Below are 54,587 nucleotides of genomic sequence, written 5' to 3'. Positions count from 1 at the left end.
TGCTTTGGCCTCATGCCCATGTTTTGTCACATGGACGAAACCTCGGGTTCGGTTCAGCCAATAACCGAGCACTTGAGCACGTCAAAACACCTTTTTCTTTGTTGCTCAATCCCGATTGTGAAATGACAGCACAAGCGCTGGGCGATTTGCTGGCCGCTGCAGAAGATTGGCCTGATGCTGCCCTTGTCGCGCCGCAGCTCGTGGCTGCTGAAGGTAAAGCAGAAGTCAATTACCGATGGCCCTCTTCGTATTGGACCAGTCGCGGAGCCGCTGCAGAGGGGCCCTTGTGTGTTGGCTTTGTCTGTGGTGCAGTGATGCTTTTGCGCATGAGCCGCATGGCAACCGCAGGCTTTTTTGATGAGCGTTTCTTTTTGTACTACGAAGACGATGATTTGTGTCTGCGGCTTTTTCAGGCGAAGCTGCCCATAGTTTTGTGCCCTCAGGTGAAGGTACTTCACCGCTCAAGAGGCTCTGTGAGAGGCAATTCTCCTTGGCGGAGTGAGTATCTGCGCGGGTATCACCATGCACAATCGAAGCTTATTTTTTTGAATAAACATGAGTCCTTGAGGGCGGCTAAACGCCTGCAAAGACAACTGATCTGGATGACCACCTTGGCTCTGCCATTGCGGGTCATCCTGTTTTCTCCCAAGTTGGTGGCCCGTATGTGGGGGCGCTGGCGTGGGCTTTTGGAATGGAATGCATCATGAAGCCTTTAGATCGACCCACCCTGTGCATTGGCATTTTGACGATGAATGAGGAGCGTCGGATTGCCCAATGCATTCAAAGCGCCAAGTTTGCAGACCAGATTGTGGTCGTGGACAGTGGCAGTACAGACCGCACACTTGCGATTGCCTTGGAAATGGGTGCTGAAACTCATCGCTATGATGATTGGCAAGGCTTTGCTGTTCAACGGACACGCTTGCTTCAACACATCAAAGCAGACTATGTTTTCTTTTTGGATGCAGATGAAGTCATTGGTGACGTGCTGGCTGAAGAAATTAGTGCCGCAGTGGCCAGCCAACGCGATGCCATTTGGGAAGTTTTATGGAACCAGGTGGCTTACGGCCGCCCGCTTACGCTGATGAAATCAACGGCAGGGGTCCAGCGATTATTTAAAACAGCCTCAATTGAAAGATTTGACGGTGTTGTTCATGAGGGAGCCGTGATGCGCAACGGTTCACGCTCCGTAATCAAATTTCGCGAGCGCTTATTGCACTATTCCCGTGAAACCGTGCATGGTAGTTTGCTCAAACTGGCCCAATACGTACAGCATGGGGCAGCGAAAAGAGCGCAAGTCGGTAAAACGGGCGGCGTGCTCCGCGGCTTTGCGTCGGCGATTGCCATTTTTCTCAAGCTCTACGTTTTCCGCAGAGGGTTTCTTTGTGGTGCAGAAGGATTCTTGTTCTGCTTCTTCATCGCACTCGAGTGTTTTTTCCGCTACGCCGCTCTGAAATATGACTTTAAGCAACCGAGTGTTGCTTTATTCAAACGCTAACTTTTTTGGAAAAGATGATGAAAGTATTACTTGTGCATCAAACTAAGATTCCAGTCTTCTCTTACGGAGGGACTGAGCGTGTGGTTTGGGATTTGGCCAAAGGCTTGATTGAATTGGGGCACGAAGTGACTTTTTTGGTTCCGGAAGGATCAAGTTGTGACTTTGCTAGTGTTATTTTTATAGACTCTTCTAGATCCGTGATGGATCAAATTCCACAACGTGACTTTGACATCGTTCACTTTCAGTCCAACACGGAAAAGGAACCAGATTTTCCATATTTGGTTACAGAGCATGGCAATAGCAAACGGGAATACCCTTTCCCATTAAATACGGTCTTTATTTCGAAAAACCATGCAGAACGCTATGGCTCTCAGGAATTTGTTTACAACGGATTAGATTGGACAGCCTATGGTGCCGTCGATTGGACAATGCCGCGCCGCCGTCATCATTTTTTGGGTAAAGGCTCTTGGCCTGTCAAGAACCTGAAAGGCGCTATTCAGGTGGCTCGCAAAGCGGATGTGGAATTGGCCGTCTTGGGCGGAACACGGTTGAATTTGTCGCGCACTTTCCGATTTACCCCGTGGCGATCCATTCATTTTCACGGTATGGTGGGTGGCGCCTTGAAGTTTCGGTTGCTTAACGAATCCAAGGGGATGATTTTTCCTGTCCGCTGGAATGAGCCTTTTGGCTTGGCCGTGATTGAGAGTCTGTATTTCGGTAACCCGGTGTTTTCAACGCCTTATGGGGCATTGCCGGAGCTTGTATTGCCTCAGCACGGTTACTTGTCTAACTCCATTACCGAGCTCGCGGAGGCTGTTCAGGGTATCAAGTTTGATTCTCGCGAATGCCATGAGTGGGCTGTTTCAAAATTCAACCATGTGGCGATGGCACGAGGGTATCTGGAAAAGTATCAACGTATTCTGGATGGTGAACGCATGAATGCATCACAGCCGGTTCTGAAAGAGAATGGGCATCAATTGTTGCCTTGGAAGTCTTGATGTGTTTTCCTTGATTCAGAAAACGATTCCGCAACATCAGTCAATCTTGCAATTGCAGCCCCCCAAAAAAATACCAGCCCCATTTGGGCTGGTATTTTTATTTCAGACGTTCAGATTGGTCATGTTAAATCGCTGCCAAATGGCACTTCAGCAGAGATTCATTGCCCAAAAAGTCCATTCAATGCTTGCACATCTTCAACCTTCAGCACTCCCGCAGCTTGACGCAACTTCATCTGCCCCAGCAACACGTCGTAACGCGCTTTGGCCAGATCGCGTTTGGTCTGGAACAGCTTGCTTTGGCTGTTGAGTACTTCAATATTGGTACCAAAGCCCACCTGGTAGCCCAGTTTGCTGGCGTCCAAAGCGCTTTGGCTGGAGGCTTCTGCCGCCTGCCAAGCCTTGACCTGGCTGAGGCCTGATTGCAGGCCCAAAAAGGCGGTGCGGGTAGCTTGCACCACGCTGCGCTGGCTCGCTTCGAGGTCGTTCTTGGCCTTGTCTTCCAGGGCCACAGTTTCTTTGATGCGGTTTTGACTGGCCTGACCGGTGTAAAGCGGGTAGTTGAAGGCCAAGCCAATTGTGGCCGCGTTGGTGTTTGGCTGGGTTGATGCGCCATTGCGGTAACGCGTCATGCCGTAACTGCCCGTGAGGTCGAGCGTGGGGCGCAGGGCGGCCTGGGCTTTTGTGATTTCAAGTTGGGCCACTTCCAGGGCAATGCGGGCTTGGGTCAGGTTGCCATTGTCCTGCACCGATTGCGCCACCCAGGACTCGATGCTGCCGCTTTGCAGGCCGTCCATATTGACGGCGCCCAGCAGAGGCTTGGGCGAGACTTCGCGTTGGCCCACGGTGTCGTCCAGTACCAGCTTCTTGATGCGCAAATCATTTTCGGCTGCTATTTCCTGGGCGGTTACACGGTCAAATGTTGCCTGCGCTTCACGCGTGTCAGTGATGGTGGTGGTACCCACTTCGAATTTGCGTTTGGCTGCGGCAAGTTGTTCAGATACTGATGATTTTTCAGCTTTAACAAAATTCAGGCTTTCCTGCGCGGTCAACACGTCAAAGTAAGCCTGGCTCAGTCGCACGATGAGCTCTTGCTCAGCCACTTTCAACTGGGCCTGGGCCTGGGCCACTTGCTTCATGCCTTGTTCGTAACTGGCCTGGTTGGCTGGGCGATACAGCGGGTGGCTGGCGCTGAGTGTGAGCGCACGGGTGCCGAAAGCGCGACTGCCCAGGGCATTGCTCTGGTTGTCCAGATCGGTCTCGGACAGGTTGCCGCCCAAACCTGCCGTGGGCCGCAGCAAGGCCTTGGCCTGCTCGGCACGGGCCAGTGTGGCCTCGTACTGCGAGCGGGCCGACTTGAAGGTGGCATCGTGGCTTTTGGCCGCTTCGTAGAGCGTGGCCAGGCTTTGGGCCTGGGCGGTGCCTGCAAAGGCGGCCATCAAGGCCAAAGTCAAGGGCAAGGTGCGCAGTTTCATGGCGGGTCTTTGATTAAAAAATGTCGGGCCGACTGGGGGCTAAAAGCTGACTCAATAAACCGGAATGCTGGGGTCCAATTGCGCCGACCATGCGTGGATGCCGCCCGAGACGTTGGCCACCTGGAAGCCATGCTGTTGCAAAAATGCCGCGACTTGCATGCTGCGGCTACCGTGGTGGCAGAGGCAGGCAATTGGGCGAGACTTGTCCAGCTCATCTAAGCGGGCCGGAATGGTTTGCATGGGCATGTGCACAAAGTCCAGCGCATCGGTCTTGGCACTGGCAGTTTGTACCTCCCAGCCTTCACGCACATCCAGCAGGATGGGGCGTTGTGTCTGGCCTTTGGCCCAATCGGCTAGCTGTGCGGGGGTGATTTGTTCCATGGCGTGCCCGTTCAGAACTCGAACCGTGAGTGCTCGGGGAAACCACTCAGGCGAGGGGCGTTGCAATCCCAAGGCTCAGTCGTGGTCCAGTTGTTGTCGCTGGTTCGGGTGATCAGCGTGGCACGCATCATGGGCTCTTCACCCACGATGGCGACAAGGCGGCCACCCACGGCGAGTTGCTGCAGCAATGCGGCAGGCACTTCGGCCACCGATCCGCTGAGCGCGATCACATCAAAAGGTCCGTCTGCTGGTGCACCCTGGCTGCCATCGGCCGTGCGCACAACCGCATTGGTCACGCCAGCTTTTTGCAGGTTGGCTTGGGCTTGGGCGGCCAAATTGGCATCGATTTCCAGGCTCAGCACGCTGGACGATTGGTGCGCCAGCAAGGCGGCCATGAAACCGGATCCCGTGCCGATATCCAGCACTTTGTCGGTTTTCTTCACGGCCAGGTCTTGCAGCATTCGGGCCTGAACGCGAGGGGCCAACATGACCTGGTTGGTTGCAGCGCCCAGAGGGATTTCCATGTCAACAAAAGCCAGGGCTTTGTGCGCCATCGGCACAAAGTCCTCGCGGCGCACGACGGAGAGCAGATCCAGTACTTGGGGGTCCAGCACTTCCCAAGGGCGGATTTGCTGTTCGATCATGTTGAATCGGGCTTGATTCAGATCCATTCGGGTACTCCTGAGGGGGTTATCGCTAAATGAGTTGATTTTAAGGGGCGGACGTGTCTTGTCCCTGACGCTCGGGTGCAAGGCCAGCTTTTCGGCGCAGCCATTGGGCCAAGTCGTCCATGTAGCAGTAAACGACGGGCACGACCACAAGGGTCAGCAAGGACGAGGTGATGACACCGCCAATGACCGCTTGGCCCATGGGCGCGCGTTGCTCGGCGCCTTCGCTCAGTGCAAAGGCCAGCGGCACCATGCCGAAAATCATCGCCAAAGTGGTCATCAAAATCGGGCGCAGCCGCACCTTGGCTGCCAGCAACAAGGCCTCGCTGCGCTCCAGCCCGTCCTCACGGGCGCGGATGGCAAAGTCCACCAGCAAGATGGCGTTTTTGGTCACTAGGCCCATGAGCATGATCACGCCGATGATGGAGAACATCGACAGGGTCGAGCGAAACGCCATCAGGGCCAGGACCACGCCGATCAGGGTCAGCGGCAGAGAGGTCATCAGCGCCAGGGGCTGCAAGAAGCTTTTGAACTGGCTGGCCAAGATCATGTAAATAAAGATCACCGCCATGGCCAGGGCCGACAAGGCATAGCCAAAGGACTCGCCCATGCTCTTGGTGGAGCCACCAAAGCTGTAGCGGTAGCCGGGCGGCAGGTTCAGGCTGTCCATGGCCTTGCGGATGTCGGCGGACACTTCACCCGCAGCGCGCCCGAACACGTTGGCGTTGATGGCCACTTCGCGCATCATGTCGCGCCGGTTGATCTGGTTAGAACCGGTGGTTTCGCTCACGCGGGCTACCTGGCCCAAGCGGACGGTGCGCGAAGTGCCATCGGGCACAGTCACCATGAAGGGCAGCCGTTCCAGGTCTTGGGGACTGTTGCGGGCCTCGGGTGCAAGGCGCACGTTCACGTCGTAAGTCTGGTCGTCTGGCGCACGCCAGTTACCCACGGTTTGTCCCGCCACCAAAATGCGCAGCGGCGATGCCAGCTGCGCTGTGCCCAGGCCCAGGTCAGATGCTGCGTCCCGCAGCACTTCCATGCCGATGACAGGTTTGTTGGGTTTCACACTGGAGTCCAGATCCACCAAGCCGGGAATGTCGCGAACCTTGGCTAAGGCCAGCAGCGCCAGTCGTTCCAGCTCTTTTTGGTCGGGGCCTTGCAGCGAAAATTCGACTTGCTTGTTGCCGCCAATGGCGTCCAGCAAACCGGTGTGCGTGACCGCGATGCCGGGCACTTGTTTGAGACGTTCGCGCAGCACGGCAGACATTTGGTCGGCGTTGCGGCTGCGGTTTTTGCGGTCCACTAAACGGATGTACAGGTTGACGTTGTTCTTGCCTTGCGCGTTGGCGGTGTTGATGGTGCTGACGGTGTAACGCACTTCCGGGAAGTCGCGCAGGATGGCCTCGACCTGGCGGGTTTTGGCCTCGGTCGCCTCGAGCGAAGTACCCACCGGGGTTTCGAACTTGACCGAGGTTTCAGAAAAATCAGCTTTGGGCACGAACTCGGTGCCCAGCAGCCTGACCATGAACACGCTGGCCACAAAAATGCCCAGCGCCAGAAACACGGTGGACTTCTTGTGCACCAGCGCCCAGCGCAAGATGCCCTGGTAGCCATCGGCCAGGCGCTCGGTGCTCCGGTCAAACCAGCCGGTCACGCGGCCAATGCTTTTGTCGTACCAGCTGACAGGCGCGTGGCTTTTGCCGTGCGCGTCGATGGCTGGGTCGTGCCAGATGCTCGAGAGCATGGGGTCGAGCGTGAAGCTGACGAACATCGAGATCATCACCGCTGCCACGATGGTGATGCCGAACTCGTGGAAGAACTTGCCGATGATGCCTTCCATGAAGCCGATGGGTAAAAACACCGCCACGATGGACAAGGTGGTGGCCAGCACGGCCAGGCCAATTTCTTGTGTGCCTTCCAAAGAGGCCTTGTAGGCGTTCTTGCCCATTTGCACATGGCGCACGATGTTCTCGCGCACCACAATCGCGTCGTCGATCAGCAGGCCCACACACAGGCTCAACGCCATCAGCGTGATCATGTTGATGGTGAAGCCAAACATCTGCATGAACATGAAGGTGCCGATCAACGAGATCGGCAGCGTCAGGCCTGTGATGACCGTCGAGCGCCAAGAGTTGAGGAACAAAAACACGATCAACACCGTGAGGATGGCCCCTTCGATCAGGGTTTGGCGCACATTGTTCACCGACACGCGGATGGGCCGCGAGTTGTCGGTGATGGGTTCAAGCCGCAGGCCAGGCGGCAGCTGGCTTTTCAAATCGGCCACAGCTTTGACCAGGCCATCGACCACTTGGATGGTGTTTTCATCCTGCGACTTTTGCACCGACATCAAAAGCGTACGTTGGCCGTTGTAGAGCGCCAGGTTTTCCAGCTCTTGCGCGCCGTCTTTCACGGTGGCCACTTGCGACAAGCGAATAGGGATGCCGTTTTTGCGGGCCACGATGATGCGACCAAAGTCTTCAGGCCTTTGCATGCGCGAGCTGATCTGCACCATGCGCTCTTGCTCCAGCGAGCGGATCGCGCCCACGGGCAAATCCTGGTTTTCATTGCGCACGGCGCTGACCACCTGCTCGGCGGTCACGCCAAAGGCCTCCATGTTGGCCGGTTGCAGATACAGATTGATCTCGCGTTTGCTGCCGCCCACCAAGGTGACCGAGCCCACACCACGCACATTTTCCAGACGCTTTTTCAGCACCTGTTCTGACCAATTGGTCAACTCGACTGCGTTGAGTTTGTCACCCTCTGGAATAACAGCCAGCGACCACACGGCACGGCTGGAGGGGTCAAAGCGCAGAACCCGGGGTTCTTTGACTTCGGTGCGCAGCAGAGGGCGAAGCGAGGCGACTTTTTCGCGCACATCTTCGGCCGCTTTGCGGCCATCGATCTGCAGCTGGAACTCCATGATCACCACGGACTGGTTTTCGTAGCTGCGCGAGGTCAGCGCGCTGATGCCAGCGATCGAGTTGACGCCTTCTTCGATCTTTTTGGAGACTTCGCTCTCCACAATCTCTGGCGATGCGCCGGGGTATTCGGTGCTGATGACCACCACCGGAAAGTCGATGTTGGGGAACTGATCGACTTTGAGGCGCTGGAACGAAAAAATGCCCAGCACCACCAAGGCCAACATGACCATGGTGGCGAAAACGGGGTTTTGCAGGCTGACGCGGGTGAACCACATGAATGGGCCTCTTTCAGCGCACGCCAGCGGTGAATTTCACCAGCGTGCCTTCGCGCACAGCGCCGGCGCTGGCCATCAGCACCTGGGTCCCTTCGCTCAGCCCATCCACTTCGACCCAGGTCAGGGTGATGTTTTGGTTTGTTTTTTCAGTGCGGGTGCCGGTTTTTACCAACACATGCCGCACTCGATCGCCATCGACCACTTGCACATAAGGCTGGGGCTTGTCGGTGCGCACACTCGACAGCGGCACTGCCAACGCTTGCGCCGTGCGTGTGCCCAGCAGTCCTTCTGCAAACAGGCCTTGGCGCAAGCCCTCATGGCCTGCAAGGCCCAGGTACACCAGCACGCTGCGGCTGGCCGCTTGGGCTGAGGGGTTGATGCGCAGGACCTGCGCTGCCACGGGCTCTTCCTGTCCTTCGACTTTGAGTTGGGCTTTCATCCCTTTGCGCACCAGACCCGCGTCGGTTGCGGGCAAAGCCGCTTCCAACTCCAGCTGGCTGAGGTTGACCACCTCCACAATCCGGGCGTCCAGCGCCATCCTTTCGCCGGGCTGGGCCAAGCGTTGGGCAACCTGACCGCTGATGGGCGTGCGAATGGTCGCATCGTCCAGGGCTTTGCGGGTCACATCGAGTGCTGCCACAGCTGCCATGTGGGTCGCCTTGGCTCCATTCAGGCTGGCCATGGCGTTTTGCAAAGCGGTCTGCGAGATGAAGCCTTGATCCACCAGCGCCTTGTTGTTGTCGTATTGCTTTTGTGCAATGTCGACTTGCGCCCAAGCGGCGTCGGCTTGTTGCTTGGCCTGGCGCTCCCGGGCTTGGTATTCGGTGGGGTCGATGCGGGCGATCACTTGGCCTGCCTTGACCATATCCCCTTCGCGGACCACCAGGCCCAGCAATTCGCCAGCCACACGCGCCTTGACCATGGCACTTTGGCTAGCTTTGAGCGTGCCAGAAACGGGCAAGCCCAGCACCATGTCCATGTTTTGGACCCGAACCACATCGCTGGCACTCAATTCAATGACTGGTGTTGCCGGGGCGCTCGTTTTGGCGGCTTCGCTGGCAGGCTGGCGCTGGCTCAGCCAAAGCGAACCGCCGGCGAGCAAGACGGCAGCAGCTACGGCGGATAAAAACCAGAGGGTCGACTTTTTCATGTTGAATCGGGCAAAAAATCAGTTGAATATCAAGCTTGGGACAGGCCACGCGCCATGAGGCGGGCGTGCTGCGAAATGAAGGCTTCGGGGTCAATTTGCTCGTGGTTGGGGCAGCATGGCCCCATGGAATGCTTCCACATCACCAAAAACAAAAGCGGGGCCATGACCGAATGCAGGGTCAAATCGATGTTCATTGGACGAAATTCGCCACGGTCAATGCCACGCTGCAATGCGTTGCGAACCAGGGCATGGGCGGGCTCGATCACTTCGTTGCGGAAAAAAATCGCCAGGTCAGGGAAGTTGCTGGCCTCGCTCATGACCAGCTTGGAAATGCCCGATGCCTTGGTGGCCCCGTAACGACGCCACCATTGCAGCATCATCCATTCCAACAACTCACCCGTGCTCCCTTGGAATTGCGCCACTTCGACAGCGCCTTGGGTCACGGGGGCCACCACGTTTTCTCGTACCACCGCTTTGAACAGGTCTTCCTTGCTGGGAAAGTATAAAAACAGCGTGCCCTTGGACACGCCGGCCCGCAAGGCCACTTCCTCGACGCGCGTCGCAGCAAATCCTTTTTCCACAAACAAATCCAAAGCCGCTTCGAGCAGTTCACCCGGGCGGTCTTGTTTGCGGCGTTCGCGTTTGTGGGGAGCGATGGCTTCGGTGGAGTTCACAAATATTTAATGACTGACTGGTTAGTAATATACGGCCTGTGACAGTCTTCGTCAAGGCGCCAGCGCACCTTGGACCTCGAATAAAAAAGGGCTGCCATTGGGCAGCCCTTCTTGCTCATCAAAGCCAAGCTTCAGTTCGAGAAAGCAGGAATCCCGGTGATGGCGCGGCCGAGAATCAGGGCGTGCACATCGTGTGTGCCTTCGTAGGTGTTGACCACTTCCAGGTTCACCAAGTGGCGGGCCACGCCGTACTCGGCGCTGATGCCGTTGCCGCCCATCATGTCGCGCGCCATGCGGGCGATGTCGAGCGCCTTGCCGCAGCTGTTGCGCTTGAGGATGGAGGTCAGGTCCACCGAGGCGGTGCCTTCGTCCTTCATGCGGCCCAAGCGCAGGCAGCCCTGCAGGCCCAGGCTGATTTCGGTCAGCATGTCGGCGAGTTTCTTCTGGATCAATTGGTTGGCGGCCAAGGGGCGGCCAAACTGCTGGCGGTCCATCACGTACTGACGGGCGCGGGCGTAGCAGTCTTCGGCAGCGCCCAGAGCGCCCCAGGCGATGCCGTAGCGGGCGCTGTTCAGGCAAGTGAACGGGCCTTTCAAGCCGCGCACTTCTGGGAAGGCGTTTTCTTCGGGGCAGAACACTTCGTCCATCACGATCTCGCCGGTGATCGAAGCGCGCAAGCCCACCTTGCCGTGCACGGCGGGGGCGCTCAGGCCTTTCCAGCCTTTTTCCAAAATGAAGCCACGGATCTGGCCGCCATCGTCCTTGGCCCAGACCACAAACACGTCGGCGATGGGGCTGTTGGTGATCCACATCTTGGCGCCGGACAGGCTGTAGCCGCCGTCCACCTTTTTGGCGCGGGTGATCATGCTGCCGGGGTCAGAGCCGTGGTTGGGTTCGGTCAAGCCAAAGCAGCCGATCCACTCGCCACGGGCCAGTTTGGGCAGGTATTTTTGTTTTTGCGCTTCAGAGCCAAAGTCGTTGATGGGCAACATCACCAAAGAAGACTGCACGCTCATCATGGAGCGGTAGCCGGAGTCCACGCGCTCGACTTCGCGTGCCACCAGCCCGTAGCACACGTAGTTCAGGCCCGCGCCGCCGTACTGCTCGGGGATGGTGGCACCCAAAAGGCCCAGCTCACCCATCTCGCGGAAGATGGCCACGTCGGTGGTTTCGTTCAAAAACGCGTCTTTCACGCGGGGCAGCAGGCGTTCTTGGCAGTAAGCGCGGGCGGCTTCTTGCACTTGGCGCTCGTCGTCGGTCAGTTGCGCGCTGAGGTTGAAGGGGTCTTCCCAGCTGAAGGTGTTTTTGGTGGTGGCCATGAGGGGTGTCTCCGTGAAAAAATCTTGATGCCGATTGTCAGGGTGAGATGAATAGTTGTCTAATATTGATTGCCTATCCATCAATACATTATTTTAATTTATGGAATTTCGTCACCTGCGCTATTTCCTTATGCTTGCCGAAGAGCTGCACTTTGGCCGTGCGGCCCAGCGCCTGTCCATCTCGCAGCCACCGCTCAGCCTGAACATTCAGCAGCTTGAGGCTTCGGTCGGGGCCCAGCTGTTCGCCCGCAACAGCCGGGGCGTGCAGCTCACGGCGGCGGGGTCGGCGTTTGTGCCGGCGGCCCGGGCCTTGCTGGCGCAGGCGAGCGCCGCTGCACGTGAGGCGCGCGATGTGGCAGAGGGCCAGTCGGGCCAGCTGCACATCGGTTTTGCCGGGACCATGTTGTATTGCGGCCTGCCGCAAATCTTGAGCCGCTTTCAAAGCAGCCACCCGCGTTTGCGTCTGGTGCTGCGCGAGCTGAGCTCGTCCGAGCAGCTTTCTGATTTGTTGCGCGACCGCCTGGATGTGGGCTTTGTGCACACGCCCCGGGTGCCGCTGGGCTTCGAGCAAATTTTGGTGGCCAGCCAACCCTTGGTGGCGTGTTTGCCTGCCAGCCACCCTTTGGCGGGGGCGACCAGCGTGGGGCTGGGTGAACTGGTCGGGCAAGACTTGGTTGTGGTGTCCCGAACGGTGTCGCCCGATTACCACGAGCGCATCGTGATGCTGTGTGAACAGGCCGGTTGGATGCCGCAGGTGGTGCACGAGTTGCGCCATTGGCTGAGCGTGGTGTCTTTGGTCTCGCAAGGCTTGGGTGTGGCGCTGGTGCCGCAGGCCCTGCAGCAGTCGGCGCTGGCGGGCGCGGTGTTCGTGCCGCTGCGCGAGGTCGATGCACGTTATGACACCCGATGCTTGTGGCGCAGCGACCGAGACCAGACGGCGCTGGGGGACTTTGTGCAGGCAGTGCAGGGCGGGCTGCTACCCCACGGATAATCCAATCCCTCTTCAACAAGGAACCCACATGACACAAACTCTGGTTTTGGGCGGCGGCTGCTTTTGGTGCACCGAGGCGGTGTACGTCAAGGTGCGCGGTGTGACCGATGTGGAGTCGGGCTACTGCAACGGCCAGACCGTGAACCCCACTTACGACGAAGTCTGCACTGGCCGCACGGGCCACAACGAGGTGGTCAAGCTCGAATACGACCTGACGCAGGTGAGCACCCGCGAGTTGTTGGAAATCTTGTTTGTGATCCACGACCCCACGACCTTGAACCGTCAGGGCAACGACGTGGGCACGCAATACCGCAGTGGCATTTACTTCACCACGCCCGAACAGGCCGAAGAGGCCTGCGCCCTGATTGCCGAGCTGACGGCTGGCAACGCCTTTGGTCAACCCATCGTGACCGAGGTGCTGGCTCTCGCCAATTACAGTGCAGCTGAGGACTACCACCAGGATTTCTTTGAGCGTAATCCCTACCAAGGCTATTGCATGGCGGTGGCCGCGCCCAAGGTGAGCAAATTCAAAAAGACGTTTGCGCGCCTGGTGCGTGAGTGACAATGTTGCTTGCCGCTATCGGGCAATGCCCAATCTGAAGCTGGTCAGCACAAAGCCAGTCACCTCTAAAAAATCCATGTACAAAATTGCCTTTTTGCTCGCCGCCATGAGCTTGTCCGCAATGGCCTTGGCCCAACACAGCAACAAAGAAGTCCAAGAAGACATTGCACGACACCGCGCTATGGCCGAGGCCCATGAGGCGGCTGCCAAATGCCTGGAGTCCGGTAAAAAGCCAGACCAGTGCACCAAAGAGTTGCAAATTGCCTGCAAGGGACTCGCGTTGGGTAAATACTGCGGTATGAAGCACGCGCATTGATCTGCAGCTGAATGGCGTTGCCAGACCGAGTATTCCAAGCATGAACCTTGATCATCCCGTCTTGTCATCTCTTTTGCCCGTGGCGCTGCTCATCTTGATGGGTTTTGTCGCGGGCAAGACCAAACTGGTGCAAGGTGAATCGGTGCGCGATTTGTCGAACCTCGTGTTCATGGTGCTGACACAAGCGATGCTTTTTCGCACCATGAGCAAGGTTCATCTGGAGCAACTCGATTTTGAACCCGTGGTGCAGTATTTGGCTGTGACCGTGCTTTTGTTTTTCATCCTGATTTTTGTCTATGGACGAAACGCTAGGGCGACTGTTTTGGCCTTGGCCGGTATTTTCAGCAACACCTTGATGATTGGTGTGCCCTTGGTCGGTCTGGCTTACGGTCAGGCAGGCCAGGTTTTGCTGCTGACTTTGGTCTCTGTGCACGCCTTGGTCTTGTTGACCTTGGCCACTTTGATACTGGAATTGCAGATGGCTCGAGAGCAACAGATGGCTTCTGGTGATTCCAGACACTTATGGCGAACCGCCTTTCAGGCGATCCGCAGCGCCGTGCTGCATCCTGTGCCATTGCCGATTTTGGTGGGCTTGTTGTATGCCCAAACTGGGTGGGGGCTTCATCCCGTGGTCGATAAGCCCTTGCAATTGCTCGGTAACGCTTTTGTGCCCATTGCTTTGTTGTTGGTGGGCATCACCTTGTCGCAGACCAACATCGGACTCAACCTTGTCAAAGCGGTTCGTTTATCGCTGGTCAAAACAGTCTTGCACCCGCTGCTGATGCTGGTTGTGTCATGGTCTTTCGGCTTGCGCGGTTTGCCCTTGTCGGTGATGGTGGTCGTGGCTGCTTTGCCCATGGGGGCCAATGGTTTTTTGTTTTCGCAGCGCTATCAAAAAGAAGAAGACACGGTCACCGCCGCTGTGGCGGTGTCAACGCTGATGGCCGCCGTTGGCATCAGCTTGGCCTTGGCCTGGCTGCCGAGCGTTTCGCCCTGAAAATTCCGATGCGGTCCATGGCTTGGTATCACCGCACATGACCCACAGTGAGTCTGCATTCGTTTGCAGAAGTCTGGCTTAAGAGCCTTCTGACAGAAGCAATTGAAGCCACTTGCTTGCCAGTTGTGGTGTCGCAGCGGCAATGCGACGGGACTCATGCCAGATCAATTCATCCAAGGTGAAGACATCTCCTCCAGCCTCTCTGATCAAGAGCACACCCGCTGCGGCATCCCAGCTGCCCATGTCATGTGACCAAAACACATCGACTCTGCCAGCCGCCAGATAAGCCAGTTCAAGCGCCATGCTGCCCGAGCGTCGGACTCCGGCCACGGTGGAAATGGCCCTGTCAAACTGGATCAAGTACTCGGGCAAAGATGCAGCACGGGGTTTGGGAAACACCGTGGCCGCAACGGCCCGTTGCAAATGGTCTGTACCTGCCACTTTCAAAGGCTTGCCGTTCAGGGTGGCACCATGATGAAGGGCTGCGCTGAAGACCTCTTGACGGCAGGGATCCACAATGCACGCGGCAATCGGCTCACCATCTGACAAAAGTGCAATGGACACGCTGTACTGGGGATAGCCGCGCAAGAAATTCATGCTGCCATCGATGGGATCGATCACCCAGAGCAATCCATCGCTGACCTGTGCCTTGGCACTTTCTTCACCCAGGAACCCATGTTCTGGATACGCTTGGGCAATGCGTGCCTTCAGGTGTTCTTCGATGCTGCGGTCCAAGGCGCTGCACCAGTCACCAGCCGACTTGAACTCGACGTCATGTGGCTGGCCAGTCGCTTGCTGGATCATGTGGGCGGCTTCCAGTGCCAAGGTTTGGGCGAAAACCCTGGCGTGTGTGGCGAGGTCGGTCATGCCATCTCTCGCATGCGCGAGACGTAATCAAAGTTTCGGGTGTCCACAAAGGAAGTTCGAAATTCGGCGGGTTTGCGATCAAAAGTGTGTGCGACACGGTCAATGCGCAACACGGGTGTGGCCAAGTCCAAGTTCAGCAATTGGGCGCTGTCGGGCAAGACCAACTCTGCGCGAACCCGTTCATCTGCCTCAACAATGGTCACCCCGAACGCCGCCTGATAGTGCCCGTAAATCGTCGTGGTCCGAGCTGTGAAAGTGGCTTGATTCAATCCCGGGAACATCGCTGCAGCGATGGCAATTCGATCGTGGATCACCGGCTGACCTTGCAAGTGAAGGACATTTTCAATGCGGAACACCCATTGATTGCCATGCAGTCCCAGTGCTTGGGCTTCTACTTGCGTGGCTCTGGACTTGGAGAACTTGTGCAGTCGGACTTCGGGAAATTCACTCGGCCTGTCTCGGGGCACGATTTTGAAAAACTGGAACATGAAGCGCTCGCGATCGAGCTTGCCGACAAAGGTGCCTCTTCCTTGCTGACGCAAAAGCACGTGTTCAGCCACCAATTCGTCTACAGCGCGACGAACCGTCCCTACCGAAACCTGAAAGCGCAGGGCCAAATCTTTTTCATTGGGCAGCGCGGCCCCCGGCGCCGCAAAACCGGATTGGATGTCGTTGATCAGTTGCCGTTTGACTTGGCGATAAAGCATTCGAAAGATCTTCCAAAAGAACAAACATCCAAACCGGAGCCTGACGGATCAGACCTATCGCAGGGCTGCTTGGATGGATGGCCTGCAGCTTCTATAAATTGTCCACGTAACTTTCAAGGGTTCAATTTTGCCCAAGATTCATGAAAAGAAGGGCACTGAGCACGAAACACGCAATCACCAGGGTCTCTGCCACCAGCATCAAGACAGGTTGCCAGCCCAACTTGGCGAGTTCACCGAGACTGGTTTTGACGCCAGCGGCAGCAATGGCGATGACCAAGCACCAACGAGAAACACTGTTGGCCATCGCCGTGACCTCCGTGGGTACCCAGCCTGTACTGGCCAGTATGACCAGCGCCATGAAGCCCATCAAAAAGCCCGGGACCAAAGGGGGCTTCGTTTGCGAAATATCACCAGCTTCTTGGACAGAGCCCCATTTTCGGTAGCCAAAAGCGATCAGCATCACCACAGGCAGCAGCAACACAACGCGGAACAACTTGACCACGGTGGCGGCATCCCCTGACTCTTGCCCCATCATCATGCCTGCAGCGACCACTTGGGCCACATCGTGGATGGTGCCGCCGAGAAAGATGCCGGACTGAACAGGTGAGACCGATAACCAATCGAGAAACAAAGGGTACGCCACCATGGCCAGCGTGGAGAGCACGGTCACGCCGACCACGGCCATCAGGGTAAAGCGCTCATTTTCTCGTGTAGGGGGCAACACGGACGAGATGGCCAAGGCCGCAGAGGCGCCGCAAATGCCTACAGCACCGCCTGACAGCAAGCCCTCCGAGGCGGGACGGCGAAAGACCCGCGCCAACAAAAGACCCGATGCGATGGTGATACCAACTGCGAGCACCAAGACCAAACCCACACTGGCACCCAAGTGCGTCACTTGGTCCAGGGTAATGCGGATGCCAAGCAAAGCAACGCCAAATCTCAACACGGTGCGAGCGCAAAAATTGATGCCTACAAAATTGCCCGCTTGTTGAGACAAAAAGTGAAGAGACAACCCGATCAGCAGGGCATACAGCAGTTGTGGCCCGCCATAGTGCTCAGACAAAAAGGTCGCAGACAAGGCAATGACCGTACAGATCAAAACGCCTGGCGTGTGTGTTCTGAGTTTGCCGACCATGGCGACAACGGTTTGAGCTGAATGCCCCATCAGCATAACGATCGGATCGTGTCCAGCAGTGACTGAGGCACCTTCAGGCCTGATTGCTTGGCCGCATCGAGCAATTGAAGGCGTCGTTGGCCCGGAAGGCGCACGCCCTCATCCGCCAACATGGCCGTCACGAGGGCCTCTATCCGCTCGCTGTAAACAGCATCACCACCCAGTGCCTTGGGGTCGATCACAATGAAGGCTTGGCCCAGCTGAGGCTGATTGCCTTCTGGCTTGAAAAACGTATCGGCTTCGGCACCAAAGTGAGCCCCTGTTAAGGTGGTGACGAGCAGCTCCACCACCATCGCCAGCATGGCACCTTTGGTGCCACCAATTGCGAGCATGGAGCCCTCTAACCCTTTCTTGGGGTCAGTTGTGGGGTTTCCATCCGAGTCAAGGGCCCAGCCCAGTGGGATCGATTCGCCTTTGTCGGCAGCCACCATCAGTTTGCCTCGAGCAACCTCTGACAAGGACAAGTCGACACTGACAGGCGGATGGCCGGTTCGGGGAAAAATCGCCGCAATGGGGTTGGTACCAAAAATGGCCCGTTTGCCTCCGGCTGGCGGCATGGCTGCGGGTGAATTGCCACAGGCAATACCGACCATGCCAGCGGCGGCCACAGGATCCAAGTGGTAAGCCGCCATGCCGAAGTGGTGGCTGTTGGTCACAGTGGCGATCGCGATGCCATGCTGCCGAGCCCTGGAAATGGCTTCCTCAATGGCCATGCGGCAGGCTGGAAAAGCAAAGCCATTTCCCGCATCGATCAGCACGGCGCTGGAACGCTGGTTTTTAACCACGGGTACAGCATCACCTATCACACGCCCAGCCTTGAGGTGGCTGACATACATGCTGACACGAGACAGGCCATGCGAGGGCAGGCCGCTGGCTTCGGCTGTGACCAGTGCCAAAGCCGTGGAATGGGCTTGGTTTGGTGATGCACCGGCATGGGTCAGTGCTGCTTGCACCAGGGTGGTGATTTCTTCGTAAGGGTGCAACATGGGATATCAGGCTTTCAGGGCGTGCGCCACAGAGGACGCAATCATGGAGGAGACGCGCACATTGGATTCGGCGGTGACACCGGCAATGTGCGGCGTGAGAATGACATTCGGACAGCCTTGCCAGGCTGTGCCGGAAAGAAGGGGCTCCGGTTCAAACACGTCGAACGCTGCACCGCCAAGGTGCCCTTGGTGCAAGGCATCGGCCACTGCCGCTTCGTCCACTATGCCGCCACGCGAGGTGTTGATGACAATGGCACCGGGCTTCATCTGAGCAATGCGCTCTGCCGACAGCATGTTGCTGGTAGAGGGCGTGAGCGGTACATGAAGGCTGATCACATCCGCTTGAGCAATGAGCTGGTCTAAGGAGGCTGATTGAACACCCGATTGAGTCCAAACCGGATGGTCCATCGGGAGCATCGGGTCGTGCGCCACAACGCGCATGCCGAGGCCTTGGGCCAATTTGGCGGTCAATTGACCAATGCCGCCAAAACCAAGCAGCCCCAAGCAGGTGCCGGAGATTTCCCGTCCATTTGAGAGGGACGCTCGTGGCCATAAGCCGCTGGCCACCTGCTCGCTGGACAGATAGACGCCCCGAAGCAAAACCATGGCCGTTCCGATGACGTATTCGGCAACTGCCAGTGCATTGGCGCCGGTAGCGGGTATCACTTTGATGCCTCGCGCATCACACGCCGCCACATCGATGTTGTCAAGCCCCACGCCCAATCGGCCAACCACCATGACTTGTGCGCAAGCCGCCAATAATTCGTCTTTGACTTGGGTTCGGTTGCGCACGATCAGGCCATCGGCATTGGACACTTCAGCGATCAGGCGGCTTTTGTCATCGACCAGTTTCGGATCGTAAACAACATTGAAGCTTGCACGCAAAGACGCCACAGCCGATTCGTCCATGAACTCCGTGATGACGATTTTTTTCATGCTGGTGTGACTTGGACGGCTTGAATATGGCGCATATTGAAGACTTCACACCCAAGTGAAAACCAACCTCTGGATCACTTGTTCCATTCGTTGGTGTGAAGAGGGCAGGGCCGGGGAAAGTTCCCCAGCCCTCATGGCCATCAAGCGCTTTCGAACAAACGGGTCATCACAAATTCGCGATGGCCCAGTGCTTCTGCTGAGGTGAATCGGCCGTTGATGGTTTGCATCATCATGTCCAGCAACAAATCACCTGCAGCATCCATGGTTTGCTCTTGTTGCAGCAAGCCCGAGCAGTCCACATCAATGTGTTCGCTCATCAGGCGCACGGTGCGAGGGTTGGCGCAAATCTTGATCACCGGGACGATGGCATTGCCGATCACGTTGCCTTGGCCTGTGGGGAAGAAGTGCACCGCAAAACCCGAGGCCGCGCACAGAGTCACCATTTCTGCAGCGGCAGAAGAGGAGTCCATGAACCACAAGCCGGAGCCTGTGGGCGTTTCGGCCTTGCCCAACACGCCGTCCACCATGCACTCCTTGCCGATTTTTTGGATGTTGCCCAGGGCTTTTTCCTCAATCGTGGTCAAGCCGCCAGCAATGTTGCCCTTGGTGGGTTGGGAGTCCGACAGGTCGGTTGTGGCATGACGCTTGATCATGTCCTGGTAGTCGTTGAACATTTTCATGAAGTCTGTGCGCACTTGCTCTGTGCGGCAACGAGCGGCCACCAGATGCTCGCCACCCGTCAATTCAGAGGTTTCGCCAAACACCAGCGTCGTGCCCAAGCCGTAGAGTTTGTCAAAGGCATTGCCCACAGTGGGGTTCGCACCGCAGCCAGAGGTGGTGTCAGACTCACCGCACTTGGTCGAGATCCACAAGTCGGAGATGGGGCACTCCACGCGGTGCAGGCTGGTGGCGTGTTGCACCATCTTTTTGGCCGCCTTGGAGGCGCGCATGATGGTGTCATGGTCGCCATGTCCTTCGATGCCGAAACCCACCACGGGCTTGCCTGTGGCTGCAATGCCGTCGACCACGGTTTTGGTCCAGCCGTCTTCGATACCAATCACCACCACCGCAGCGACGTTGGGGTTGGAGCCTGCACCAATCAAGGTGCGAAAGTGCAGTTCGAGGTCAGCGCCAAATTGCAAACGGCCATAGGGGTGCGGAATGGCCATGGTGCCCTTGACGGCGTGGGCCACAGCCTCTGCTGCGGCGTTGGACAGGTCGTCCAAGGGCAGGATGATGACGTGGTTGCGAACGCCGACACGGCCGTTTTCACGGCGGTAGCCCCAGAAAGTGGTGTTTTTGTCAATGATGGTCATGAGATAAACCTTGAGGAAGATAAAAGGGCAATCGGTGCTGAATTACCAGCGCTTGGTTTTGATGTTGTGGACATGGGCGTGGTCGCCAATGGCAATGGCTGCAACCACCTTGCCAATGTCTGTGCCGTACTTGATAACCGTGTCACCGATGGCCATCGCCTTCACGGCCACTTTGTGTCCAATGGGGATGGCCGCATTGGCCTTGATCGTGATCGTGCGGTTGTCGTCCAGGATCAGGGCGTTCATGTTTTGACCGGCTTCGATGCCTTCAACAACGACAACAGCGACGCTGTCTTTTTCTTCGTGCAGTACGCAATGGATCACAAAATTCTCCTTGAGTGGATTGAGCGGGTTGGAACAGTTGGTGCCTGAATTGTGGAACGCAGGCTCGATGTGTGTTCTTGAAAATTAATGTAAATCATCTATATGAATTTATGGGTTGGTGTTTACCCCATGAAGTCTTGAAATTGCTGGATGTTCAGACCAACTTGCAGGTCTCGGCCTGCTTATATGGGCGCTTGCCTGCTGGGGGCGGGGTGACCTTGGCGCTGTCAGGCCTGAAAATCCTGGTCCAAAGAGACTCGCAATGCCGCTGCTTTGAACCCTGTCAGGGCCCCTGTCAGGGCAACAAAACCAGTTTGCTGGATGCAATCTGGCCACTGTCGAGGTCCGCAAAAGCTTGCGCACCATCGGCCATTGGCACACTTGCGACCCATGACAAGTCGCCAAATGCACCCTCATGCAACAACTTCACGGTGGCGCGCAAATCTGCTGTGGTGTAGGTGTACGTGCCCATCAAAGTGATTTCGGCCAAGGTGAGCTTGCGCATGTCGATCTCGCTGGCCCAGTCTTGCAGACCGATGTGCATGATCACGCCGCCTGGCTTGACAGCATTGAGGGCCGCGACCCGGGTGAGCTTGCTGCCTACTGCATCGATGACATAGTCAAAACCATTTTCTTCGGGGGCAGTTGTGCGTGGATCGTAGGTGGTGACCCCCGCGTGCTTTTCCGCCGATTGACGTCGCAATGGATTGACTTCGGCCAAAACGGTGCCGCGTGCACCATAGGTTTTGAGCAACAAGGCGGCCAACATGCCAATCGCACCACCGCCAATGATCAGCGTGCGATTTTCTGGCAAAGGACGGGCCATGGCCTTGAGGCTCATGTTGATGGCATGCAGCGCTGTGGCGGCAGGTTCGGTCAGGGCCGCCTGAATGGCTGGCATGTCCTGGGGCATCTCAATCAGCGAAGCTGCCGGAATGGCCATGAATTCGGCAAACGCACCCGGACGAGTCATGCCCACCATGGTGCGGCGACTGCACAGATTGTTGCGGCCTTGCACGCAGTAGTCACAAACACCACAGGTGATGAGCGGATTGCCCGTCACGCGCTGTCCGAGCGCGAAGCCGGGTGCATCGCTTTTGACAATGGTGCCGCAAAATTCGTGTCCCAAAACCAGACCCGGTTTACGGCGTGGGTCGTGCCCGTGGTAAGCGTGCATGTCAGAGCCGCAAATGCCTACGGCATCAATGCGCAAAACGACCTCGCCCGGGGCCAATTCAGGTTCAGGGCGGTCCTGAATTTGGACTTCGAGTGGGTTGGTGTAAACGAGTGCTTTCATGGGATGTGTTCCGAGTTAGGGCGTGGTGTGAATGGTTTGGCGCAGGCAGTCGACCCTTTGTTCGATGTGTCTGCGGGTGTTGACAAAGAGCGGTGCCATGACAAGGTGCTCATGGCTGCGCGCGCGGCGTCCAAGCTCAAGGGTGGTTGACATTACGCGGCCGAATTTTGGGTGCGACAGGTCTTCAAAAAATCTGCCATGAAGGCGCGCAATGCCTCCACTTGTTGCAAGCTGACGCCGTTGTACAAACTGGCCCTCAAATACTTCCCAACCCCAAATGGGGTGAGCGTTCTTAAGCCGACGATGCCCCGCTCCCAGCCTTGGACCAAGAAGTCCCGTGTGGTTTCTTCGTCGCCACCGGCAACATCAAAGGGAATGTTCATGCGGCTGCGGATGGCGCGATCCGCGATAGGGGTGGCGTAAAAGCCCTCTGACTTGTCGATCAAGTCGTACAACATGGACGACTTTGCAATCGCTCGGCGTTCCATTTCATGCACGCCACCCTGCGCGATCATCCATTGCATATAAATACTGACCACCTCGACGTTGAAGGTGGCGGTGGTGTTCCATAAATTGCCTTCACGGGCATTGGTGGTGTAGCACAAGACACCTGGGCAAAGTGGATTGGGCTTGCCCAGCAAGTCCCGTCGAATGACACACAGCGTGAGGCCAGGGTGACCGATGTTTTTGGATGCGCAGGCATACAGAACGCCCACATTGCATCCCACCCAGTCAATGGGCTTGGTGGAAAAGTCTGATGAGGCGTCAACCACCAAAGGTGCTTGGATCCCGAGCTTGGGCAACTGATGCAGCTCAATCCCGTTCACCGTTTCATTCGAGCAAAGGTAGACGTACTTGGATTCGGGATCCAAATTCTCAAAGGATGGGTTGTGGGTAAACGTGCCATCCTTGCTCTCGGAGGAAATAACGATGGGACGGCAGTATTTGGAGGCGTCGGTCAAGGCGCGTTTGGACCAGGTGCCGTTGACCAGGTAGGTCGCTTTTTCATCGCCATTGGAACAAAGATTGAGCGGAACCGCCGCAAATTGTCCGTGCCCACCCCCATGCATGAAAAGAATTTCATACTGTTCAGGAATGTCCATCGCCAGGCGGCAGCGTTGCACCGCAGTGGCAAGGATGTCTAAAAACTCAGGCGACCGATGCGAGAGGTACATCGAGCACATCCGTTCCGCGTCGAACAAGGCTTTGATGCTTGTCTGTACTTCAGCCGCAAGTGATGTGGGCCCCGGGCTGAAATTCAACGGTGTCACACCACGGGGGGGAAGCAATGAACCGAGCATGGCCGGATGCGTGTCGGCTGGCTTCAATGGGGTTGGGTCAAAGCGGGTCATTTGATGTTTTCCAAAGAAGGCATTGACACGCTTGTGTGGTGACAGGATGCGTCCATGTGTTTGAGGGGGCTATTTGGCGGTATAGCCACCGTCAATCATGATGGTTTGGCCCGTGATGTAGCTGGACGCATCGCTGGCCAGGAAAACAGCCAAGCCATGCATGTCTGAAAGCTCGCCATTTCGACCCAAACAGGTTTGTGCGGCATGCCGCGCGACCAACTCCGGGTTACCAAAGACAGGTGCGGTCAACGCCGTAGGGAAAAATCCAGGACCGATGGCGTTGCAGGTGATGCCATGCGGTCCCCATTCGAGTGCCATGGCTCGGGTCAGCTGAACGATGCCGCCTTTGCCAGCGCCATAGGGCGCGCTGTTGGCAAAGGCCCGGTGGCTTTGCAAGCTGGCGATGTTGATGATTCGCCCCCAGCCGCGTTCCTTCATGGACGGAGCCAGTGCCTGGGTGAGAAAGAAAGGGGCGCTCAAGTGGATGTTGATTTGAGCCATCCAGCTGTTGACAGAAATATCCGCAAATGGTTCACGCAAATTGACGCCAGCCGCATTGATCAGAATGTCAACAGGGCCCAAGTTCAAGGCTTGCTGGGCACCTTCTTGGGCCGCTTCTGGAGAAGCCAAATCGCAGACCAGTGTTTGGACTGCGATGCCCATCGCTGTCAGCTTGTCAGCCGACTGTTGGAGCAAGTCCTGCCTGCGGGCCATCAAGATGAGCTTGGCTCCGGCCATGCCCAGAGCTTGCGCCATGGCTTCGCCCAATCCGGAGCTGCCGCCTGTGACCAAAGCCGTTTTACCTGAAAGGTCAAATGAAACAGCCGGACTGTTCATGATGCAGAGCCTGTCTGTAAATGGGGGACCTGTTCGAAGAGTTGTTGCAGGTTCATACCTTCACCTGTTCTCCCAGCTCAAAATCTTGCCCTGGAAAATACTTGGCCAAGCGGTCATCGGCCGTGCGGGCGTGGGCTTCCATGCCTTCGAGCCTAGAAATACGGGCTGTGGCCAGTCCAATATCGCGCGCAGCCTCGCGTGTCATTTTTTGCCATGTGAAGGTTTTCAAGAATTTGTGAACCGACAAACCGCCTGAATACCGAGCCGCACCTTTTGTCGGCAGCACATGGTTGGGTCCACTGGCTTTGTCGCCGTAGGCCACAGTGGTTTCTTCGCCCAAAAACAAGGAACCATAGCAAGTCAGTGTCTTGAGCCACCAATCCAAGTCTTTGGCGTGCACTTCCAGGTGTTCACTGGCATATCGATCGGAAATTTCCACCACCTCGTCTCGTGTGTCACACAGCATGACTTCACCATAGTCACGCCATGCCGATCCGGCGGCATCGCGTGCGGTGGGGGGGAGCAAATCAATCAACTTGGGCACCTGGCGCATGACTTCTTCTGCCAAGCTGCGGCTGGTTGTGAAAAGCCATGCGGGTGACTCATGGCCATGTTCCGCTTGTCCTACCAAGTCGCTCGCAACGATGGCCGGGTCGGCTGTTTCATCGGCAATGATGCCAATCTCGGAGGGGCCCGCAAAAACGTCGATGCCCACTTTGCCAAACAAGGTGCGTTTGGCTTCTGCGACAAACTTGTTGCCCGGGCCCACGATCACATCGGCGGGCTTGCCGGTGAACAGACCATAGGCCATCGTTGCAATCGCTTGCACGCCGCCCAAAGTCATGATGATGTCAGCGCCTGCCTTGTTGAAGGCATAGAGCAAGTAAGGGTGCATCGGTCCACCCCGGAAGGGGCCCGAACAGGCGATGATGGTCTTGACGCCCGCTGCCTTGGCCGTTGCGACGCCCATGTAGGCGCTGGCTATGTGAGCGTATCGTCCTGCCGGTGCATAGCACCCGGCAACGTTGACCGGCAGCACGCGTTGGCCTGCGGTGACACCTGGGTGCAGTTCGACTTGAAACTCAGACAGGGAGCGCCGCTGTGCTTGTGCAAAATCAAAAACCTGTTTGATGGCGAAATCGATGTCGGCCTTGACCTGTTGTGGCACCTCACGCGCATTGGCTTCGATTTGTGCCTGGGTGATGATCACTTCACCTTTCCATTGGTCCAAATCGTTGGCGTACTTGCGTACTGCAGCTTCACCATTTTGCTGGATCTCGGCCAGCATGGTGTTGACGACTTTCTGGGCCGTGGCCGTTTCGGTTTCGGGTGTCTTGTCCGCTTTTTTCAAATACGTGATGGCCACGTTGTTCTCCTGGTTCGGATGTTTTGCTCAAATCAAGGCAAAGGGTTGACCCAGCGCTTCATCAGAAGCACAAGGCAATTCAAGTTCGAGATGAACTGGGACGCCATGTGGGATGCATGGCGTCCCAGTGGGTTCAATTACCGGGTTGAATTGGCCATGTCACGCAGTTTGGCGTCTGCCTGAACCAATTTCAGGTATTCGTCGGTCACGAAGTCAGCCACGGCGGGGACTTGTTGAACTGCACCGGTTTCACGCATGAAGCCAGACAGTTCGGTGAACCAGCCATCCATCTTCGAATTGGCTGCGCCGCCTGTGCGTTCCATGTTCTTCAGTTGCTGCGCCAGGTTGAAGGTGGGGCGGGTATCAAACTCTTTGTTCATGGCCGCATCGCTGATGCTGACGCCACCCTTGGCATAAAAGTCTTTCATCATGCGGATGGCTTCGGGCCGGTTCACGCTCATCCAGCTCCAGGCGCGCAGGTAGACCGCGAGGAATTTGGCAACGTTCTGTGGGTTTTGCTTGGCATAGTCACCCCGTGCGATCAAAGCACCGGGCACGATGGCACCACTGTCCTTGCCACTGCAAAGCATTTTGGCGCCAGCTTTTTCTTCCACCGTATAGGTGTTGGGCGCCCACATGCCCGCCAAGTCGGAGTTGTTGGAGGACAGTGCTGAAATGATTTCGGCTTGCCCCATGTTTTTCATGACCACATCGGATTTTTTGAGGCCGTACTTTTTCAAGCAAGCCTGCACAGCAAAGTCAGCCGTTGAGTTTTGAGTCAAGGTGATGGTCTTGCCACGCAGAGCGCCGGCAGGGTCTTTGGCGAAATCAGCGGCGGCTTTGCTGCTGCCCACCAGACCATTGGCAGCCGATTCGTCGTTCGTGACGCCGATGGTTTTGATGCCGAAACGAACATGTCCCAACACGGCGGGCACCGAGCCAGTGCCGCCTACATCCCAAGACCCTGCGGCTGAAGCAGCGATTTGAGGGACGCCAGCTGGGAAGGTCGAAAACTCAGGCGCCAAACCCACATCTTTCCACCAGCCTTTTTCAGTGGCAATGTGAAAAGGCAAGGCCCAGTAAAGAGAGGGTTGGTAGCTGATCTTGATGGGGGTCAGCGCTTGAGCGTGTGCTGTGCTGGACAAGCCCAGCACAAGGCTGATACCCATGGCGACTGCTGCGAGTTTTTTCATGTCGATGTCTCCTTCAGTTGGTGGTTGCTTCAATGATCCGTGCCCGCGTGCTCTTCACGCAAAGACTTCCAGATTCGGGTACGCAAATGGACAAAACTTTCGAGGTCCATCACGTCTTCAATCTTGCTGTGGCGGTCCCATTGTTCGGCTTCGCGAACGGACTTCACATCCAGAATTTCCTTGATTTTTCCTGGGCGGCTGGTCATGACCACCACGCGATCGGCCAGGTACACCGCTTCTTCCACCGCGTGGGTGATGAAGAGCACGGTGCGCGGATTTTTCCGAGCCAACTTGACCAGCTCCTCTTGCATGACCACGCGGGTCTGAGCATCGAGAGCACCAAACGGCTCGTCCATCAGCAGCACTTGCGGGTTGAGTGCATAAGCCCGCGCAATGGCAACACGTTGCTGCATCCCGCCAGACAGTTGATGCGGGTAGGCGCTTTCGTAACCTTTCAGGTTCATCAACGCGATGTAATGCGTGATCAGACTGTCTCTTTCTTCTTTGGCAAGACCTTTGCTGCGCAGACCAAAGTCGATATTTTCATGAACCGTTTTCCAAGGAAACAGGGCGAACTGCTGAAAAACAACCGCACGGTCTGGGCCAGGCCCAGTCACCTGTACATCGTTGACCTTCACGCTGCCTGTGCTTGGAAATTCGAGGCCAGCGGCCATGCGCATGCAAGTTGTTTTGCCGCAACCCGAGGGGCCGACGATGGCCACGAATTCTTCGTCTTGAACCGTGAGGTTGATCTTGTCAAGGATCAGAAAGTCTTTGCCGTCGCGCTCAAAAACGCGGCTGACATCGGTGAACTGGATAGTGGCCATTTAAGTTATTTCTGTAAAAGAGACTTCTCAAGCATTCCTGTGTTTGAGCAGGAACTTTTCCAAGCGACGAATCAGGATGTCGATCACCACGCCAATGGCGCCGATGGCAATCATTCCCACCATCACGGTGTCCGTGGCCAAAGCACTTTGTGCGCGGACAATCAAATTGCCCATTCCGCTGCTTGCCACGATCAATTCAGCGCCCACGAGAGAGAGCCAGCCCAGTCCTGCGCCAATTCGCAGGCCTGCAATGATGGACGGCACGGCAGCCGGGAAAAGGACCTCTGTGATGGTTTTGAAACTGCCGACCCCCAGCATGCTCGCTGCTTCGAGGAATCGAACTTCGACATTGCGTGCGCCGCGATAAGCGTTGATCAAGCAGGGCGGGAAGGCGCCGGCAAAGATGATCAATGTGGGGCCACCGATGCCTGTGCCAAACCAGAGCGCGGCAAATGGCACCCAAGCAACGGGTGCTATGAATCGCACGCCATCAAAAATGGGGGTGATCACATCGTCCAGCCATCGAAACCATCCCATGGACAAGCCCAAAGGAATACCCACCAGTGCTGCCAATCCAAAGCCCATGCCAAATCGTTTCAAACTGGCGGCCATGTGTTCTGGCAAGGTGGCGCCTGCAAATGGTTTGTCCATCAGCTCGATCAGTTTGAACAAGACCTCATGCGGCATCGGCAAAAATTGAGGAGGTGAAAAGTGCAGTACCCTGGCCAGATACCAAAAGGCAAAGAACGCCACCGTGCCTGTAACGGTCAAACTCCAAAAATGTGAGCGGCTCAGAGCTTTTTTCATGTGGCCACTCTTCCTTTGCGCCAAGGCATGGCTTGGTTCTCCAGAACACCCAACACCCAAGTTGTGGAGGCGCCGCAGATGCCCACAAAGGCCATGGCTACCAAAATCATGGCTGGGAATATGTCTTGAGCGGCCTGGTTCAGAATGCTCCCAAGACCATACAAAGCACCGATCAGCTCGGCAGCGACAAGCGTTGTCCAACTAGCTTGCAGTGAAAGTCTCAGACCCGTGAAAATCATGGGCATCGCACCGGGGACCAGAACTTCGGTCACCATGCGCCATCCTTTGATGCCCAGCATGCTGGCGGCTTCCATCACGGGTGTTTCAATGTTGCGAACACCTGTGTAGCTGTTGATGACCGATGGCACAAAAGCAGCAACAAAAATAACCAAGATCTTGGAGCCATCGTCCAGACCCAGCCAAACAATGGCCAAGGGAATCCACGCCAGAGGCGGTATGGGGCGCAACAACAAGAATGCGGGGTTGATCAGTGCCTCGGCGCGGCGTGAATAGCCCATCAGCAAGCCGAGTGGGACACCGACGCCAACAGCCACAGCAAACCCCATGGCCACGAGTTTCAAGCTGTGAAGCACATGCTGGTGCAGTTTCCCGTTGCCATACCCTTCTGTCTGAATGAATGTGAACGCACTCACCACTTCATCCGGGCGCGGAAATCGTGAAGGGTTGATCAATCCACTGACCGTGGTGGCAAGGTACCAAATGATCAACAGCAGCAAGATCGTGGCGATCCCGACAACGCTGCGACGGTGATTTCTTCGTTGGGTCAATCCCACCATGCTTCCTTTCAGCGATCCTGTGGAAAAACATTCCAAAATGTAAGCGCTTGCAATGACTTTGATTTTGTTGCCAACAGTTGTCAATCACGAAAACCCGAATTTGCTTAAAACCAAGGGAAAACACTGAATTTTTATTTGGAAAGCGCTTACATTTTTGTCGGCCTTGCGGGTTTCTTATGGCATGCTATTTCCATGAAACACCGCATCACCATTGAGGAAGTCGCTCGTTTGGCGGGCGTTTCTACCGCGACCGTTTCACGCGTGCTCAGCAGACCCGATGTGGTGAGAACGCGCACTCAAGAACAAGTGATGGCGGCAGTCCGCCAACTTGATTACCAACCTGATGCGGCTGCCCGTGCGCTGGCGTCTGGTCGTACGCACACCGTTGGATGTGTCATACCGACACTGGATCACGCCATTTTTGCCCGCAGCACGCAGGCGATGCAGACCACTTTGGCGCAGGCGGGCTATCAGTTGTTGGTGGCCAGCCATGAATACGATCCTGTCGCTGAGTTTGAATTGGTGCGTGCACTGCAGCAGCGCGGTGTGGATTCTTTGGTCTTGGTTGGCACCGACCATGCCCCCCGTCTTTGGAAGGCTTTGAGCGACTGGCGCAAGCCCACATTGCTCACCTGGTCATGTGATCCGCGTCTTCCTTCGCTGGGCTTTGATAACGAGGGGGCGGCTCAAATGGCTGCTTCGCATTTGCTGGAACTTGGGCATCGACGCATTGGTGTGATTTCAGGTTTTACCACCCACAACGATCGGGCACGCAGCCGTGTGGATGGTGTGCGCAAATCACTCGCACAAGCAGGACTTTCCTTGCCAGCCGCTTGGGTCACCGAGCAGGCTTTTAATCTTGAAGGTGGGCGTCTCGGTTTGCGTCAGCTTTTGCGTGGGCGGCACAAACCTACGGCCATTTTTTGCGGCAACGACCTGTTGGCAGTGGGCGCATTGCTGGAAGCTCAGCGCATGGGCCTGAACATTCCCGTGGATTTGTCAATTTGTGGGATTGACAACCTTGAGATTGCCCAAGCGATCAACCCTGGACTGACGACCGTGAGTTTGCCGACCCAGGACTTGGGTCGGATGGCGGCCAAATCCATGTTGTCTGCAATTTCCGGTGAGGTTATCGCCGATCAATCGCTTTTGCCATTTGAGTTGGTGATTCGCGGTAGCACAGCAGCGCCCCGAAAATCACGCGCCAATCCCTGGTAGACACGTGATGGGGTTGTGTGTGGGGGAGAACGCCCTAAGGTGCCAATCGCTCGCGCAGCCATCCGCTAGCCTCTTGGGTGTAACGCAGTCGGTCGTGTAGACGGCTTTTGCGTCCTTGCCAGAATTGCCAGTTGTCGGGCACCAGTCGGTAACCGCCCCAGTGCGGTGGGCGAGGGGGCTGCAGCATGAACTGCGCCGCGTATTTGGCGGCGTTGGTCACCAGCACCGTCCGTCCATCGATCACCTGGCTTTGCGGAGAGGCCCACGCGCCGATGCGCGAATCGAGTGGGCGGCTGTGAAAGTAGGCGTCGCTTTCCGCGTCGCTGACCTTTTCCACTCGGCCCTCGATGCGCACCACGCGCTCGAGCTCGACCCAGTGAAACTGCAGCGCCGCAAACGGGTTACCCGCCAGTTCCTGACCCTTGCGGCTGTCGTAGTTCGTGTACCAGACGATGCCTCGCTCGTCATACCCCTTGATCAGCACCACGCGTGTGCTGGGGCGCAAGTTGCTGGCCACGGTGGCCAGCGTCATGGCGTTCGGTTCGGGCACTTCAGCGGCGATGGCCTCTTGCAACCATTGGGCAAATTGCTGCAAGGGGTCGGCGTGGGAGGCGTTTTCGTTGAGCTCGGCTTTTTCGTAGCTCTTGCGCAGGTCGGCGATGTTCATGCAGCAAGTATAGGCAGGCGCTGTGTACGGTGGGCCGCGTGGGCCAGATCGACCCAAGGCAGGGATGTGTTTTAGTCGGCGTGGCGCAGCAAGGCGGCCAGCGCCCGGTCTTCGATGCCATGGGCCCGCAGACTGTTGTAGGTTTGGCGGGCATAGTCCAGCGTGGTGCCAAAGCGCCCGCAGGCCTGCTGAAAAATGTGTCGGTAGGTTTCGGCAGTTAAGTGCCCGGTGAAGCTGGGGCTGCTGCGTGGCAGCGTAAAAGCCAAGGCCTGCACAGGGCCTTGGGGTGTGTTGCAAGGCAGCCAGCTGGGGGTGTAGACGTCCATGGGCATTTCCCGTTCCCACAGCCTCACCAGCACCTCGTCGGCCTGGTCCTTGGCGACCCGGTAGACCACGCCCTGGCAACTGCCGCCTGGCAACAAGGCAAACACCAGGCCCGGGCACTCGGGGCTGCCCCGGTTCAGGCGGCTCCACATTTTCAAGGCTCGGTGCCAGCCCCAGACGCGGCTGATGTGCTGCTCTTGCGCCTCGAATTCAGGTCGCCATAAAAGGGAGGCGTAGCCAAACACCCACAAATCCCGACCCGCTGTTTGCGCCCGGAACCGGTCGAGCAAAGCACCTTGAAATCCCGTGGCACGGCCTTCGGCCAGGCTCACGGTTGGCGCATCGGCGGGTGTGTCAGTCATGTGCAATCGGGCCCCATTACAATCTGGCCACTATTTTCGGAGAAAACCAATATGTCGACCCCTCAAGATGACAATCAACCCGTAGTTTGGGCCGTTTTGGTGGCCGTGATCGTGCTGGCCGTTGGCCTGGCGATTGGCTTTGGCATTGCCAAGAGCAAAAAAGCAGCGCCTGCTGCACCTGCCGCTGTCACCGCTCCTGCAGCCGAGGCCTCTGCGCCCGCAGCAGACGCCTCTGCAGCGCCTGCCGCCGCCGAGGCATCTGCCGCCAAGTGAGACTTCAGTGGCCCTCGCAAAAAACCCGCTTCGGCGGGTTTTTTTACGTCTCCCATCCAGCACTGGCGAGTTGTACCGCTTCTGTAACGCATTGAACGCACCAAAACAGTTGAACCCGGTTACCATCGGTCATGTAATTTAGTTACCACGCCAGCCCTGGCGTTAAAACATGACAATCCATCCGATTTTGGCCGCTGTGACCGCCCGCATCACCGAGCGCAGCCGTCCATCCCGCCAGGCCTATTTGGCGCAGGTGAACGCGGCAGCTGGCCAAGACCCCGGTGCCCAGCGTTTGGGCTGCGCCAACGTGGCCCACGCCTTTGCCGCCATGCCCGAAGCCGACAAGGGCCGAGCCACCGCCCTGGACAAGATCAAAGTCGTGGCCCCACGCGCACCCAATATTGGGATCGTCAACGCTTACAACGACCTGCTCTCGGCCCACGCCCCGCTGCAGCATTACCCCGACCTCATCAAAGACGAGGCCCGCAAACTGGGTGCTACGGCCCAAGTGGCCGGTGGCGTGCCCGCCATGTGCGATGGCGTCACGCAAGGCACGCCGGGCATGGAGCTGAGTTTGTTCAGTCGCGACGTGATCGCCATGGCCACCGCCGTCTCGCTCAGCCACGACGTGTTTGATGCGACCCTGATGCTGGGCGTGTGCGACAAGATCGTTCCGGGGCTGTTGATTGGTGCGCTGCAGTTCGGCCATTTGCCGACCGTGTTTGTGCCCGCAGGGCCCATGACCAGCGGCTTGTCGAACAACGAAAAATCCAAGGTGCGCGAACAAGCTGCTCAAGGTCTGGTCGGCCGCCCCGAACTGCTCGAAGCCGAATCGGCGGCTTATCACGGCGAAGGCACTTGCACCTTTTATGGCACGGCTAACAGCAACCAGATGCTGCTCGAAGCCATGGGCCTGCATGTGCCGGGTACGGCCTTCATCAACCCAGGCGAGGGTGTGCGCCAAGAGCTGACCCGCGAAGCGGCCCGTACCGTGCTCGATTTGGTCAAGGCCAAAAACTTCACGCCCATTGGTCGGCTGGTGGACGAGCGCTGCATTGTGAATGCCATGGTCGCTTTGCTGGCCACCGGCGGCTCGACCAACCACCTGATCCACTGGGTGGCGGTGGCGCGTGCGGCGGGCATCGTGATCGACTGGGACGACTTCTCAGCCTTGTCGGATGTGGTTCCCTTGCTGGCTCGCGTCTACCCCAACGGCAGCGCCGATGTGAACCAGTTCCAGGCCGCAGGTGGCCCCGGTTATGTTGTACGCGAGCTGCTCGACGCCGGGTTGATGCACGCTGATGTGCTGACGGTGCGCGCCGGGGGTCTGCGTGAATTCACCCGCATCCCGTCCGCCCAAAATGGCCAACTGGTGTGGCAAGAAGCCGGTACCAGCAAAGACGACACCGTGGTGCGCCCTGCCTCCAGCCCGTTCAGCACCTCGGGTGGCCTCAAGTTGTTGCAAGGCAATCTGGGCCGCAGCGTGATCAAAATTTCGGCCGTGCCTGAAGCCTTGCATGTGATCGAAGCGCCGGCACGTGTGTTCAATTCGCAAGACGAATTGCAGCATGCCTTCAAGGCGGGCGAGCTGGACCGAGATGTCGTCTGCGTGGTGCGCTGGCAAGGCCCACAAGCCAACGGCATGCCCGAGTTGCACAAGCTCACACCGCCGCTGGCCGTGCTGCAAGGCAAGGGTTTCAAGGTGGCACTCGTCACCGATGGCCGCATGAGCGGTGCCTCGGGCAAAGTGCCTGCAGCCATCCACGTCTCGCCCGAAGCCGCAGCCGGTGGCCCGCTGGCCAAGGTGTTGGACGGCGACCTGATCCGCCTCGACGGCGTGAAGGGCACCTTGCAAGTGCTGGTGAGCGAGTCCGAATGGGCCACTCGCCCTCTCGCCCACATGCCCGCTGAGCTTTGCGCCGCCAACGGCGTGGGCATGGGCCGTGAACTGTTTGCCAACATGCGCCGCAATGCGCTCAAAGCCGAAGAAGGAGCCTGCACATGGCTGTGAATCTGAATCTGAATCTGAATGCTCCATTGACCGCCCTGCAAGTCATGCAGGACGCCCCGGTGATCCCTGTGATCGTGCTCCACGACGTGGCCCACGCCGTGCCCATGGCCCGTGCCTTGCTGGCTGGCGGTATCCGCATGCTCGAAGTCACGCTGCGCACCCCGCAGGCGCTGGCTTGCATGGAAGCCATTGCCAAAGAAGTGCCTGGTGCCGTGGTCGGTGCGGGCACCGTGCGCAGCGCGGCTGATGCGGCCGCCGCTGCCAAAGCGGGTGCCCGTTTTGCGGTCAGCCCTGGTTACACCAAAACTGTGGGGCAGGCTTGCCGCGACCACGGTTTATCGCTCTTGCCCGGCGTGGCCACCGGCAGCGAAATCATGATGGCGCAAGAAGACGGCTACACCGAGCTCAAGTTTTTCCCGGCCATGCAGGCGGGTGGCCCCGCCATGCTCAAGGCTTGGAGCGGTCCATTTTTTGATGTGAAGTTCTGCCCCACGGGCGGCGTCACCTCGGGCAATGCATCTGAGTTCTTGAGCCAGCCCAACGTGGCCTGCGTGGGCGGCTCATGGTTGGTGCCCGCCGATGCGCTGGCCCAAGGCGACTGGGCGCGCATTGAAAAGCTGGCGCGTGAAGCTTCGCAACTCCCCAAGTGATTTCAGCCAGCTCAACCAAGTGTTTTGTACGAACCCGGTTTCGGGCGATCTTCATTAACACGACGCTGGTGACACAGCATCGCCCAGGATCTGGGCTCTTACAGGGAAAGCGCAAAGGCCATCCATGTCGTGGAGTTCTGGAGTTGTTGTGTGACGCTTCACATGGGCTCAGCGCACTGCCCAGCCCCCCGACATCGGGAACACCTGCCCCACAAAGCAGCTGGCCGCGTCGCTGCACAGGTAGGCCACAAAGCTGGCGTCCTCTTCGGCCTTGACCAGGCGGCCCAGCGGCACCTCGCGTTTCAAACGTTCCTGAAAACGCGGGTTGGCTTGCACCTCGGGCGGGAAGTAGGTGGGGTTGTCCACAAAGTTCTGCGCCACCGCATTGAGCTGGATGTTGTCGGGCGCCAGCTCCACGCCTGCGGCCTGCACATAGGCCAGTTGAGCGCCACGAGCGGCGCTGTAGCTGGCGGCCCGCTTCATGCCGCGCAGGGCCGAGGCACTGCCCATCACCACGATCTTGCCGCCGCCTCGGGCCTTCATTCCGGGCACCACCGCCCGCACCAGGCGGGGCAGTGGGTCGACCATGACTTCAAACACCTGTCGCCATTCGGACTCGTCGATTTGCGTGACGGGTGTGGACGGCGCAGGCAGCGCCAGGTTGATGACGAGGGCGTCGAGCGGCCCTGCCACATCGACCATGGCCTGTGCGTCTTGTGGGGCGGTGAGCAAGCGTTCGTCCGCGATGACCTCGGCGCCACATTGCGCCAACATGGCGCACAAGGCCGGGCCCATGAAGTCTTGGGCCTGGGTCACCAGGATGCGTTGGCCAGACAAGTTGATCATGTGGATGCTCCTGAAAATGAACGCAGGAAGAAGGGATGCCGCTGCCTGCACAAGGCGGGTGGTGGACTCAGAGGTTCGCGTATTGCGGACGCTGGATCAGCTCAACCTTGTAGCCATCGGGGTCGGTCACGAATGCGATCACCGTGCTGCCGCCTTTGACGGGGCCGGCTTCCCGTGTGACGTTGCCGCCATTGGCGCGGATTTTCTCGCATGCGGCATAGGCATCGGGCACGCCCAGGGCGATGTGGCCGTAGGCCGTGCCCATGTCGTAACTTTCCGTGCCCCAGTTGTAGGTCAACTCCAGCTCGGCGTGGTCGGGGTTGTTGCCATAACCCACAAACGCCAGAGAGTATTTGTACTCTGGGTTTTCAGAGGTGCGCAAAAGGGTCATGCCCATCACGTTGGTGTAAAAGTCGATCGAGCGTTGAAGGTTGCCCACGCGCAGCATGGTGTGAAGAAGTCTCATGGTTTATTTCCTGTGGGTGAAGGCATGTCAAAAACCAGGCAAGCCGTACTGGCATGGGCGTAGAGGGTGCCATCAGGCCCCACCAGTCGGGCTTCAGCGGTGGCTAACTGGCGGCCACAGTGCACCACCTGGCCAATGGCCCGTACACGCTGCACTTTGGGGGTGAGGGCTTTGACCAATTTGACGCTCAGGTCGGCCGTGGTGTAGCCGCGCCCCGGCGGCATCATGGTGTGCACTGCGCAGCCCAGGGCGGAGTCGAGCAAGGTGGCAAACCAGCCGCCGTGCACGGTGCCCAGTGGGTTCATGTGGTTCAACCCCGGCGCACCTTGAAAAATGGCTTGGCCTGCGCTGACTTCCATCAGAGTGAAGTCCAGCGTCTTGGCGATGCTGGCGTAGGGCAGCTCGCCGCTGAGCAAGCCTTGCATGACTTCCAGGCCGGTTTTGCCAGCCACTTGGTCGGGTCGGGCCACACCGGGACCTGCGCCTGCATCCAGGCGCAGGCGCACCACTTGCTCTTGGGCCAACCAAGTGTCGAGTAAAGAGGGGGATGTAGATAGAGAGGGGTTCACAAAATGGGTCTTCTTCAAACAGGCACGGTGTAATTAAGCGCCATGCGGCCGCCGTCAACAGTGACGATCTCGCCGGTGATGTAGCTTGCCGCATCGCTGGCCAAAAACGCCACCACCTTGGCGACTTCGTCAGGCTCGCCCAAGCGTTTCATGGGTGTGCGCATCATGATTTTTTTCTCGGCCGCTTCGCTGGTCAGCACGGCTTGGCGCGCCAACTCGGTGGCAATCGTGCCCGGGGCCACCGCGTTCACGCGGATGCCGAAGTCAGCGAGCGCCAAAGACATGGCGCGCGTCAGCTGGTTGATGCCGCCTTTGCTCACGTTGTAGCTGGCGATGTTGGGGATGGCCAGCACGGCGTTCACGGAGCTCATGTTGACGATCGAGCCGCCCCCAGTGCTTTTCATGGCGCGGGCGGCGGCCTGGCCCATCAAAAATGAGCCCTTGATGTTCACGTTGATGACGGCGTCGAAGTCTTCTTCGGTCACATCCAGAAAATCAGCAGCCTTGAAGATGCCCGCGTTGTTGACCAGCACGTCGACGCGGCCAAAGGCCTGCAGCACATGGTCCACCAAGGCGTCGACATCGGCCTTGCGCGAGACGTCGCAAACCATAAAGCCAGCGCTGTGGCCTTCGCTGCGCAGTTCTGCGGCCACAGTGGCGCCGCGCTCGCTGTTCACATCGGACAGCACCACATGGGACCCTTCAGCCGCAAAGCGGCGAGCGCAGGCCTCGCCTATGCCATTGGCTGCACCGGTAACGATGACAACACGGCCTTGCAGGCCGAAAGACAAGTGGTTGGAAAGGTGCATGGCTTGGACTCCTAGAATGGTTTGCACTCAAGCCTGTCATGCTGCCACAGTCATTTCATGCGATGTGTCACGCACAGGCCGAACTTGATTTTTTTAGAGCTTTTCTACGACACTGCCCAAGCCATGCAAGCCGCCTGTGCATCAAGTAACATGGGTTGTAATTTAAAAACGCCCAATTTCGGGTACTTCAGGAGCACGCAATGTTCAGCCATGTCATGGTCGGGGTGAAAGATCTCGAAGCCTCTAAAAATTTCTACGATGCCGTCTTGGGCACCTTGGGCATCGCTCCGGGTGTGGCCAATAACAAGCGCTACTTTTACCGCAGCCCCACTGGCACCTTTGGCATCACCACGCCCATCAATGGCGAAGCCGCCAGCGTGGGCAACGGTACCACTTACGGCTTCAAAGCCACTTCGGCAGAGCAGGCTGAAGCCTTCCACGCCGCAGGTGTTGCCAACGGCGGTGTGACCTGCGAAGACCCCCCAGGCTGGCGCGAAGGTCCGGCGGGTAAGTTGTTCTTGGCGTATTTGCGTGACCCGGACGGCCACAAAATCTGCGTTTTGCATCGCCCTGGATGAAGGCTCCCCCGCGTCTGCAGACCCTCGTGGAAGAGGGGCTGATTGACACCGTTGTGCGCCAGCTCATGAGCGGCAAAGAGGCCATGGTGTTTGTGGTGCGCTGCGGGGACGAGACCCGCTGCGCCAAGATCTACAAAGAAGCCACGCACCGCAGTTTTCGCCAAGCGGTGGACTACACCGAAAACCGCAAGGTCAAAAACTCGCGTTCAGCGCGCGCCATGGCCAAGGGCAGCAAGTTCGGCAGGCAAGAGCAAGAAGCCGCTTGGCAAAGTGCCGAGGTGGATGCGCTGTACCGTCTGGCCGCTGCGGGCGTGCGTGTGCCCAAACCGTTTAACTTTTTTGACGGCGTGCTGCTCATGGAGCTGGTGACCGACGTCCATGGCGACGCGGCTCAGCGCCTGAACGATGTGGCCTTCACGCCCGAACAAGCTTTGCAGCACCACGCAACCTTGATCAACGAGGTGGTGCGCATGTTGTGCGCGGGTGTGGTGCATGGCGATTTGTCGGAGTTCAACATCTTGCTGGCCCACATCGCGGGTGAGGGCGACCAGCCCGGCGTGGATGAGCCGGTCATCATCGACTTGCCGCAGGCCGTGGATGCCGCAGGCAACAACCACGCTCAGCGCATGCTGCTGCGCGATGTGGGCAATTTGCGGGATTTTTTTGGGCAGTTCGCGCCCGCCTTGCTGAAGACCGAATACGGCCCCGAAATCTGGAGCCTGTACCAAGCGGGATTGCTGAGCAACGAGACGCCGCTGACGGGCCGCTTCGAGCGCTCGACGGCCGATGTGGACATGCAGGCGGTGTTGCGAGAAATCGACGACGCGCGCGACGAAGAAGCCGCGCGACGTTTTCGCATGGCCACGGCGGTTTGAGGCTTGGCCAAGCCAATGCGTTTGACCCAGCCTGAGTTGGCCCCAACGCCCCACGCCGTGTCGCGTCTGCGCGCCGCTCGGCTGGCCCGCAGCGCCAAACCTTTTTTAGCTCGGGGCGGCATCAAGGGCGAGCGCTGCCCGGGTTGCCGCCTGGTGCCCAGCCACTGCCTGTGCGGCTTGAGGTCCGTGGTGCCGACCCATGCGGGCGTGTGTTTGCTGATGGCCGACATCGAGCCCCTCAAACCCAGCAACACCGGGTGGCTGATTGCCGATGTGGTGCCCGACACCTTTGCGTTTGGTTGGGCCCGCACCGAGGTGGACCCCGCCTTGCTGGCGCTGCTGGCCGATCCGCAGTGGCAGCCGGTGCTGGTCTTTCCGGGGGATTTTGTGGATCCTGAGCGGGTGGTGCGCACGGTTCAGACCCCCGATGTGGGCAAGCGAGTCTTGTTCATCTTGCTGGACGCCACCTGGCCCGAAGCGCGCAAGATGTTCCGCAAAAGCCCCTATCTGGACAAGCTCCCGGTGCTGAGTTTGCACCCTGAGCAGATGTCAAATTACAAGCTGCGCCGCTCGCGCCGCGATGACCATTTTTGCACCAGCGAAGTGGCATCGTTGTGCCTCGATCTGGCCGGTGAAACCCATGCCGCCCACACCTTACAGTCTTGGCTTGAGGTGTACACCCACCACTACCTGCAATCCAAGCACCAGCTGCCACCCGATCTGGACGGCGCAGTGCATTCAAAATGGCGGGGTTTGAAGTCGGCCTGAAGCCGCCCGGAACCCAAGCCCCCGAACTTGCACAAGGAGCCCCCGTGTCCAACACCCTATACACCGTCAAGCTGCCCCGCACAGTGGAGCGCCTCGTCACGGGCCAGGCCACGTCCGACGGCGCAGGCGTCAAGCTCAGCCGCATCCTCACCCAAGACTTGCAGCACCGCTTGGACCCGTTTTTGATGCTGGACGCTTTTGGCAGCGACCAACCCGACGATTACATCGCGGGATTTCCGGACCACCCACACCGGGGCTTTGAAACCGTGACCTACATGATCGCCGGGCGAATGCTGCACCGCGACAGCGCGGGCAACGAAGGCCTGTTGCAAAACGGCGGCGTGCAATGGATGACCGCAGGCAAGGGCGTGATCCACTCCGAAATTCCGCAGCAAGACCAAGGCGTGATGGAGGGCTTTCAGTTGTGGCTGAACCTCCACAGCAGCGAGAAGATGAACGCCCCTTGGTACCGCGACTTCCAAAACGCGCAGTTGCCACAACTGAGCACGCCCGAGGGCGTGCAGGTGACGGTGATTGCCGGTGCCAGCCATGGCGTGCAAGGTGCCGTGACCCGTGAGATCACGCAGCCGGTTTATCTGGATGTGCACATGCCGCAGGGCACACGTTTTGAGCAAGTGCTGCCAGCAGGCCACAACGCTTTCATCTATGTTTATCGAGGCGAAGTCCGCATCGGTGGCCAGACCGTGCCTGTGCAGCGTATGGCCATTTTGGCGAATACACCCCAGTCCGATGGTGCGGTGATCGAGGCCAGCGCTGACGCCAAATTGATTCTGGTGGCGGGCCAGCCGCTCAAGCAGCCGATCGTGCAATACGGGCCGTTTGTGATGAACACCAAAGAAGAGATTTACCAAGCGCTGGCGGATTTCAGGGACGGGCGCTTGGGAGAATCGGCCCAGATGGGCTGACGACCATGTGGGCTCAGGTCGATGGAGGCGGTGGGCTCGGTTTCACAAGCTCTTGAAAGCTTGCACAAATTTCTGCGCTGCTGCTTGCACCTGATCGGCGCTGCGCCCTGACGCATACAAAGCCGATCCCAATCCAAAACCCGAAGCGCCTGCGGCGCGGTAAGCGGCCATGTTGTCGGGTGTGATGCCGCCCACGGGCATCAGGGCAGCGTTTGGGGGCAGCACGGCACGCATCGCTTTGACGGTGGCCGGTGAAATCATCTCGGCCGGGAACAGCTTGAGCCCGTGCGCACCTGCGTCGAGCGCGGCAAAGGCTTCGGTGGGCGTGGCCACACCGGGCAGCACCACCATGTTCAGTGCCAGGGCTTGAGCCACCACCGCCGAGTTGAAATTGGGGGCCACGACCAAACGGCCGCCAGCGGCGTGGACGTCTTTGACTTGTTGGGCGTTCAGCACGGTGCCTGCCCCGATCAGCGTTTGCGGAAACTGTGCCGCCAAAGCGGCGATGCTTTGCAAAGGCTCGGGCGAGTTGAGCGGCACTTCGATCATGGCAAAGCCACTGGCTACCAGTGCCAGGCCGATGGCCGGGGCTTCGGCAGGCGTGAGGCCGCGCAAAATGGCGATCAAGGGCAGCTGGGTCATGGCTTGCGCCAGTGTCTGGGCGGGTGTGTTCGTCGATGTCATGGTGGTTTTGTGTAGGAGCGGCGCCCTCGCCGCGATGGCGTTTCAGTGGGTCAGCATGCCGATGCCAGCGCAAACAAGCCCGCCCAGGTGGCTTCGGCCCCCCGGCTTTCGCAGGCGATGCCCAAGTGTTGCAGGGCCAATGTGTAGCGCTGGGTGAGGGCGTTGCTGCCGATCAAGATCACAGGAGCCGAATCGACATGGACGGTTTGTGTGCGCAGCTCTTCACCAATCAGCAGGCCCGACAGGTAGCTGGGCAAAGCCGCTGCGCTCATGCGCTCAAACAGCCCCAGCGTGCGCACGGCAAACAGCTTGTTCAGCACGCTGCCCGCGGTCTGGCTTTGGTCCACGCCTTGCACAAAGGCCGCTTCATCGAAGGCGCCGTTCAAATCGAGGGTCTTGGCCAAGATGGATTGTTGAGTCAGCAAAGCATAGACCTCGCCGGTCATGAAGGTCTGGAAATGCGTGACGCTGCCACCTTGCACCTGCACCCATTTGCTGTGCGTGCCCGGCAGCACCAGGGTGGCGATGTCGCGTCCAGCCAGTTGCAGTGCACCAAAAATTTGAACTTCTTCGCCGCGCATCACATCGGGCGTGTGCAGGGCGTCTTGGCCCAGGCAGCTCAGGCCCGGCACCAGAGCGATGCGCCCAGGCTGCAGCCACAGCAGGTGCTGGCCCAATTCGGCAAAGCCTGCGGGGCAGGGGCAGTAAGGTGCTTCTTGCCAACCCTGGCGGCTGCCGGCCATGCCCGAAATCAGGCACAGCGCATTGGGCGCTTGCATCCAGTCGCCAAAGTGTTCATGGAACAATGCTTCAAATTGGCCCGAAGGCACCGTCAGGATGCCCCGCGCAAATTCGCGCGATTCCAGCACCTGACCGGTGGTGCCCAGCAGTGCACCCCGCAGTGAAGAGGTGCCCCAGTCGATCGCGATCAAGGGTCTCATGGGGTGTGTGCTTTCGTCAAAAGGTTCAGCACTTCATCGTGCCGGGGTAGTGGGGCTACGGCCCCATAGCCTTGCACCGACAAAGCCGCTGCGGCGTTGGCGTAGGCGGTGGCGTCCCACAGGCTGTCACCTGCTGCAAGCCGAGCCAGCAGGTTGCCCGCAAAACAATCTCCTGCGCCTGTGGCGTCGACCGCTTGTACTGTGTGACCCTTGACGGTGCGCTGGGTTTGGCCATCGCTGGCCAGCGCGCCATCGGTCCCCAACTTGAGCACCACTTGCGCTGCGCCTTGGGCATGGCTCCATTGGATGATGTCTTTTGCTTGCGTGAGCCCCGTGAGCGCGGTCATGTCTTCGAAGCTGGGCAAAAACACATCGCACAGACTGGCGGCATGGCGGATACAGGCCTGCGCCCGGTCCAGTGGCCAGAGCGACAGGCGCAAATTGGAATCCAGCGCCACACGCGTGCCCACGCTGCGGGCGTGCTGCATGGCTGCAAACGCCGTGTCACAGGCCGAGCTTGAGATCGCCAGTGAGATGCCCGACAGGTGCAGCCATTGGCTGCTGGCGATGGCGTCCTGCCAATGCGCCACGTCTTGCGGCTGCATGCGACTGGCCGCCGACCCGGCGCGCGCGTAGCTGAAGTGGTGGCCTTGCGCATCATGGCTCACAAAGTACATGCCGGTGGGCGCTTGCGCATCGCGCATCACGGCCTTGACGTTCACGTTTTCGCGCTGCCACAAGTCCATGAGGCACTCGCCCCAGCGGTCCTTTCCTAGCCGGCTCAGGTAAGCCACGCGGGCACCCGCACGCGCTGCGGCGATGGCGGCGTTGCTGGTGTCACCGCCAAAGCCTTGCAGGTACAGCGGTGGGTCTGCCTGCGTTTGGTTGAACTCGACCATGGCTTCGCCCAAGGCGACGATGTCGAGGGTTTTGGAGAGGCGTGTCATATGAGTCAAAGCAGAATTGATTCAGTTCGTGGTGGGAGAATCAGCGTGAAACGGGTCACGTGATGAACGGAGCACAGAGACATGGAACACGATTTTGTACTGAATGGGTCTTGCAAAGGTTTTCCCTTGGCGGCCGAGCCCTGCGCGATCTCGCAGTTGGGGGCGCGTGGCTGGAACCTGCTTCACGATGCACTGGCCTACCCCGTGGCCGTGCTGCGCCGCCCGGCGCTTGCGCACAACCTGGCCTGGATGCAAGACTTTGTGCAGCGCAAAGGCGTGGCCCTGGCACCGCACGGCAAGACCACCATGTCGCCCGAATTGTTTCGCATGCAGTTGCAGGCGGGCGCTTGGGGCATGACCTTTGCCAATGTGCACCAGCTGCGCGTGGGACTGGCTGCGGGGGCGCAGCGCGCCATCATTGCCAATCAGTTGGTGTGTGATGCCGATCTGGATGGGCTGGATTTTTTGTTGCGTCAGCACCCGCAAGCGCGTGTCTGGTTTTTGGTGGATTCTTTGGCGCAACTCGCTGTGTTGGTTGATTGGGGCCAGCGCCGTGGCAACACCCGCTGTTGGGATGTTTTGCTCGAGCTGGGCATTGCCGGTTACCGCACCGGCTGCCGCACGCACGAACAGGCCCTGGCTTTGGCTCAGGCCATGGCTGAATCGGGCGTGGTGCGCCTGGGCGGCGTGGAGTGCTACGAAGGTGGGCTGGGCCAATGCGACAGTGCCCATGACATGGAGGCCGTGAGCGCTCTCATGCGCAGTGTGCAGGCACTGGTGCAGCAGATCGATGCGCAGAACCTGTGGGGCGGTGAGGAGGTCTTGTTGTCGGCAGGCGGCTCGGCTGTGTTCGATTTGGTGATTCCAATGTTGAAACTGCAGGTGCAAAGCCGTCCGGTCCAAGGCGTGTTGCGCTCGGGCTGTTACGTCACGCACGACCACTGGAACTACGCCCGTTACCTGAAGTTGGTCGAAGCGCGTGAGGGCTTGAGCGCCTCGCTGCAGCCCGCGCTGGAAGTGTGGGCCAAGGTGCAGTCGGTGCCCGAGCCGGGGCTGGCCATTTTGACGGCGGGCCGGCGTGATCTGTCGTTTGACCAGTGCATGCCCATGCCGGTGCGCTGGGCGGCACGCGGTCAACGTGGTGAGGGTGCCCTGCAGGCCGCGCCCGAGTCTTGGAAAGTCAAGGCGCTCAGCGACCAGCACGCCCACATGGTGTTTGACCCCGAAGGTGTCTGGCCGCAAGTGGGCGACCGGGTGGCCCTGGGGATTTCTCACCCCTGCACCACTTTTGACAAATGGCGTTGGATGGCGATCATGGAAGACGATGGGCGCATCAGCGGGGCGATCAGCACGCATTTTTAAATCTTCAACCCTTGATCAAACGAAAAAAGGCCGCCACGCAGCATTCGCGTGGCGGCCTTTTTTAAAGCTCACTTCAAACCGTTCAAAGCCTCGGCCGGGTAGCCCGGACGGGTTTTGCAGTCCTCGATGTACTGCTCAATGATCGCCTCGTAGCTGGCATCGGCTCTGAGACCCAGAGCATGTGCACGCTCAAAGGTGCAGCCCTTGGCCCAGTTGTCCACGATCGCGGCGATGCGTTCGTCTTTCTGGAAAGTCACGCGGGCGCGGGCGGCAGGGCCAGCCACTTTTTCAAGGGCTGCCAGCATGTCACTGACCTTCACATTCAGACCCGGCAGGTTCAGCGCCATGCGGCCACCAAAGGCTTCGCGGCTGGCCTCGAACACGGTGATCAAGCCATGCACGGTGTTGCCCGGCGAAGAAATGGGGTGCGACACATGGGCATCCACCGGGCAGGTGGTGGCGGTACCTGCCAGCGGCTCGCGGATGATGCCGCTGAAAAACGAGGACGCTGCGCCATTGGGTTTGCCGGGGCGCACGGCCACCGTCATCAGGCGTGCGGCGCGGCCGTCGATGTAGCCCTTGCGGGTGTAGTCGGCCACCATGTACTCGATCATCAGTTTGTGCGTGCCGTACGACGTTTGCGGCGTGGGCAAGGTGGTATCGGCCACCAGCGCAGGCATGGGGTTGGCCGTATCGGGGCCGAACACCGCGACCGAGCTGGCAAACACCAAGCGCGAGGCTTTGCCTGAAGCCCGGATGCTGTCGAGCAACAGACGTGAGCTGTCCACGTTGGAGCGCAGGCCCAGGTCAAAGTCGAGTTCGCACTCGCCCGACACGGCAGACGCCAAATGGAACACGCCGTCAAATCCGCTCTTGAACAAGTCGCCTTGCTCCAGCATGGGGCCAGCGTGGCCTTTGACGCGGGGGTCTGCCAGCAGGTCGGCCGGTGCTGGGAAGAGGTCGGCAATGACCAATTCCGTCACGGTCTGGCCGTTGAGTTGGCCCTTTTTCAAAATCTCGCGGGCCAGTCGTGCGCCCAAAAATCCGGCACCGCCGGTGATCAAAATACGCATGGTTTTTCCTTGCAAATCAATGGTTGTCTTTGGGCACGGCCGAGCCGCGTTGGCCGACCAAAAAGTCCATGTCTGCGCCTTCGTCGGCTTGCAGCACATGGTCAATGTAGAGCTTCCAATAGCCCGAGTTCATGGCGGGGGCGGGCTTTTCCCAAAGGGACAAGCGCTTGGCCAGCTCTTCGTCGCTGATGAGCAGTTGCAGTTTGCGCTCAGGCACGTTCAGCTCGATCATGTCGCCGTTTTGAACCACGGCCAGAGGGCCACCCGCTGCCGCTTCGGGTGTGGTGTGCAGCACCACGGTGCCATAGGCGGTGCCGCTCATGCGGGCGTCGGAGATGCGCACCATGTCGGTGATGCCTTTTCGCAGCACCTTGGGCGGCAGCGGCATATTGCCCACCTCTGCCATGCCGGGGTAGCCCTTGGGGCCGCAGTTTTTGAGCACCAAAATGCAGTTCTCGTCCACATCCAAGCTCTCGTCGTCGATGCGTTTGTGAAAGTCGTTGCTGTCCTCAAACACCACGGCGCGCCCGGTGTGCACCATCAGTGCTGGGGTGGCCGCGCTGGGTTTGATGACCGCGCCACGCGGGGCCAAGTTGCCGCGCAAGATGGCGATACCCGCTTTTTCTTTGAAAGGGGCGTCGAAGGTTTTGATCACACGCGGGTCGTAGTTGACGGCGCCCGCGATGTTCTCGCTCACGCTTTTACCGGTCACGGTGATGATGTCTTTGTGCAGCAGGTGCTCGATCTCTTTCATGATCACGGGCAAGCCACCTGCATAGCAAAAGTCTTCCATCAGGTGGTCACCTGAGGGTTGCAAATTCAACAGGCAAGGCAGTTCGCTGCCCAAGCGCTCGAAGTCGTCGACGGTGAGCTTCAGACCCAAGCGGCCGGCAATCGCGATCAGGTGGATCACTGCGTTGGTCGAGCCGCCAATGGCGGCCAGCGTGCGGATGGCGTTTTCAAAGGCTTCGCGCGTCAGCACCTTGCTGATGGTCTGGTCGGTGTGCACCATTTCAACAATGCGGCGACCTGCATCGCGTGCCAAGACATTGCGGCGGCCGTCTACTGCAGGATAAGTGGCGTTGCCGGGCAGGCCAACGCCCAGGGCCTCGACCATGCTGGCCATGGTGCTGGCTGTGCCCATGGTCATGCAGTGGCCATGGCTGCGGTGCATGCAGCTCTCGGCTTCAAAGAAGTCGGCCAGCTTGAGCGTGCCTGCGCGCACTTGCTCGCTCATGCTCCACACGCCGGTGCCCGAGCCCAACTCTTGGCCGCGCCATTTGCCGTTCAGCATGGGGCCGCCCGACACGCCAATGGTGGGCAGGCCCACGCTGGAAGCGCCCATCAGCAAGGATGGCGTCGTTTTGTCGCAGCCCATGAGCAGCACCACACCGTCGATCGGGTTGCCGCGGATGCTCTCTTCCACGTCCATGGATGCCAAGTTGCGGTACAGCATGGCGGTGGGGCGCAACAGCGTTTCGCCCAAAGACATCACGGGAAATTCCAATGGGAAACCACCGGCCTCGTACACACCGATCTTGACCTGTTCGGCCAAGGTGCGGAAGTGCGAGTTGCAAGGCGTGAGTTCGCTGAAGGTGTTGCAGATGCCGATGACGGGTCGACCGTCGAACTGGTCATGCGGCACACCTTTGCCCTTGACCCAGCTGCGGTAGGCAAAACCGTCGCGGTCTTGGCGCCCAAACCACTGTTGGCTGCGCAGGTCTTCGGGTTTTTTACGAGGTGTATCGCTCATGGTGCGTGTCCAGTTTGGGAGTGAATCGTGAATCCTGAAAATCCTATCGTATGACGATAGAAAAACAAGCAGGCTTTGTAAAGCCAGTGACATGGGGCAAACCCTTGACGCCAAGACGACTCGGCCTAGGGTTTACCAGAGTCTGTCTCGGGCATTCAATCATCATATGATAGGCGTCCGATCGCCGCACCGACATGAGCAACAATTTCCACAAAAATTCTCTTGATTTATTGGGTCATGCCATCTTGTCTGGTCGCTATGCCGTGGGCGCGAGTTTGCCGCCCGAGCCGATTTTGTGTGAAGAGCTGGGTGTGAGCCGCACCGTGGTGCGTGAAGCCATCAAATCGCTGGTGGCCAAGGGCTTGCTGTCCACGGGCCCCAAGGTGGGCACCCGTGTGATGCCCGATGCGCACTGGAACTGGTTTGACCCTGATGTGGTGGCCTGGCAGGCCCGCTGCGGCCTGACGCCCGAGTTTTTGAAAGACCTGCAGGAACTGCGCCGTGTGGTGGAGCCTGCTGCTGTGCGCCTGGCTGCCGAGCGGGCCACGCCCGAAGACATTGCCCGCATTGAGGCTGCCTACGCCGGCATGAAGCTCGCGGTGGAAGAGGGGGGCGATTACGTCACACACGATCTGCGTTTTCACGAGGGTTTGCTACAGGCCTCGCACAACCGCATGTTGATACAAATGAGCAAGGCGCTCAATGCCTTGCTGCGCACCAGTTTCGAGATTTCTACTCGCATTCAGGATGGCACCAAGACCTCTTTGCCTTTGCACCGCGCGGTACTCAACGCTGTGATCGCCCGCAATCCGGCCAAAGCCGAGCGGGCCGTCATTGTCTTGATCGAGGGGGCACGGCAGGACATTGAACAGGTGCTGGCCTCGCGCCGCAAGTTGCCTGTGGTTTCGGGTGCGGCCACCCCCATCAAATCAAAAAACCGGCCTAAAAATCAGGCCATGAAGGAAGCGGCCTGAGCTGTAAGACACCCATGCAAACCACCATCAACGCTTTTTTCAAACTGCTGGAGTTTCTTGTCGTGGCCTGCCTGGTGGCCATGGTCATCATGGTCTTTGGCAACGTGGTGCTGCGCTATGGTTTTAACTCGGGTATTTCCATCTCGGACGAGATGTCGCGCTACTGCTTCATTTGGCTGACCTACCTTGGGGCCATGGTGGCCATGCGTGAAAAAGGCCACTTGGGGGTGGACACGCTGGTGCGGCGTTTGTCTCTAGGCGGCAAGAAGCTGTGTTTCTTTTTAAGTGAAGTGATGATGCTCGGCTGTAACGCGCTGTTCTTTTGGGGCACCTGGAAAATGCACGAACTGCAAGTCACCAACATCTCGGTGGTGGTCGGTATTTCCATGATCTGGATTTATGGCATCGGTTATGTCACGGCAGGGGTCATGGGGATCATGAACCTCAACCAGCTTCGCTTGCTGCTGACCGGTCAACTGAAGGAAGAGGACTTGGTGATGGTGGTCGAAACGGAGGACGCGGTGGTGCTGGATGAGTTGACGTCCAAAACGGGCTCGCCCATGCCAACCCATTCAGAAGAGCGAGGCCGCGCATGACCATCGCCGTGTTTGTCTTGAGCTTGCTCGGGGCCATGGCCCTGGGCATGCCGATTGCCTATGCCTTGTTGGTGTGTGGCCTGAGTTTGATGGCCTACATGGCCAGCAACGGCATGATCAATGCCTTTGACAGTCAGATCTTGGCGCAGCGCTTTGTGGATGGCGCGGACAACTTCCCTTTGCTTGCAGTACCGTTCTTCTTGTTGGCGGGTGAATTCATGAACGCGGGTGGTTTGAGCCGCCGCATCGTGACTTTGGCCATGGCCTGGGTTGGGCATTTCAGGGGTGGTCTGGGTTATGTGGCCGTGATGGCTGCGGTCATCATGGCTTCGCTCTCGGGCTCTGCCGTGGCCGACACCGCGGCGCTGGCGGCCTTGCTGATCCCGATGATGAAGCGGGCAGGCTACAACGTGGGCCGCTCGGCGGGTTTGATTGCCTCGGGCGGCATCATCGCGCCGGTGATTCCGCCGTCGATTGGTTTCATCATCTTTGGTGTGGCGGCCAACGTGTCCATCACCAAATTGTTCTTGGCCGGTATCGTGCCTGGCATTTTGATGGGCGTGGCCATTGGCCTGACCTGGTGGTGGTTGGCCAAGCGCGAGAACGTGCAACCCGCACCTCGCATGAACCTGGCAGACAAGCTCAAAGCCACCCGTGAAGGCATCTTGGCGCTGGGCTTGCCGGTTTTCATCATCGGCGGCATGAAGTTTGGCGTGTTCACCCCAACCGAGGCAGCGGTGGTGGCGGCGGTTTACAGCTTTGTGGTGGGCGCTTTTGTCTACCGAGAATTGCAGTGGTCCAAGTTGTACAGCTTGACGCTGGCGGCAGGCAAGACCACTTCGGTCATCATGTTTTTGGTGGCTGCGGCCATGGTCAGCGCTTGGCTCATCACCGTTGCCAACATCCCGGCCGAAGTGGCCCGCATGATGGAGCCGCTGATGGGCAACAAGACTTTGCTCATGGTTGTGCTCATGCTCTTGGTGGTGGTGGTCGGCACCGCGCTCGACTTCACACCCACCGTGCTCATCCTCACACCCGTTTTGATGCCCTTGGTCATCAAGGCGGGTATCGATCCGGTTTATTTTGGTGTGTTGTTCATCATGAACAATGCCATCGGTTTGATCACCCCGCCCGTGGGCACCGTGCTCAACGTGGTGTGTGGCGTGGCCAAGATCAACATGGACACGGCTTTCAAAGGTGTCTTGCCTTTCTTGTGGGCGCAGCTGGCTGTGCTGGCCTTGTTGATTGCTTTCCCGTCCATCGTCATCGAGCCGATGAAATGGATGCTGAGATGATTTTTTAACCCTGTGAGTATTTTTAAAAGGAGACAGTCATGTTGAAACGCAGAAATTTGGTGACCCTGATCGCGGGCACATTCCTGGTGGCATCGAGCGCCATGGCGCAGTTTGCCGACCGCAACATCAAGTTCACCAACGGTGTGAACGAAGACCACCCGGTGGGCGTGGGCGTCAAGAAAATGCAAGAAGTGCTGGCGGCCAAAACCGGTGGCAAGATGAAGATCACCGCCTTCTGGGGCGGTGCTGCGGGCGGCGATTTGCCAGCTACCCAAGCTTTGCGTGCAGGCACCCAAGAGATGGTCTGCACCTCCAGCTCGCCGCTGGTGGGCATCATCAAAGAGCTGGGTGTGTTCGACCTGCCTTTCTTGTTTGCCAACGAGAAAGAAGCCGACGCGGTGTTAGACGGTGCAGCGGGCAAGTACTTCAATGCCAAGCTCGAAGCCGCTGGCCTGGTGAACCTGGCGTATTGGGAAAACGGTTTCCGTAACCTGACCAACAGCAAGCGTCCGGTGACCAAGCTGGAAGACTTCGATGGTGTGAAAGTTCGCGTGATGCAGAACAACATCTTCTTGGACACTTTCAAGACCCTGGGCACCAACGCTGTCCCCATGGCCTTTGGCGAGGTGTTCACCGCCTTGGAAACCAAGACCATCGACGGCCAGGAAAACCCCTTTGTGACCATTGAAACTTCCAAGTTCAACGAAGTGCAAAAGTACCTGAGCGTGACACGCCACGCTTACACCCCGTTCTTGATTTTGTACAGCAAGAAGCTTTGGGACCAACTCAACCCACAAGAGCAAGCCGTGCTGCGTGAAGCGGCCATGGAAGGTCAGAAAGTGCAACGTGCGGCCAACCGCGCTTTGAACGAAAAATCTTTGGCCAGCCTGAAGACCAAGGGCATGCAGGTCAACGAGGTGAGCGCAGCCGAGCAAAACCGCATCCGTGCCAAAGTGGCTTCGGTGTACGACAAGCACAAGGACTCGATCGGTGCCGACGCGATCAAGGTGGTGCAAGACGAGTTGAAGAAGTCACGCGGCGGTTGATCCCTCGTACTCAGCTTTTTTGCTGAACCACCAAGCTCCACAGCCGTCCGCTGTGGGGCTTTTTTAACGACCGAAAAGGGTGCTGCCATGAAAATCACGCAACTCGAAACCATCCGCCTGGGTGAATTTCCCAACATCATCTGGGTGCGTCTGCACACCGATGAAGGCTTGGTGGGCTTGGGCGAAACCTTCATGGGCGCGCAAGCGGTCGAGGCTTACTTGCACGAGTGGGTCGCACCCAAACTCGTGGGGCAAGACCCGCTGGCCATCGAATCGCGCCAGCGCGACATCACGGGCTACTTGGGCTGGCGTGGGTCCGGTGTCGAGACACGCGGTAACTCGGCGGTGGACATTGCGCTGTGGGACATTTTTGGCAAGGCCGCTGGCATGCCGGTCTACACCGCTTTGGGCGGCAAAAGCCGAGACGAAATCCGCGTCTACAACACCTGCGCGGGTTACCAATACATCCGCAGCAACGTGAACCAGACCAGCAGCAATTGGGGGTTGGGTAACAACGCGGGGCCTTACGAAGACCTGCAAGGCTTTTTGCATCGCGCCGACGAGGTGGCCGAGTCTCTTTTGAGCGAAGGCATCACCGGCATGAAGATCTGGCCTTTTGATGTGGCCGCTGAAAAGTCCCACGGCCAGTACATCAGCCCACAAGACCTGAACACGGCACTGGAGCCCTTCCGCAAGATCCGCAAGGCGGTAGGCGACAAGATGGACATCATGGTGGAGTTCCACAGTCTGTGGCGCTTGCCCATGGCGCAAAAGATCTCACGCGCCTTGCAAGAGTTCGACACCTTCTGGCACGAGGACGCGATCCGCATGGACAGCCTCGATTTGCTCAAGCAGTACGCGGTGGACTGCAAGGCGCTGATTTGTGCGAGCGAAACGCTGAGCTACAAATGGGGTTTCAAGGACTATTTGCAAACCGGTGTGGCGGGCGTCGCCATGCTCGATTTGAGCTGGTGCGGTGGCCTGACCGAAGCGCGCAAGATTGCCGCCATGGCCGACGCCTGGCAGCTGCCCGTCGCTCCGCACGACTGCACCGGGCCGGTGGTGTGGGCCGCGTCCACGCATTTGTCGCTGCACGCGCCCAATGCACTCATCCAAGAAAGCGTGCGGGCCTTTTACAGCGGTTGGTACAAGGAGCTGGTGACCGAGTTGCCGCAGGTCAAAAACGGCATGATCAGCCTGAATGACAAGCCGGGCCTGGGTTTGGAGCTGTTACCCGATTTGCACAAGCGGGCCGATGCGGTGGCTCGCATCAGCCGCTGAGTGGGCCTGTCAATCGGTCCAGCGCGTGTGGAACTTGCCGGGCCGGTCCATTCGCTGGTAAGTGTGCGCGCCAAAATAGTCGCGCTGGGCTTGCAGCAAATTGGCGGGCAGGCGGGCCGATCGGTAAGCGTCGTAGTAACTCAACGAACTCATGAAAGAGGGCACGGCCACGCCGTGCAGGGCGCCCAGTGCCACGACTTCACGCAGGTCTTGATGGCTGCGGCTCAAGACTCCGGTAAAGTGCTCGTCCATCAACAGGTTGTTGAGGTCTGGTGATCGCTCAAAGCTGGCACGAATGTCTTCCAACAGATTGGCTCGGATGATGCAACCTGCACGCCAGACCGAGGCCACTGTGCCCATGGGCAGTTGCCATTGGTTTTCGCGATCAGCGGCCTTGAGCAGACTGAAGCCTTGGGCGTAGGCGCAAATCTTGGAGGCCAGCAGCGCATTTTTGATCTGCCCCAGCACCGCATCGCGTGGCCCTGCAGCGCGGACCACAGGCCCTGGCAGCACCTTGGCAGCTTTGGCCCGCTCGGCATGCAAGCCGCTCACTGTGCGTGCAAACACGGCATTGGCAATGGTGGGCGCTGTGACCCCCAGATCGAGGGCAATCTGACTCGCCCATTTGCCCGTGCCTTTTTGCTCTGCCGTGTCCAAAATCAGGTCCACCAAAGCGCTGCCCGTTTCGGGGTCGGTGTGCGCCAAGATGTCGGCGGTGATACCGATCAGGTAACTGGCCAGTTCACCTTGGTTCCATTCGTGGAACACCGTGCTCATTTCTGCCGGGCTCATGCCCAGCAGCTTGTGCATCAACCAATAAGCTTCGCAGATGCTTTGCATGTCGGCATATTCAATGCCGTTGTGCACCATCTTCACGAAGTGGCCCGAGCCGCCCGGACCCATCCATTCACAGCAGGGCTCACCGCCATCGGTTTTGGCGGCAATCGCTTGCAGCATGGGTTTGAGGCGTGGCCAGGCAGATGCTGAACCGCCGGGCATCAAAGCCGGACCGCGCAAAGCGCCTTCTTCGCCGCCGCTCACGCCCGCGCCCACGTAGTGAATACCCGAACCTTCCAGTGCCTGCATGCGGCGTTGGGTGTCCGTGTAAAGCGTGTTGCCGCCGTCCATCACCACATCGCCCGCGCTCAGCAATGGGCTGAGCTGGCCCAGCACGGCATCGACAGCAGCCCCGGCGGGCACCATGAGCCACACGCAGCGCGGTTGCTGCAAGCTGCCCACAAGTTCCACCAAAGAAGCTGCTGCCTGCGCTTTGAGCCCCTGGGTACGCTGGCCAAAACTGTCACGCTTGGTTGCGTCCAGATCAAAACCCGCCACACCAAAACCGTTGCGTACCAAATTCAGCGCCAGGTTTTCACCCATGACGCCCAGGCCCACCAGGCCGATGTCCATCTGCTGCATAGGTCGGACTTAACCTCGACCCACAAAAGGCATGTTGGTGGCCATCACGGTGGTGAACAAAATATTGGCAGACAGGGGCAGGCGAGCCATGGTCAGGAAGGTCTCAACCACAGCGCTCATGTCCATGCGCGGCTCGGCTTTGATGCTCAGGTCGGCTTGGTGCACACCTTGCGCCATCTTGAGCGTCATGTCAGAGGCCACGTTGCCGATGTCGATCTGGCCCACGGCGATGCTGTAAGGGCGGCCATCCAAAGAAGCGGCACGGGTCAGGCCAGAGATGGCGTGTTTGGTGGCGGTGTAAGCAATCGAGCCCGGGCGCGGCACATGGGCCGAGATCGAGCCGTTGTTGATGATGCGGCCGCCTTGCGGGCTTTGCTCTTGCATCAGCTTGAAGGCGTAAGACAAGGTGTAGAACGCGCCGTTCAGGTTGATGTCCACAGCCCTGCGCCATTCGTCGCCAGACAGGTCGCCCGGCAAGGTGTAGGGCAAGGAGATGCCTGCGTTGTTGAACACCAAATCGAGTCGGCCAAAGCGCGAACGGATCTGCTCGAACAAGGCTTTGACCTCAGGCTCTTTGGACAGGTCGGTCGGGATGGCGTGGGCGTTGGCCGCGTTGGCACCCGCTTCGGCAACAGCGGACGCCAGTGCGTCAGCACGGCGACCGACCAAAACGACTTGCCAGCCTTCTTTGAGCAAGGCCAGTGCGCAGGCTTTGCCAATGCCGGAACTGGCACCGGTGACGAGGGCGATTTGGGACATGGTGAAAACTTTCTAAAGTGGTCTGTAAACAGCCAGATTTTCAGGCGTTTTGGAAAGAAATCTGTACTTTGAGTGACTGGCTCTTGTCCGCGGCCAGGTCAAAAGCTTCG

General features: G+C 58.5%; 57 protein-coding genes (2 of these 57 only partly in view). 21 read left to right on the top strand and 36 right to left on the bottom strand.

Features of this window, described 5'->3' with window-relative positions:
- The 3 genes in view from ACZ5SR_RS12225 to ACZ5SR_RS12215 are tightly spaced (at most 17 nt apart) and all read left to right on the top strand, a layout consistent with a single transcriptional unit that may run on beyond the window.
- On the top strand, positions 1 to 707 hold the 3' portion of the coding sequence (locus tag ACZ5SR_RS12225; RefSeq protein ID WP_464448938.1) for a glycosyltransferase family 2 protein. Its footprint begins 145 nt before the window's first position; 707 of the gene's 852 nt are visible here — the last part of the coding sequence; its start codon lies beyond the left edge, outside the window; its stop codon occupies positions 705 to 707.
- Positions 704 to 1,495 (top strand): glycosyltransferase family 2 protein, encoded by a 792-nt coding sequence (locus tag ACZ5SR_RS12220; protein ID WP_464448937.1) that lies wholly within the window; start codon positions 704 to 706, stop codon positions 1,493 to 1,495. The genes ACZ5SR_RS12225 and ACZ5SR_RS12220 overlap by 4 nt, the downstream gene beginning before the upstream one ends.
- Positions 1,496 to 1,512: 17 nt before the next feature.
- Entirely contained in the window at positions 1,513 to 2,493 is a 981-nt protein-coding gene (locus ACZ5SR_RS12215; RefSeq protein WP_464448936.1) for a glycosyltransferase, read from the top strand.
- 158 nt (positions 2,494 to 2,651) lie between these two features.
- On the opposite strand, the gene ACZ5SR_RS12210 is transcribed toward ACZ5SR_RS12215, so the two are convergent.
- The 7 genes from ACZ5SR_RS12210 to ACZ5SR_RS12180 all read right to left on the bottom strand — a co-directional run bounded on the left by ACZ5SR_RS12210 (position 2,652) and on the right by ACZ5SR_RS12180 (position 11,353).
- Positions 2,652 to 3,965 (bottom strand): TolC family outer membrane protein, encoded by a 1,314-nt coding sequence (locus ACZ5SR_RS12210; RefSeq protein WP_464448935.1) that lies wholly within the window; start codon positions 3,963 to 3,965, stop codon positions 2,652 to 2,654.
- Positions 3,966 to 4,016: 51 nt separating this feature from the next.
- Positions 4,017 to 4,346, bottom strand: coding sequence for a rhodanese-like domain-containing protein (locus tag ACZ5SR_RS12205; protein ID WP_464448934.1), 330 nt, complete (start codon positions 4,344 to 4,346; stop codon positions 4,017 to 4,019).
- An 11-nt stretch (positions 4,347 to 4,357) separates the two neighbouring features.
- Positions 4,358 to 5,017, bottom strand: a complete 660-nt coding sequence (locus tag ACZ5SR_RS12200; RefSeq protein WP_464448933.1) for a protein-L-isoaspartate O-methyltransferase family protein — start codon at positions 5,015 to 5,017, stop codon at positions 4,358 to 4,360.
- A gap of 40 nt (positions 5,018 to 5,057) precedes the next feature.
- Positions 5,058 to 8,210, bottom strand: coding sequence for an efflux RND transporter permease subunit (locus tag ACZ5SR_RS12195; RefSeq protein ID WP_464448932.1), 3,153 nt, complete (start codon positions 8,208 to 8,210; stop codon positions 5,058 to 5,060).
- A gap of 13 nt (positions 8,211 to 8,223) precedes the next feature.
- Positions 8,224 to 9,360: an efflux RND transporter periplasmic adaptor subunit gene (locus ACZ5SR_RS12190; RefSeq protein WP_464448931.1), complete on the bottom strand. Its 1,137-nt coding sequence runs from the start codon at positions 9,358 to 9,360 to the stop codon at positions 8,224 to 8,226.
- A gap of 29 nt (positions 9,361 to 9,389) precedes the next feature.
- The gene (locus tag ACZ5SR_RS12185) at positions 9,390 to 10,034 is read right to left on the bottom strand and encodes a TetR/AcrR family transcriptional regulator (RefSeq protein WP_464448930.1); all 645 of its coding nucleotides are present in this window, start codon (positions 10,032 to 10,034) and stop codon (positions 9,390 to 9,392) included.
- A 131-nt stretch (positions 10,035 to 10,165) separates the two neighbouring features.
- On the bottom strand, positions 10,166 to 11,353 hold the full coding sequence (locus tag ACZ5SR_RS12180; RefSeq protein ID WP_100117698.1) for an acyl-CoA dehydrogenase: 1,188 nt from the start codon (positions 11,351 to 11,353) through the stop codon (positions 10,166 to 10,168).
- A 100-nt stretch (positions 11,354 to 11,453) separates the two neighbouring features.
- Between ACZ5SR_RS12180 and ACZ5SR_RS12175 the strand changes: the two genes are divergently transcribed.
- The 4 genes from ACZ5SR_RS12175 to ACZ5SR_RS12160 all read left to right on the top strand — a co-directional run bounded on the left by ACZ5SR_RS12175 (position 11,454) and on the right by ACZ5SR_RS12160 (position 14,219).
- A complete protein-coding gene (locus ACZ5SR_RS12175; protein ID WP_464448929.1) occupies positions 11,454 to 12,344 on the top strand; it encodes a LysR family transcriptional regulator in 891 nt (296 codons plus the stop codon).
- Positions 12,345 to 12,372: 28 nt separating this feature from the next.
- Entirely contained in the window at positions 12,373 to 12,906 is a 534-nt protein-coding gene (gene msrA, locus ACZ5SR_RS12170) for a peptide-methionine (S)-S-oxide reductase MsrA (RefSeq protein ID WP_464448928.1), read from the top strand.
- Positions 12,907 to 12,982: 76 nt separating this feature from the next.
- The gene (locus ACZ5SR_RS12165) at positions 12,983 to 13,222 is read left to right on the top strand and encodes a hypothetical protein (protein WP_464448927.1); all 240 of its coding nucleotides are present in this window, start codon (positions 12,983 to 12,985) and stop codon (positions 13,220 to 13,222) included.
- A 40-nt stretch (positions 13,223 to 13,262) separates the two neighbouring features.
- A complete protein-coding gene (locus ACZ5SR_RS12160; protein WP_464448926.1) occupies positions 13,263 to 14,219 on the top strand; it encodes an AEC family transporter in 957 nt (318 codons plus the stop codon).
- Between the two features lie 78 nt (positions 14,220 to 14,297).
- Here the strand turns inward: ACZ5SR_RS12160 and ACZ5SR_RS12155 are convergent, their stop codons facing one another.
- The 15 genes from ACZ5SR_RS12155 to ACZ5SR_RS12085 form a co-directional block, all read right to left on the bottom strand.
- Complete coding sequence (locus ACZ5SR_RS12155) at positions 14,298 to 15,086, bottom strand: inositol monophosphatase family protein (protein WP_464448925.1); 789 nt, start codon at positions 15,084 to 15,086, stop codon at positions 14,298 to 14,300.
- Positions 15,083 to 15,793, bottom strand: coding sequence for a GntR family transcriptional regulator (locus ACZ5SR_RS12150; RefSeq protein WP_464448924.1), 711 nt, complete (start codon positions 15,791 to 15,793; stop codon positions 15,083 to 15,085). Before ACZ5SR_RS12150 ends, ACZ5SR_RS12155 begins: the two co-directional genes overlap by 4 nt.
- Before the next feature lie 121 nt (positions 15,794 to 15,914).
- The gene (locus tag ACZ5SR_RS12145) at positions 15,915 to 16,928 is read right to left on the bottom strand and encodes a YeiH family protein (protein ID WP_464448923.1); all 1,014 of its coding nucleotides are present in this window, start codon (positions 16,926 to 16,928) and stop codon (positions 15,915 to 15,917) included.
- Between the two features lie 29 nt (positions 16,929 to 16,957).
- Complete coding sequence (locus ACZ5SR_RS12140; RefSeq protein ID WP_464448922.1) at positions 16,958 to 17,953, bottom strand: Ldh family oxidoreductase; 996 nt, start codon at positions 17,951 to 17,953, stop codon at positions 16,958 to 16,960.
- 6 nt (positions 17,954 to 17,959) lie between these two features.
- Positions 17,960 to 18,889 (bottom strand): hydroxyacid dehydrogenase, encoded by a 930-nt coding sequence (locus ACZ5SR_RS12135; protein ID WP_464448921.1) that lies wholly within the window; start codon positions 18,887 to 18,889, stop codon positions 17,960 to 17,962.
- 140 nt (positions 18,890 to 19,029) lie between these two features.
- On the bottom strand, positions 19,030 to 20,205 hold the full coding sequence (locus ACZ5SR_RS12130; RefSeq protein ID WP_464448920.1) for a UxaA family hydrolase: 1,176 nt from the start codon (positions 20,203 to 20,205) through the stop codon (positions 19,030 to 19,032).
- A gap of 42 nt (positions 20,206 to 20,247) precedes the next feature.
- Positions 20,248 to 20,529 carry a UxaA family hydrolase gene (locus ACZ5SR_RS12125; RefSeq protein ID WP_464448919.1) on the bottom strand — a complete coding sequence of 94 codons (282 nt, stop codon included), beginning with the start codon at positions 20,527 to 20,529 and terminating at the stop codon, positions 20,248 to 20,250.
- A 295-nt stretch (positions 20,530 to 20,824) separates the two neighbouring features.
- Complete coding sequence (locus tag ACZ5SR_RS12120; protein ID WP_464448918.1) at positions 20,825 to 21,826, bottom strand: galactitol-1-phosphate 5-dehydrogenase; 1,002 nt, start codon at positions 21,824 to 21,826, stop codon at positions 20,825 to 20,827.
- 152 nt (positions 21,827 to 21,978) lie between these two features.
- On the bottom strand, positions 21,979 to 23,178 hold the full coding sequence (serC, locus tag ACZ5SR_RS12115) for a 3-phosphoserine/phosphohydroxythreonine transaminase (RefSeq protein ID WP_464448917.1): 1,200 nt from the start codon (positions 23,176 to 23,178) through the stop codon (positions 21,979 to 21,981).
- Positions 23,179 to 23,247: 69 nt separating this feature from the next.
- Positions 23,248 to 24,015: an SDR family NAD(P)-dependent oxidoreductase gene (locus ACZ5SR_RS12110; protein ID WP_464448916.1), complete on the bottom strand. Its 768-nt coding sequence runs from the start codon at positions 24,013 to 24,015 to the stop codon at positions 23,248 to 23,250.
- Positions 24,016 to 24,067: 52 nt separating this feature from the next.
- Positions 24,068 to 25,381 carry a sulfopropanediol 3-dehydrogenase gene (gene hpsN / locus ACZ5SR_RS12105; RefSeq protein WP_464448915.1) on the bottom strand — a complete coding sequence of 438 codons (1,314 nt, stop codon included), beginning with the start codon at positions 25,379 to 25,381 and terminating at the stop codon, positions 24,068 to 24,070.
- A 137-nt stretch (positions 25,382 to 25,518) separates the two neighbouring features.
- Positions 25,519 to 26,574 carry an ABC transporter substrate-binding protein gene (locus tag ACZ5SR_RS12100; protein ID WP_464448914.1) on the bottom strand — a complete coding sequence of 352 codons (1,056 nt, stop codon included), beginning with the start codon at positions 26,572 to 26,574 and terminating at the stop codon, positions 25,519 to 25,521.
- Between the two features lie 29 nt (positions 26,575 to 26,603).
- Positions 26,604 to 27,401 (bottom strand): ABC transporter ATP-binding protein, encoded by a 798-nt coding sequence (locus ACZ5SR_RS12095; protein WP_464448913.1) that lies wholly within the window; start codon positions 27,399 to 27,401, stop codon positions 26,604 to 26,606.
- 27 nt (positions 27,402 to 27,428) lie between these two features.
- The gene (locus ACZ5SR_RS12090; protein WP_464448912.1) at positions 27,429 to 28,208 is read right to left on the bottom strand and encodes an ABC transporter permease; all 780 of its coding nucleotides are present in this window, start codon (positions 28,206 to 28,208) and stop codon (positions 27,429 to 27,431) included.
- On the bottom strand, positions 28,205 to 29,005 hold the full coding sequence (locus ACZ5SR_RS12085) for an ABC transporter permease (protein WP_464448911.1): 801 nt from the start codon (positions 29,003 to 29,005) through the stop codon (positions 28,205 to 28,207). The genes ACZ5SR_RS12090 and ACZ5SR_RS12085 overlap by 4 nt, the downstream gene beginning before the upstream one ends.
- A 192-nt stretch (positions 29,006 to 29,197) precedes the next feature.
- Between ACZ5SR_RS12085 and ACZ5SR_RS12080 the strand changes: the two genes are divergently transcribed.
- On the top strand, positions 29,198 to 30,223 hold the full coding sequence (locus ACZ5SR_RS12080) for a LacI family DNA-binding transcriptional regulator (RefSeq protein ID WP_464448910.1): 1,026 nt from the start codon (positions 29,198 to 29,200) through the stop codon (positions 30,221 to 30,223).
- Positions 30,224 to 30,257: 34 nt separating this feature from the next.
- Here the strand turns inward: ACZ5SR_RS12080 and pdxH are convergent, their stop codons facing one another.
- The gene (gene pdxH, locus ACZ5SR_RS12075; protein WP_464448909.1) at positions 30,258 to 30,890 is read right to left on the bottom strand and encodes a pyridoxamine 5'-phosphate oxidase; all 633 of its coding nucleotides are present in this window, start codon (positions 30,888 to 30,890) and stop codon (positions 30,258 to 30,260) included.
- 71 nt (positions 30,891 to 30,961) lie between these two features.
- On the bottom strand, positions 30,962 to 31,576 hold the full coding sequence (locus ACZ5SR_RS12070) for a gamma-glutamylcyclotransferase (protein WP_464448908.1): 615 nt from the start codon (positions 31,574 to 31,576) through the stop codon (positions 30,962 to 30,964).
- Positions 31,577 to 31,627: 51 nt separating this feature from the next.
- Between ACZ5SR_RS12070 and ACZ5SR_RS12065 the strand changes: the two genes are divergently transcribed.
- The 3 genes from ACZ5SR_RS12065 (at position 31,628) to eda (ending at position 34,510) form a co-directional block, all read left to right on the top strand.
- Complete coding sequence (locus ACZ5SR_RS12065; protein WP_464448907.1) at positions 31,628 to 31,849, top strand: hypothetical protein; 222 nt, start codon at positions 31,628 to 31,630, stop codon at positions 31,847 to 31,849.
- 169 nt (positions 31,850 to 32,018) lie between these two features.
- Complete coding sequence (gene edd, locus ACZ5SR_RS12060) at positions 32,019 to 33,860, top strand: phosphogluconate dehydratase (RefSeq protein WP_464448906.1); 1,842 nt, start codon at positions 32,019 to 32,021, stop codon at positions 33,858 to 33,860.
- Positions 33,851 to 34,510 (top strand): bifunctional 4-hydroxy-2-oxoglutarate aldolase/2-dehydro-3-deoxy-phosphogluconate aldolase, encoded by a 660-nt coding sequence (gene eda, locus ACZ5SR_RS12055; RefSeq protein ID WP_464448905.1) that lies wholly within the window; start codon positions 33,851 to 33,853, stop codon positions 34,508 to 34,510. Before edd ends, eda begins: the two co-directional genes overlap by 10 nt.
- A gap of 168 nt (positions 34,511 to 34,678) precedes the next feature.
- On the opposite strand, the gene ACZ5SR_RS12050 is transcribed toward eda, so the two are convergent.
- The 4 genes from ACZ5SR_RS12050 to ACZ5SR_RS12035 form a co-directional block, all read right to left on the bottom strand.
- Complete coding sequence (locus tag ACZ5SR_RS12050; RefSeq protein ID WP_464448904.1) at positions 34,679 to 35,356, bottom strand: SDR family oxidoreductase; 678 nt, start codon at positions 35,354 to 35,356, stop codon at positions 34,679 to 34,681.
- Positions 35,357 to 35,423: 67 nt separating this feature from the next.
- Entirely contained in the window at positions 35,424 to 35,822 is a 399-nt protein-coding gene (gloA, locus tag ACZ5SR_RS12045; protein WP_464448903.1) for a lactoylglutathione lyase, read from the bottom strand.
- Positions 35,819 to 36,391 carry a PaaI family thioesterase gene (locus ACZ5SR_RS12040; RefSeq protein WP_464448902.1) on the bottom strand — a complete coding sequence of 191 codons (573 nt, stop codon included), beginning with the start codon at positions 36,389 to 36,391 and terminating at the stop codon, positions 35,819 to 35,821. Before ACZ5SR_RS12040 ends, gloA begins: the two co-directional genes overlap by 4 nt.
- A 14-nt stretch (positions 36,392 to 36,405) precedes the next feature.
- A complete protein-coding gene (locus tag ACZ5SR_RS12035; RefSeq protein WP_464448901.1) occupies positions 36,406 to 37,200 on the bottom strand; it encodes an SDR family NAD(P)-dependent oxidoreductase in 795 nt (264 codons plus the stop codon).
- A 200-nt stretch (positions 37,201 to 37,400) separates the two neighbouring features.
- On the opposite strand from ACZ5SR_RS12035, the gene ACZ5SR_RS12030 reads away from it, so the two are divergent.
- Genes ACZ5SR_RS12030 through ACZ5SR_RS12015 form a run of 4 tightly spaced genes read left to right on the top strand, consistent with a single transcriptional unit; the run spans position 37,401 to position 40,347 of the window.
- Positions 37,401 to 37,778, top strand: coding sequence for a VOC family protein (locus ACZ5SR_RS12030; protein ID WP_464448900.1), 378 nt, complete (start codon positions 37,401 to 37,403; stop codon positions 37,776 to 37,778).
- Positions 37,775 to 38,653, top strand: a complete 879-nt coding sequence (locus ACZ5SR_RS12025) for a PA4780 family RIO1-like protein kinase (protein WP_464448899.1) — start codon at positions 37,775 to 37,777, stop codon at positions 38,651 to 38,653. Before ACZ5SR_RS12030 ends, ACZ5SR_RS12025 begins: the two co-directional genes overlap by 4 nt.
- 15 nt (positions 38,654 to 38,668) lie before the next feature.
- The gene (locus tag ACZ5SR_RS12020) at positions 38,669 to 39,421 is read left to right on the top strand and encodes a tRNA-uridine aminocarboxypropyltransferase (RefSeq protein ID WP_464448898.1); all 753 of its coding nucleotides are present in this window, start codon (positions 38,669 to 38,671) and stop codon (positions 39,419 to 39,421) included.
- Between the two features lie 44 nt (positions 39,422 to 39,465).
- The gene (locus tag ACZ5SR_RS12015; protein ID WP_464448897.1) at positions 39,466 to 40,347 is read left to right on the top strand and encodes a pirin family protein; all 882 of its coding nucleotides are present in this window, start codon (positions 39,466 to 39,468) and stop codon (positions 40,345 to 40,347) included.
- A 42-nt stretch (positions 40,348 to 40,389) separates the two neighbouring features.
- On the opposite strand, the gene ACZ5SR_RS12010 is transcribed toward ACZ5SR_RS12015, so the two are convergent.
- Genes ACZ5SR_RS12010 through ACZ5SR_RS12000 form a run of 3 tightly spaced genes read right to left on the bottom strand, consistent with a single transcriptional unit; the run spans position 40,390 to position 42,919 of the window.
- Positions 40,390 to 41,031, bottom strand: coding sequence for a 2-dehydro-3-deoxy-6-phosphogalactonate aldolase (locus ACZ5SR_RS12010; RefSeq protein WP_464448896.1), 642 nt, complete (start codon positions 41,029 to 41,031; stop codon positions 40,390 to 40,392).
- A 50-nt stretch (positions 41,032 to 41,081) separates the two neighbouring features.
- On the bottom strand, positions 41,082 to 41,972 hold the full coding sequence (locus ACZ5SR_RS12005) for a 2-dehydro-3-deoxygalactonokinase (protein ID WP_464448895.1): 891 nt from the start codon (positions 41,970 to 41,972) through the stop codon (positions 41,082 to 41,084).
- Positions 41,969 to 42,919: a sugar kinase gene (locus ACZ5SR_RS12000; RefSeq protein WP_464448894.1), complete on the bottom strand. Its 951-nt coding sequence runs from the start codon at positions 42,917 to 42,919 to the stop codon at positions 41,969 to 41,971. The genes ACZ5SR_RS12005 and ACZ5SR_RS12000 overlap by 4 nt, the downstream gene beginning before the upstream one ends.
- A gap of 81 nt (positions 42,920 to 43,000) precedes the next feature.
- On the opposite strand from ACZ5SR_RS12000, the gene ACZ5SR_RS11995 reads away from it, so the two are divergent.
- Positions 43,001 to 44,281: a type III PLP-dependent enzyme domain-containing protein gene (locus ACZ5SR_RS11995; protein ID WP_464448893.1), complete on the top strand. Its 1,281-nt coding sequence runs from the start codon at positions 43,001 to 43,003 to the stop codon at positions 44,279 to 44,281.
- 68 nt (positions 44,282 to 44,349) lie between these two features.
- Here the strand turns inward: ACZ5SR_RS11995 and denD are convergent, their stop codons facing one another.
- A complete protein-coding gene (gene denD, locus ACZ5SR_RS11990) occupies positions 44,350 to 45,354 on the bottom strand; it encodes a D-erythronate dehydrogenase (protein WP_464448892.1) in 1,005 nt (334 codons plus the stop codon).
- A gap of 16 nt (positions 45,355 to 45,370) precedes the next feature.
- Entirely contained in the window at positions 45,371 to 47,107 is a 1,737-nt protein-coding gene (locus tag ACZ5SR_RS11985) for an IlvD/Edd family dehydratase (protein WP_464448891.1), read from the bottom strand.
- Positions 47,108 to 47,301: 194 nt separating this feature from the next.
- On the opposite strand from ACZ5SR_RS11985, the gene ACZ5SR_RS11980 reads away from it, so the two are divergent.
- The 5 genes from ACZ5SR_RS11980 to ACZ5SR_RS11960 all read left to right on the top strand — a co-directional run bounded on the left by ACZ5SR_RS11980 (position 47,302) and on the right by ACZ5SR_RS11960 (position 52,299).
- Positions 47,302 to 48,081, top strand: a complete 780-nt coding sequence (locus tag ACZ5SR_RS11980; RefSeq protein ID WP_464448890.1) for a FadR/GntR family transcriptional regulator — start codon at positions 47,302 to 47,304, stop codon at positions 48,079 to 48,081.
- Between the two features lie 14 nt (positions 48,082 to 48,095).
- A complete protein-coding gene (locus tag ACZ5SR_RS11975; protein ID WP_464448889.1) occupies positions 48,096 to 48,677 on the top strand; it encodes a TRAP transporter small permease in 582 nt (193 codons plus the stop codon).
- Positions 48,674 to 49,972, top strand: coding sequence for a TRAP transporter large permease subunit (locus ACZ5SR_RS11970; protein ID WP_464448888.1), 1,299 nt, complete (start codon positions 48,674 to 48,676; stop codon positions 49,970 to 49,972). Before ACZ5SR_RS11975 ends, ACZ5SR_RS11970 begins: the two co-directional genes overlap by 4 nt.
- Positions 49,973 to 50,010: 38 nt before the next feature.
- Positions 50,011 to 51,018: a TRAP transporter substrate-binding protein gene (locus ACZ5SR_RS11965; RefSeq protein WP_089954359.1), complete on the top strand. Its 1,008-nt coding sequence runs from the start codon at positions 50,011 to 50,013 to the stop codon at positions 51,016 to 51,018.
- A gap of 87 nt (positions 51,019 to 51,105) precedes the next feature.
- Positions 51,106 to 52,299, top strand: a complete 1,194-nt coding sequence (locus ACZ5SR_RS11960) for a mandelate racemase/muconate lactonizing enzyme family protein (protein WP_464448887.1) — start codon at positions 51,106 to 51,108, stop codon at positions 52,297 to 52,299.
- Between the two features lie 9 nt (positions 52,300 to 52,308).
- On the opposite strand, the gene gndA is transcribed toward ACZ5SR_RS11960, so the two are convergent.
- The 3 genes in view from gndA to ACZ5SR_RS11945 are tightly spaced (at most 40 nt apart) and all read right to left on the bottom strand, a layout consistent with a single transcriptional unit that may run on beyond the window.
- Positions 52,309 to 53,718, bottom strand: a complete 1,410-nt coding sequence (gene gndA / locus ACZ5SR_RS11955; RefSeq protein ID WP_464448886.1) for an NADP-dependent phosphogluconate dehydrogenase — start codon at positions 53,716 to 53,718, stop codon at positions 52,309 to 52,311.
- A gap of 9 nt (positions 53,719 to 53,727) precedes the next feature.
- Positions 53,728 to 54,477 (bottom strand): SDR family oxidoreductase, encoded by a 750-nt coding sequence (locus ACZ5SR_RS11950; protein WP_464448885.1) that lies wholly within the window; start codon positions 54,475 to 54,477, stop codon positions 53,728 to 53,730.
- 40 nt (positions 54,478 to 54,517) lie between these two features.
- Positions 54,518 to 54,587, bottom strand: partial view of an L-idonate 5-dehydrogenase gene (locus ACZ5SR_RS11945; RefSeq protein ID WP_464448884.1) — the 3' portion only. It continues 971 nt past the right edge of the window; only the last 70 of its 1,041 coding nucleotides appear in the window; the start codon falls outside the window, past its right edge; it ends in the stop codon at positions 54,518 to 54,520.

This window comes from Limnohabitans sp. TEGF002, assembly GCF_055395845.1.
Note: the sequence above shows the minus strand (reverse complement) of the source record. Positions and strands in the feature narration are given on the sequence as shown.

Bases quoted from the DNA above. Each gene is read 5' to 3' on its own strand.
- ACZ5SR_RS12220 (WP_464448937.1), top strand. From the start codon at position 704: ATGAAGCCTTTAGATCGACCCACCCTGTGCATTGGCATTTTGACGATG.
- ACZ5SR_RS12215 (WP_464448936.1), top strand. From the start codon at position 1,513: ATGAAAGTATTACTTGTGCATCAAACTAAGATTCCAGTCTTCTCTTAC.
- ACZ5SR_RS12210 (WP_464448935.1), bottom strand. From the start codon at position 3,965: ATGAAACTGCGCACCTTGCCCTTGACTTTGGCCTTGATGGCCGCCTTT.
- ACZ5SR_RS12205 (WP_464448934.1), bottom strand. From the start codon at position 4,346: ATGGAACAAATCACCCCCGCACAGCTAGCCGATTGGGCCAAAGGCCAG.
- ACZ5SR_RS12200 (WP_464448933.1), bottom strand. From the start codon at position 5,017: ATGGATCTGAATCAAGCCCGATTCAACATGATCGAACAGCAAATCCGC.
- ACZ5SR_RS12195 (WP_464448932.1), bottom strand. From the start codon at position 8,210: ATGTGGTTCACCCGCGTCAGCCTGCAAAACCCCGTTTTCGCCACCATG.
- ACZ5SR_RS12190 (WP_464448931.1), bottom strand. From the start codon at position 9,360: ATGAAAAAGTCGACCCTCTGGTTTTTATCCGCCGTAGCTGCTGCCGTC.
- ACZ5SR_RS12180 (WP_100117698.1), bottom strand. From the start codon at position 11,353: ATGGCCACCACCAAAAACACCTTCAGCTGGGAAGACCCCTTCAACCTC.
- ACZ5SR_RS12175 (WP_464448929.1), top strand. From the start codon at position 11,454: ATGGAATTTCGTCACCTGCGCTATTTCCTTATGCTTGCCGAAGAGCTG.
- msrA (WP_464448928.1), top strand. From the start codon at position 12,373: ATGACACAAACTCTGGTTTTGGGCGGCGGCTGCTTTTGGTGCACCGAG.
- ACZ5SR_RS12165 (WP_464448927.1), top strand. From the start codon at position 12,983: ATGTACAAAATTGCCTTTTTGCTCGCCGCCATGAGCTTGTCCGCAATG.
- ACZ5SR_RS12160 (WP_464448926.1), top strand. From the start codon at position 13,263: ATGAACCTTGATCATCCCGTCTTGTCATCTCTTTTGCCCGTGGCGCTG.
- ACZ5SR_RS12155 (WP_464448925.1), bottom strand. From the start codon at position 15,086: ATGACCGACCTCGCCACACACGCCAGGGTTTTCGCCCAAACCTTGGCA.
- ACZ5SR_RS12150 (WP_464448924.1), bottom strand. From the start codon at position 15,793: ATGCTTTATCGCCAAGTCAAACGGCAACTGATCAACGACATCCAATCC.
- ACZ5SR_RS12145 (WP_464448923.1), bottom strand. From the start codon at position 16,928: ATGGTCGGCAAACTCAGAACACACACGCCAGGCGTTTTGATCTGTACG.
- ACZ5SR_RS12140 (WP_464448922.1), bottom strand. From the start codon at position 17,953: ATGTTGCACCCTTACGAAGAAATCACCACCCTGGTGCAAGCAGCACTG.
- ACZ5SR_RS12135 (WP_464448921.1), bottom strand. From the start codon at position 18,889: ATGAAAAAAATCGTCATCACGGAGTTCATGGACGAATCGGCTGTGGCG.
- ACZ5SR_RS12130 (WP_464448920.1), bottom strand. From the start codon at position 20,205: ATGACCATCATTGACAAAAACACCACTTTCTGGGGCTACCGCCGTGAA.
- ACZ5SR_RS12120 (WP_464448918.1), bottom strand. From the start codon at position 21,826: ATGAAAGCACTCGTTTACACCAACCCACTCGAAGTCCAAATTCAGGAC.
- serC (WP_464448917.1), bottom strand. From the start codon at position 23,178: ATGACCCGCTTTGACCCAACCCCATTGAAGCCAGCCGACACGCATCCG.
- ACZ5SR_RS12110 (WP_464448916.1), bottom strand. From the start codon at position 24,015: ATGAACAGTCCGGCTGTTTCATTTGACCTTTCAGGTAAAACGGCTTTG.
- ACZ5SR_RS12100 (WP_464448914.1), bottom strand. From the start codon at position 26,574: ATGAAAAAACTCGCAGCAGTCGCCATGGGTATCAGCCTTGTGCTGGGC.
- ACZ5SR_RS12095 (WP_464448913.1), bottom strand. From the start codon at position 27,401: ATGGCCACTATCCAGTTCACCGATGTCAGCCGCGTTTTTGAGCGCGAC.
- ACZ5SR_RS12090 (WP_464448912.1), bottom strand. From the start codon at position 28,208: ATGAAAAAAGCTCTGAGCCGCTCACATTTTTGGAGTTTGACCGTTACA.
- ACZ5SR_RS12085 (WP_464448911.1), bottom strand. From the start codon at position 29,005: ATGGTGGGATTGACCCAACGAAGAAATCACCGTCGCAGCGTTGTCGGG.
- ACZ5SR_RS12080 (WP_464448910.1), top strand. From the start codon at position 29,198: ATGAAACACCGCATCACCATTGAGGAAGTCGCTCGTTTGGCGGGCGTT.
- pdxH (WP_464448909.1), bottom strand. From the start codon at position 30,890: ATGAACATCGCCGACCTGCGCAAGAGCTACGAAAAAGCCGAGCTCAAC.
- ACZ5SR_RS12070 (WP_464448908.1), bottom strand. From the start codon at position 31,576: ATGACTGACACACCCGCCGATGCGCCAACCGTGAGCCTGGCCGAAGGC.
- ACZ5SR_RS12065 (WP_464448907.1), top strand. From the start codon at position 31,628: ATGTCGACCCCTCAAGATGACAATCAACCCGTAGTTTGGGCCGTTTTG.
- edd (WP_464448906.1), top strand. From the start codon at position 32,019: ATGACAATCCATCCGATTTTGGCCGCTGTGACCGCCCGCATCACCGAG.
- eda (WP_464448905.1), top strand. From the start codon at position 33,851: ATGGCTGTGAATCTGAATCTGAATCTGAATGCTCCATTGACCGCCCTG.
- ACZ5SR_RS12050 (WP_464448904.1), bottom strand. From the start codon at position 35,356: ATGATCAACTTGTCTGGCCAACGCATCCTGGTGACCCAGGCCCAAGAC.
- gloA (WP_464448903.1), bottom strand. From the start codon at position 35,822: ATGAGACTTCTTCACACCATGCTGCGCGTGGGCAACCTTCAACGCTCG.
- ACZ5SR_RS12035 (WP_464448901.1), bottom strand. From the start codon at position 37,200: ATGCACCTTTCCAACCACTTGTCTTTCGGCCTGCAAGGCCGTGTTGTC.
- ACZ5SR_RS12030 (WP_464448900.1), top strand. From the start codon at position 37,401: ATGTTCAGCCATGTCATGGTCGGGGTGAAAGATCTCGAAGCCTCTAAA.
- ACZ5SR_RS12025 (WP_464448899.1), top strand. From the start codon at position 37,775: ATGAAGGCTCCCCCGCGTCTGCAGACCCTCGTGGAAGAGGGGCTGATT.
- ACZ5SR_RS12020 (WP_464448898.1), top strand. From the start codon at position 38,669: ATGCGTTTGACCCAGCCTGAGTTGGCCCCAACGCCCCACGCCGTGTCG.
- ACZ5SR_RS12010 (WP_464448896.1), bottom strand. From the start codon at position 41,031: ATGACATCGACGAACACACCCGCCCAGACACTGGCGCAAGCCATGACC.
- ACZ5SR_RS12005 (WP_464448895.1), bottom strand. From the start codon at position 41,972: ATGAGACCCTTGATCGCGATCGACTGGGGCACCTCTTCACTGCGGGGT.
- ACZ5SR_RS12000 (WP_464448894.1), bottom strand. From the start codon at position 42,919: ATGACACGCCTCTCCAAAACCCTCGACATCGTCGCCTTGGGCGAAGCC.
- ACZ5SR_RS11995 (WP_464448893.1), top strand. From the start codon at position 43,001: ATGGAACACGATTTTGTACTGAATGGGTCTTGCAAAGGTTTTCCCTTG.
- denD (WP_464448892.1), bottom strand. From the start codon at position 45,354: ATGCGTATTTTGATCACCGGCGGTGCCGGATTTTTGGGCGCACGACTG.
- ACZ5SR_RS11985 (WP_464448891.1), bottom strand. From the start codon at position 47,107: ATGAGCGATACACCTCGTAAAAAACCCGAAGACCTGCGCAGCCAACAG.
- ACZ5SR_RS11980 (WP_464448890.1), top strand. From the start codon at position 47,302: ATGAGCAACAATTTCCACAAAAATTCTCTTGATTTATTGGGTCATGCC.
- ACZ5SR_RS11975 (WP_464448889.1), top strand. From the start codon at position 48,096: ATGCAAACCACCATCAACGCTTTTTTCAAACTGCTGGAGTTTCTTGTC.
- ACZ5SR_RS11970 (WP_464448888.1), top strand. From the start codon at position 48,674: ATGACCATCGCCGTGTTTGTCTTGAGCTTGCTCGGGGCCATGGCCCTG.
- ACZ5SR_RS11965 (WP_089954359.1), top strand. From the start codon at position 50,011: ATGTTGAAACGCAGAAATTTGGTGACCCTGATCGCGGGCACATTCCTG.
- ACZ5SR_RS11960 (WP_464448887.1), top strand. From the start codon at position 51,106: ATGAAAATCACGCAACTCGAAACCATCCGCCTGGGTGAATTTCCCAAC.
- gndA (WP_464448886.1), bottom strand. From the start codon at position 53,718: ATGCAGCAGATGGACATCGGCCTGGTGGGCCTGGGCGTCATGGGTGAA.
- ACZ5SR_RS11950 (WP_464448885.1), bottom strand. From the start codon at position 54,477: ATGTCCCAAATCGCCCTCGTCACCGGTGCCAGTTCCGGCATTGGCAAA.